58 protein-coding genes and 1 pseudogene (1 of these 59 running past the window's edge) are annotated in these 57,671 nt (G+C 35.0%); 43 read left to right on the top strand and 16 right to left on the bottom strand.

Going from position 1 to position 57,671, the window contains the following annotated elements; all coding sequences use genetic code 11:
* The 8 genes from A1704_RS23180 to A1704_RS23145 form a co-directional block, all read left to right on the top strand.
* On the top strand, positions 1-584 hold the 3' portion of the coding sequence (locus tag A1704_RS23180) for a glycoside hydrolase family 24 protein (protein WP_062676364.1). It extends 1,891 nt beyond the left edge of the window; only the last 584 of its 2,475 coding nucleotides appear in the window; its start codon lies off the left edge, out of view; it ends in the stop codon at positions 582-584.
* A gap of 3 nt (positions 585-587) precedes the next feature.
* Positions 588-1,529, top strand: coding sequence for an XAC2610-related protein (locus A1704_RS23175; protein ID WP_062676363.1), 942 nt, complete (start codon positions 588-590; stop codon positions 1,527-1,529).
* Positions 1,530-1,783: 254 nt separating this feature from the next.
* Positions 1,784-2,818 carry an A/G-specific adenine glycosylase gene (gene mutY, locus A1704_RS23170; RefSeq protein WP_062676362.1) on the top strand — a complete coding sequence of 345 codons (1,035 nt, stop codon included), beginning with the start codon at positions 1,784-1,786 and terminating at the stop codon, positions 2,816-2,818.
* 44 nt (positions 2,819-2,862) lie between these two features.
* Positions 2,863-3,420, top strand: coding sequence for a gliding motility lipoprotein GldD (gene gldD / locus A1704_RS23165; protein WP_062676361.1), 558 nt, complete (start codon positions 2,863-2,865; stop codon positions 3,418-3,420).
* 27 nt (positions 3,421-3,447) lie between these two features.
* A complete protein-coding gene (locus A1704_RS23160; protein WP_062676360.1) occupies positions 3,448-4,371 on the top strand; it encodes a PfkB family carbohydrate kinase in 924 nt (307 codons plus the stop codon).
* An 86-nt stretch (positions 4,372-4,457) separates the two neighbouring features.
* Positions 4,458-5,825, top strand: coding sequence for a peptidylprolyl isomerase (locus A1704_RS23155; protein ID WP_062676359.1), 1,368 nt, complete (start codon positions 4,458-4,460; stop codon positions 5,823-5,825).
* 166 nt (positions 5,826-5,991) lie between these two features.
* On the top strand, positions 5,992-6,936 hold the full coding sequence (locus A1704_RS23150; protein ID WP_062676472.1) for an NAD(P)H-dependent flavin oxidoreductase: 945 nt from the start codon (positions 5,992-5,994) through the stop codon (positions 6,934-6,936).
* 14 nt (positions 6,937-6,950) lie between these two features.
* Positions 6,951-7,721, top strand: coding sequence for an alpha/beta fold hydrolase (locus A1704_RS23145; protein ID WP_062676358.1), 771 nt, complete (start codon positions 6,951-6,953; stop codon positions 7,719-7,721).
* A 64-nt stretch (positions 7,722-7,785) separates the two neighbouring features.
* On the opposite strand, the gene A1704_RS23140 is transcribed toward A1704_RS23145, so the two are convergent.
* Both A1704_RS23140 and A1704_RS23135 read right to left on the bottom strand, forming a co-directional pair.
* Entirely contained in the window at positions 7,786-8,406 is a 621-nt protein-coding gene (locus A1704_RS23140) for an HD domain-containing protein (RefSeq protein WP_082798859.1), read from the bottom strand.
* 27 nt (positions 8,407-8,433) lie between these two features.
* Entirely contained in the window at positions 8,434-8,733 is a 300-nt protein-coding gene (locus tag A1704_RS23135; RefSeq protein WP_047377132.1) for a rhodanese-like domain-containing protein, read from the bottom strand.
* A 163-nt stretch (positions 8,734-8,896) separates the two neighbouring features.
* Between A1704_RS23135 and queG the strand changes: the two genes are divergently transcribed.
* The 8 genes from queG (at position 8,897) to A1704_RS23095 (ending at position 18,358) form a co-directional block, all read left to right on the top strand.
* On the top strand, positions 8,897-9,835 hold the full coding sequence (gene queG, locus A1704_RS23130; protein WP_062676356.1) for a tRNA epoxyqueuosine(34) reductase QueG: 939 nt from the start codon (positions 8,897-8,899) through the stop codon (positions 9,833-9,835).
* A gap of 360 nt (positions 9,836-10,195) precedes the next feature.
* Entirely contained in the window at positions 10,196-10,879 is a 684-nt protein-coding gene (locus A1704_RS23125; RefSeq protein WP_062676355.1) for a TIGR02117 family protein, read from the top strand.
* 3 nt (positions 10,880-10,882) lie between these two features.
* The gene (locus A1704_RS23120) at positions 10,883-11,530 is read left to right on the top strand and encodes a murein L,D-transpeptidase catalytic domain-containing protein (protein ID WP_062676354.1); all 648 of its coding nucleotides are present in this window, start codon (positions 10,883-10,885) and stop codon (positions 11,528-11,530) included.
* 51 nt (positions 11,531-11,581) lie between these two features.
* Positions 11,582-12,034, top strand: a complete 453-nt coding sequence (locus A1704_RS23115; RefSeq protein WP_062676353.1) for an SRPBCC family protein — start codon at positions 11,582-11,584, stop codon at positions 12,032-12,034.
* A gap of 340 nt (positions 12,035-12,374) precedes the next feature.
* Complete coding sequence (locus tag A1704_RS23110; RefSeq protein WP_131797565.1) at positions 12,375-12,626, top strand: hypothetical protein; 252 nt, start codon at positions 12,375-12,377, stop codon at positions 12,624-12,626.
* A gap of 60 nt (positions 12,627-12,686) precedes the next feature.
* Positions 12,687-13,775, top strand: coding sequence for an efflux RND transporter periplasmic adaptor subunit (locus A1704_RS23105; protein WP_062676351.1), 1,089 nt, complete (start codon positions 12,687-12,689; stop codon positions 13,773-13,775).
* A 28-nt stretch (positions 13,776-13,803) separates the two neighbouring features.
* Entirely contained in the window at positions 13,804-16,926 is a 3,123-nt protein-coding gene (locus A1704_RS23100; protein WP_062676350.1) for an efflux RND transporter permease subunit, read from the top strand.
* Positions 16,907-18,358, top strand: a complete 1,452-nt coding sequence (locus A1704_RS23095; protein WP_062676349.1) for a TolC family protein — start codon at positions 16,907-16,909, stop codon at positions 18,356-18,358. Before A1704_RS23100 ends, A1704_RS23095 begins: the two co-directional genes overlap by 20 nt.
* 248 nt (positions 18,359-18,606) lie before the next feature.
* Here A1704_RS23095 and A1704_RS23090 read toward each other — a convergent pair whose 3' ends face one another.
* Positions 18,607-19,029: a cold shock domain-containing protein gene (locus A1704_RS23090; RefSeq protein ID WP_047432903.1), complete on the bottom strand. Its 423-nt coding sequence runs from the start codon at positions 19,027-19,029 to the stop codon at positions 18,607-18,609.
* A gap of 685 nt (positions 19,030-19,714) precedes the next feature.
* Between A1704_RS23090 and A1704_RS23085 the strand changes: the two genes are divergently transcribed.
* Entirely contained in the window at positions 19,715-20,470 is a 756-nt protein-coding gene (locus A1704_RS23085; protein WP_062676348.1) for an SDR family oxidoreductase, read from the top strand.
* Positions 20,471-20,552: 82 nt separating this feature from the next.
* On the opposite strand, the gene lgt is transcribed toward A1704_RS23085, so the two are convergent.
* Complete coding sequence (gene lgt, locus A1704_RS23080) at positions 20,553-21,389, bottom strand: prolipoprotein diacylglyceryl transferase (RefSeq protein ID WP_062676347.1); 837 nt, start codon at positions 21,387-21,389, stop codon at positions 20,553-20,555.
* 184 nt (positions 21,390-21,573) lie between these two features.
* Here lgt and A1704_RS23075 point away from each other — a divergent pair, with 184 nt between their 5' ends.
* On the top strand, positions 21,574-22,269 hold the full coding sequence (locus A1704_RS23075; RefSeq protein ID WP_062676346.1) for a VIT1/CCC1 transporter family protein: 696 nt from the start codon (positions 21,574-21,576) through the stop codon (positions 22,267-22,269).
* A 126-nt stretch (positions 22,270-22,395) separates the two neighbouring features.
* Here the strand turns inward: A1704_RS23075 and A1704_RS23070 are convergent, their stop codons facing one another.
* Positions 22,396-23,793 carry a hypothetical protein gene (locus A1704_RS23070; RefSeq protein ID WP_062676345.1) on the bottom strand — a complete coding sequence of 466 codons (1,398 nt, stop codon included), beginning with the start codon at positions 23,791-23,793 and terminating at the stop codon, positions 22,396-22,398.
* A 251-nt stretch (positions 23,794-24,044) separates the two neighbouring features.
* Between A1704_RS23070 and A1704_RS24625 the strand changes: the two genes are divergently transcribed.
* A complete protein-coding gene (locus A1704_RS24625) occupies positions 24,045-24,200 on the top strand; it encodes a hypothetical protein (RefSeq protein WP_157885800.1) in 156 nt (51 codons plus the stop codon).
* A gap of 460 nt (positions 24,201-24,660) precedes the next feature.
* Positions 24,661-25,968, top strand: coding sequence for a hypothetical protein (locus tag A1704_RS23060; RefSeq protein ID WP_131797564.1), 1,308 nt, complete (start codon positions 24,661-24,663; stop codon positions 25,966-25,968).
* 273 nt (positions 25,969-26,241) lie between these two features.
* Here the strand turns inward: A1704_RS23060 and A1704_RS23055 are convergent, their stop codons facing one another.
* Positions 26,242-27,033, bottom strand: coding sequence for an AraC family transcriptional regulator (locus A1704_RS23055; protein ID WP_062676471.1), 792 nt, complete (start codon positions 27,031-27,033; stop codon positions 26,242-26,244).
* 129 nt (positions 27,034-27,162) lie between these two features.
* Here A1704_RS23055 and A1704_RS23050 point away from each other — a divergent pair, with 129 nt between their 5' ends.
* The 5 genes from A1704_RS23050 to A1704_RS23030 are packed head-to-tail and all read left to right on the top strand — an operon-like array spanning position 27,163 to position 31,947.
* Positions 27,163-28,485, top strand: coding sequence for a TolC family protein (locus A1704_RS23050; RefSeq protein WP_062676342.1), 1,323 nt, complete (start codon positions 27,163-27,165; stop codon positions 28,483-28,485).
* Positions 28,486-28,488: 3 nt separating this feature from the next.
* Positions 28,489-29,547: an HlyD family secretion protein gene (locus A1704_RS23045; protein WP_062676341.1), complete on the top strand. Its 1,059-nt coding sequence runs from the start codon at positions 28,489-28,491 to the stop codon at positions 29,545-29,547.
* Complete coding sequence (locus tag A1704_RS23040) at positions 29,548-31,137, top strand: efflux MFS transporter permease (protein WP_062676340.1); 1,590 nt, start codon at positions 29,548-29,550, stop codon at positions 31,135-31,137.
* A 23-nt stretch (positions 31,138-31,160) separates the two neighbouring features.
* Positions 31,161-31,568: a hypothetical protein gene (locus A1704_RS23035; protein ID WP_062676339.1), complete on the top strand. Its 408-nt coding sequence runs from the start codon at positions 31,161-31,163 to the stop codon at positions 31,566-31,568.
* A gap of 13 nt (positions 31,569-31,581) precedes the next feature.
* Positions 31,582-31,947 (top strand): hypothetical protein, encoded by a 366-nt coding sequence (locus A1704_RS23030; protein WP_062676338.1) that lies wholly within the window; start codon positions 31,582-31,584, stop codon positions 31,945-31,947.
* A gap of 854 nt (positions 31,948-32,801) precedes the next feature.
* Here A1704_RS23030 and ccoG read toward each other — a convergent pair.
* Genes ccoG through ccoN form a run of 3 tightly spaced genes read right to left on the bottom strand, consistent with a single transcriptional unit; the run spans position 32,802 to position 36,739 of the window.
* Positions 32,802-34,259, bottom strand: coding sequence for a cytochrome c oxidase accessory protein CcoG (gene ccoG / locus A1704_RS23025; RefSeq protein WP_062676337.1), 1,458 nt, complete (start codon positions 34,257-34,259; stop codon positions 32,802-32,804).
* Between the two features lie 30 nt (positions 34,260-34,289).
* Positions 34,290-34,466: a cbb3-type cytochrome c oxidase subunit 3 gene (locus tag A1704_RS24135; protein ID WP_082798858.1), complete on the bottom strand. Its 177-nt coding sequence runs from the start codon at positions 34,464-34,466 to the stop codon at positions 34,290-34,292.
* 11 nt (positions 34,467-34,477) lie between these two features.
* Complete coding sequence (ccoN, locus tag A1704_RS23020) at positions 34,478-36,739, bottom strand: cytochrome-c oxidase, cbb3-type subunit I (RefSeq protein ID WP_062676336.1); 2,262 nt, start codon at positions 36,737-36,739, stop codon at positions 34,478-34,480.
* Between the two features lie 98 nt (positions 36,740-36,837).
* On the opposite strand from ccoN, the gene A1704_RS23015 reads away from it, so the two are divergent.
* The 10 genes and pseudogenes from A1704_RS23015 (at position 36,838) to A1704_RS24620 (ending at position 44,337) form a co-directional block, all read left to right on the top strand.
* Positions 36,838-37,722: an AraC family transcriptional regulator gene (locus A1704_RS23015; RefSeq protein ID WP_062676335.1), complete on the top strand. Its 885-nt coding sequence runs from the start codon at positions 36,838-36,840 to the stop codon at positions 37,720-37,722.
* 47 nt (positions 37,723-37,769) lie between these two features.
* Entirely contained in the window at positions 37,770-38,369 is a 600-nt protein-coding gene (locus A1704_RS23010; protein ID WP_062676334.1) for a Crp/Fnr family transcriptional regulator, read from the top strand.
* 92 nt (positions 38,370-38,461) lie between these two features.
* Entirely contained in the window at positions 38,462-40,195 is a 1,734-nt protein-coding gene (locus tag A1704_RS23005) for a cbb3-type cytochrome c oxidase subunit I (protein ID WP_062676333.1), read from the top strand.
* Complete coding sequence (locus A1704_RS23000) at positions 40,195-41,190, top strand: cbb3-type cytochrome c oxidase subunit II (protein WP_062676332.1); 996 nt, start codon at positions 40,195-40,197, stop codon at positions 41,188-41,190. The genes A1704_RS23005 and A1704_RS23000 overlap by 1 nt, the downstream gene beginning before the upstream one ends.
* 26 nt (positions 41,191-41,216) lie before the next feature.
* A complete protein-coding gene (locus A1704_RS22995; RefSeq protein ID WP_062676331.1) occupies positions 41,217-41,477 on the top strand; it encodes a hypothetical protein in 261 nt (86 codons plus the stop codon).
* A 10-nt stretch (positions 41,478-41,487) separates the two neighbouring features.
* Positions 41,488-41,889 carry a hypothetical protein gene (locus A1704_RS22990; protein WP_062676330.1) on the top strand — a complete coding sequence of 134 codons (402 nt, stop codon included), beginning with the start codon at positions 41,488-41,490 and terminating at the stop codon, positions 41,887-41,889.
* 85 nt (positions 41,890-41,974) lie between these two features.
* Positions 41,975-42,343, top strand: coding sequence for a DUF488 domain-containing protein (locus tag A1704_RS22985; RefSeq protein WP_062676329.1), 369 nt, complete (start codon positions 41,975-41,977; stop codon positions 42,341-42,343).
* Between the two features lie 66 nt (positions 42,344-42,409).
* On the top strand, positions 42,410-43,660 hold the full coding sequence (locus A1704_RS22980) for a chloride channel protein (protein WP_062676328.1): 1,251 nt from the start codon (positions 42,410-42,412) through the stop codon (positions 43,658-43,660).
* Positions 43,661-43,709: 49 nt separating this feature from the next.
* Positions 43,710-43,960 (top strand): annotated as a pseudogene (locus A1704_RS24130) (glutaminase); the annotation flags it as partial.
* A 149-nt stretch (positions 43,961-44,109) separates the two neighbouring features.
* The gene (locus A1704_RS24620; protein ID WP_062676327.1) at positions 44,110-44,337 is read left to right on the top strand and encodes a hypothetical protein; all 228 of its coding nucleotides are present in this window, start codon (positions 44,110-44,112) and stop codon (positions 44,335-44,337) included.
* Positions 44,338-44,857: 520 nt separating this feature from the next.
* Here A1704_RS24620 and A1704_RS22970 read toward each other — a convergent pair.
* From A1704_RS22970 to A1704_RS22940, 7 genes are all read right to left on the bottom strand, one after another.
* Complete coding sequence (locus A1704_RS22970) at positions 44,858-45,310, bottom strand: hemerythrin domain-containing protein (protein ID WP_062676326.1); 453 nt, start codon at positions 45,308-45,310, stop codon at positions 44,858-44,860.
* Positions 45,311-45,388: 78 nt separating this feature from the next.
* Positions 45,389-47,632, bottom strand: a complete 2,244-nt coding sequence (locus tag A1704_RS22965) for a nitric-oxide reductase large subunit (protein ID WP_062676325.1) — start codon at positions 47,630-47,632, stop codon at positions 45,389-45,391.
* 12 nt (positions 47,633-47,644) lie between these two features.
* Entirely contained in the window at positions 47,645-48,370 is a 726-nt protein-coding gene (ric, locus tag A1704_RS22960; RefSeq protein ID WP_062676324.1) for an iron-sulfur cluster repair di-iron protein, read from the bottom strand.
* Between the two features lie 43 nt (positions 48,371-48,413).
* Positions 48,414-48,836: a c-type cytochrome gene (locus tag A1704_RS22955; protein ID WP_062676323.1), complete on the bottom strand. Its 423-nt coding sequence runs from the start codon at positions 48,834-48,836 to the stop codon at positions 48,414-48,416.
* Positions 48,837-48,852: 16 nt separating this feature from the next.
* Positions 48,853-49,629, bottom strand: coding sequence for a class I SAM-dependent methyltransferase (locus tag A1704_RS22950; RefSeq protein WP_062676322.1), 777 nt, complete (start codon positions 49,627-49,629; stop codon positions 48,853-48,855).
* Entirely contained in the window at positions 49,610-50,071 is a 462-nt protein-coding gene (locus A1704_RS22945; protein WP_062676321.1) for a hypothetical protein, read from the bottom strand. The genes A1704_RS22950 and A1704_RS22945 overlap by 20 nt, the downstream gene beginning before the upstream one ends.
* A 57-nt stretch (positions 50,072-50,128) precedes the next feature.
* A complete protein-coding gene (locus tag A1704_RS22940; protein ID WP_062676320.1) occupies positions 50,129-50,560 on the bottom strand; it encodes an RrF2 family transcriptional regulator in 432 nt (143 codons plus the stop codon).
* Positions 50,561-50,886: 326 nt separating this feature from the next.
* On the opposite strand from A1704_RS22940, the gene A1704_RS24835 reads away from it, so the two are divergent.
* The 8 genes from A1704_RS24835 (at position 50,887) to A1704_RS22900 (ending at position 57,532) form a co-directional block, all read left to right on the top strand.
* Complete coding sequence (locus A1704_RS24835; RefSeq protein ID WP_062676319.1) at positions 50,887-51,087, top strand: hypothetical protein; 201 nt, start codon at positions 50,887-50,889, stop codon at positions 51,085-51,087.
* 774 nt (positions 51,088-51,861) lie between these two features.
* Positions 51,862-52,083, top strand: coding sequence for a hypothetical protein (locus A1704_RS22930; RefSeq protein WP_062676318.1), 222 nt, complete (start codon positions 51,862-51,864; stop codon positions 52,081-52,083).
* 362 nt (positions 52,084-52,445) lie between these two features.
* Positions 52,446-53,255 carry a hypothetical protein gene (locus A1704_RS22925; RefSeq protein ID WP_062676317.1) on the top strand — a complete coding sequence of 270 codons (810 nt, stop codon included), beginning with the start codon at positions 52,446-52,448 and terminating at the stop codon, positions 53,253-53,255.
* Between the two features lie 129 nt (positions 53,256-53,384).
* A complete protein-coding gene (locus tag A1704_RS22920) occupies positions 53,385-53,621 on the top strand; it encodes a hypothetical protein (protein WP_062676316.1) in 237 nt (78 codons plus the stop codon).
* Positions 53,622-53,776: 155 nt separating this feature from the next.
* A complete protein-coding gene (locus tag A1704_RS22915) occupies positions 53,777-54,412 on the top strand; it encodes a hypothetical protein (RefSeq protein WP_062676315.1) in 636 nt (211 codons plus the stop codon).
* A 28-nt stretch (positions 54,413-54,440) separates the two neighbouring features.
* The gene (locus tag A1704_RS22910) at positions 54,441-55,496 is read left to right on the top strand and encodes a hypothetical protein (protein WP_062676314.1); all 1,056 of its coding nucleotides are present in this window, start codon (positions 54,441-54,443) and stop codon (positions 55,494-55,496) included.
* A 46-nt stretch (positions 55,497-55,542) separates the two neighbouring features.
* A complete protein-coding gene (locus tag A1704_RS22905; RefSeq protein ID WP_062676313.1) occupies positions 55,543-56,682 on the top strand; it encodes a hypothetical protein in 1,140 nt (379 codons plus the stop codon).
* A 31-nt stretch (positions 56,683-56,713) separates the two neighbouring features.
* Positions 56,714-57,532 carry a PD-(D/E)XK nuclease domain-containing protein gene (locus tag A1704_RS22900; protein ID WP_062676312.1) on the top strand — a complete coding sequence of 273 codons (819 nt, stop codon included), beginning with the start codon at positions 56,714-56,716 and terminating at the stop codon, positions 57,530-57,532.
* The last annotated feature ends 139 nt before the right edge of the window (positions 57,533-57,671 follow it).

The raw sequence follows: 57,671 nt of genomic DNA, 5'->3' as shown, positions 1-57,671 counted from the left end.
ATGATTGCTGTGAAGAAACTTCCCAAAAGAATAATCAAATAGAATTATCCTGTGGCAAATCAGAAATTGATTTGAGAGATAAAATAAAATGGCAAACACAATTTGACTCTAAGTGGGGAGGACGTGATAAACAAATGGTAGCTTGTAAAAAGACTTGTGATGATATATTGATTAATAGTGGACTTAGAGCTACTTCATTATCTCACTTATATCAAATAGCAATAGAAAATAATACTCATACACAGTTAGATATTAATACTCAAATTTCAAAAGAAGCTGTTTTATATCTAGATGCTGAGTTGGAAAAAGGACATCCAGTACAAGTGGGAGTGGATCATGGATTAGGTTACAAAATTAATAATAACGCTGATCATTCTACTGATCATTTTGTAGTTATTGTTGGAAGAAAATGTGATGGTATTAAATGTTATTATATTTTTTACGATGTTGGTACGAGTAATAAAGATAAAGGGGCGAGTGATGATAATCGTTTGTATTTCGATCCAACAAATTACTCTTTAAAGGGAAAGACAGTTTATAATGGCCATTTTTATACAGTTACTCAAATAAGAAAAAATAATTAAAGAATGAAAAATATAATAAATAAATTATCATACATAACATTATTTACTTCTATAATAATCTCCTGTCAGTCTAAAGAAGAAAAACAAATGAATGAAGGTTATTCTGAAAATATTGCCAGTGATTTATATAATAGTAAATGGTATCTCATTAATAAAGAAAACAATGAATATTACTATTGTAATAATGGAGATCAATTTTTCGAAATAAATAAAGATAAAATTTACGATCATACTCCTATGGAAGATACCACTTTTAGTATTGATCATAAAAAAGAAAAAGGAGATAAAATATTTTTGTATGGAGATAAAAAAGAATCTTTTTATTACATTATAAGATGGGTTGATAAGAATAAAGGAATTATATCATTCCAATTAAATACATATGAATCCAACCTTTTTATAATAGAAAAAAAATTAACAAGCATTAAGAATAAAACCTGTCAGCCAAGTACTAAATCATGTGAGTTTAAAAACCTGTCAAATAAGTATAAATTTATTTTAGAAGCCGAAGAATATAAAAATGAGAAGGAACAAAAATATCCAACTTCAGCGTGGATTATTGTAACAAATAAAAAGAACGGCAAATCACAGGAGATTCATTATGAACCAAATTCATGGACATCTTATCAAGATTTGCCGTGTACCAACTTTTTTGTAAAAGATTTTAATTTTGACGGCTTAGAAGATTTTGCAATTGTTTGGGATCAGGGAGGCGTCGAAAAGTTGTATGAATATTATCTTCAAGATAAAAACGGAAATTTTTCTGCTTTAGCATCTTTCCCTTTACAGCATGGAATTTTAGCAGAAAATATTGATTTAGTAAACAAAACAATTACAACACAAAGTATTATAGGATGTTGTCATATTAATATAAATAAATATAAACTTAATTCTAATACTACTTGGGAAAGTTCTTCGGAACAGCACGAACTAAAGAAAAAATAATTTATAATAGATGAAATATGATTAGCAACTGATGAAATCCTTTTTAACTTCATGATGTTTATATTTTTTTTGATATTCAAGTAAGTATGAGGAGATAAGAGAAAAAAAATAAATTTATACAATAACAGATTCACAAAAAAACTCCTTCAACATCAAAAACAGGAAAAATAAAATAAACCTATCTTTGCAGCATAGAAACAATGTTCAGGATGAAGAGAAGATCATCTCTTCAATGATTAAAATAAGATTGGTTTTTGGAAAAAAATAGAACAGGTTCAGAGTTCCTTCATATAGGAAACAAGCTTTTGGAGTGGTACAAAAATAATGCAAGAGATCTGCCTTTCAGACAGACAAAAGATCCGTACAAAATCTGGATCTGTGAAATCGTATTTCAACAGACGAGAATTAATCAGGGATTGAATCATTATAATAATTTCATTAAACGATTTCCCGATGTAAAAACATTGGCGGAAGCTGAAGAAAATGAAGTTTTACTCTATTGGAAAGGATTGGGATATTATTCAAGAGCCATCAATATTCATAAAGCGGCCCAGCAGATCATGAACGATTATCAGGGTGTCTTTCCTCACGAATATGAAGAAATTTTAAAACTGAAAGGAGTAGGAAAATATACTGCAGCAGCTGTTTCAAGCATTTGTTTCGGTGGAAGAATGCCTGCTGTTGACGGAAATTTCTACCGCGTTTTGAGCCGTCTTTTTGCCGATGACTTCGATATTTCAAATTCAAGAGCGTTTACCTATTTTTCTGAACTGGCCGCCTTGGTAATGCCGGAAAATGTAGGAGACTTTAATCAGGCTATGATGGATATCGGCTCGGAAATCTGTAAACCCAAAAATCCGTTGTGCGGAGAATGCCCTGTAAATGAAGATTGTCTGGCATTTTCCATGCAAAAAATTTCAGATTATCCTGTAAAAACGAAAAAAGTAAAAGCAGAAGATCTTGCTTTGACCTATTATTTTGTTCATAGAAAAGGACAATTTCTGATCCGTCAGAGAGCAGATGACTTCATATGGAAGAAATTATTTGAGTTTCCCACAGCTATTCCTTCCGATATGGAACCCTTCATTACAGGTTCAAAAACAGTTACCCATAAACTGACTCATAAGAATTTAAGCATCGAAATTTGGAATGTTGAGGTTACTTCAGAAAAACAATGGAATGATTTTATCGCTGAAAATCAATACCTGATTACAGACCTTGAAAGCTCTCATGAAAAATCCTTTCCGAAGCCTTTGGAAATTTACATTCAAAACGCACTGAAAGACTGAAATTTGTCTTCCGAAATCTGAAATCTAATTTGTACTTTTGCAAAATGATTAAAAAAGTCATTTTTATTTTTGTATCACTGCTTTTAATTTCATGTGGAAAAGACCCTTCACCAAAACCTTATGGAGAACTGCGTCTTGAATATCCCGCACCGAAATACCAGAAGTTTGAAAACGATTGCGCCTATACCTTTGAGTATTCGGACTTTGCTTCGATTGCTCCAGCGAAGAAACCTTGTTGGTTCTATCTGAACTATCCAAAAATGAAAGCTAAGCTTTTCATTACCTATTACCCTATACAAAACGACTTTGCTGACCATATTAAGGAAGCTGAAAAAATGGTATATGAACATACCATCAAAGCCAGTTCCATAGATACAAAATCCTTTGAATACCCTGAAAAGAAAGTATATGGGAACTTCTATGAATTGAAAGGGCAGAGTGCTTCCAATCTTCAGTTTTACATTACAGACAGTACGAAACACTTCGTGACTGCTTACTTATACTTTAATACGAGACCGAAACCGGACTCTCTTGCGCCTGCAGTGAACTATATCAAAAATGATATGAAACATCTGCTGGACACTTTTGAATGGAAAAAATAATTACTTTTAATATACATTGAAAAATATATGAAACTTTTAGTTGTAGGAAGTGTTGCATTTGATGCAATTGAAACACCATTTGGTAAAACGGACAAAATTTTAGGAGGTGCAGCCACTTATATCGGGATCACTTCATCAATTTTAGGCGTTAAATCCGGAATTGTTTCTGTAGTAGGAGGAGACTTTCCACAGGAACATCTTGATATGTTCACAAACAGAGAGGTAAACATCGAAGGAATTGAAATTGTGAAAGAAGGAAAAACATTCTTCTGGTCCGGAAAATACCACAACGATCTGAATACAAGAGATACTTTGGCTACAGAAGTAAACGTGTTGGAGAACTTTGATCCGAAAATCCCGGATTCAATGCAGGATGCCGAAATTTTACTACTTGGAAACCTACACCCTGGAGTTCAGTTATCTGTACTTGAAAAAATGAACAACCGTCCTAAGCTGGTTATCCTTGATACCATGAACTTCTGGATGGATTCTGCATGGGATATCTTAATGGATATGATTGCTAAAACAGATGTTATTACCATCAATGATGAAGAGGCAAGACAGCTTTCGGGAGAATATTCTTTAGTGAAAGCAGCTAAAAAGATCCACACAATGGGTCCTGAATATGTGATCATTAAAAAAGGAGAGCACGGAGCTCTACTTTTCCATGATAATAAAGTATTTGCTATCCCGGCACTTCCACTGGAAGATGTTTTCGATCCGACAGGAGCTGGAGATACTTTTGCAGGAGGTTTTGCGGCATATCTTGCTAAAAAAGGAAAAATTGATTTCGAAACGATGAAATCTGCTCTTATCGTAGGATCTGCAATGGCTTCATTCACCGTAGAGAAATTCGGAACAGAAAGAATAGAAGAAGTAAACGAAGCAGATATGTTCAGCAGATTGAGACAATTCAAAGAATTAACGACATTTGATGTTGAACTGCAGTAAATAAGTCTTTTTAAGAAATATTTATAATAAAAAATTGAGTGAAATTCGTTAAGAATTCTAAATTTGCAACTTGTTAAAATAGTAAAATGACAAATAAACTAAAAATCACTTTTCTTCTTGGGATTTTCATCATGATATTCTCTTCAAATATGATGAATGCCCAGCTAAAACAAGGAGATTTGGTGGATGGTATTGCAGCTGTTATCGGGGATGAGATTGTATTGGAATCTGATGTAATCGAGCAGATGAATTATGGTAAACAACAGGGAGCTGCCAACACAGACAAATGTGAGTTCCTGGAAAACCTTATCAGCAATAAGCTTCTTGTATACGAAGCAAAAAAAGATACCTTAATTGAAAATCGTTCTGCAGCAATCAAAGAACAGGCTAATGCAAAATACCGTCAGATGCTTTCTCAATTTCCGGATGAAAAAACAATGCTTGCAGCTTATAAGTTCAGAAATGCTTATGAACTGAAAAATGCTATTGAAAAAATTGATACAGACCAGTATTACGGACAGGCAAAGTACCAGAGAATAACTGATAAAGCGGACGTAACTCCTAATGAGGTAACTGATTTTTACAATATGTATAAAACACAGCTGCCACAGGTAAAAGATGAAGTTACTTTAGCTCAGATTATGATCTACCCGTCACTTACAGAAGCTCACAAACAAGAGCTTATCAACAGGTTGAAAAAAATCAAGCAGGATATTATCGGAGGGGAAACTTTTGAAAGCCAGGCAAGAATCTATTCTGAAGATGAAGGATCTGCCGCTAATGGAGGATTATATAAAAATATCAATAAAGGACAGATGGTAAAGCCATTTGAAGCTGCAGCATTGAACCTTCAGGAAAATGAAATTTCAGATCCTATTGAATCTGAATTCGGATTCCATATTATTCAGTTAGTGAAAAGATCTGGTAAAGTATATGATGCGAGACATATCTTGTTAAAAGCAGTACCTACTGATGATGAGATCAAAACAGCAAAAGCAAAATTAGACAGTATAAGAGGTCTTATCGTTGATGGTAAAATGACGTTTAAAGATGCTGCTTTTAAATTCTCTGACGATAAAAGAACAAAATTCAATGCTGGGATCATTCCTGGAGCTGATGGCTCTGATAAAATTGAAAGAGAAAGTATCCCTGGAACAATCAGTTACGAATTGGCAGGATTAAACAAAGGTGATATCACTACTGCTTTTGAAGACGAAGAGAATAAGAGAAAACAAATCAAGATCATCAAAGTTGAAGATGTGATTCCTTCTCACCAGATTACTCTGGAAACAGATTTCAGCAGAATCAAGCAGATGGCGCTGAATAAAAAGAAAAGTGAAATGGTTGAAAAGTTTGTCAACTCAAAGTTACCGACAACCTTTATTTCAATTGACGGACGTTACGATACCTGTAACTTTAAGTCTAACTGGAAGAAACAATCCTTAACAAAATAAAATCAAAACCTTCAGAATTTCTGAAGGTTTTTTTTATAATAAGCTTTAAAGAATAATAAGCTATGATAGAAAATATTGACATATTTTTCCCGGAAAACAGTTGTTTTTATTATTTTTACACATGAGCAATTTTATAGATTTTAACGCTGCAAAAAAACTTCATGACATGGAGGCTACACACAATAGAATTTCACACCTTTTTAATATTAAATATCCAATTATCCAGGCAGGCATGATCTGGCATTCAGGATGGAGACTTGCTTCTGCAGTTTCTAACTGTGGAGGATTAGGAATAATAGGAGCAGGAAGTATGTATCCTGATATCCTGAGAGAAAATATCCGGAAATGTAAACTGGCGACAGATAAGCCATTCGGGGTAAATGTACCGATGTTATATCCTAATATTGATGAAATCATTCAGATCATCCTTGAAGAAGGAGTGAAAATTGTATTTACATCAGCCGGTAACCCGAAAACCTATACGGAAACCCTTCAGAAAGAAGGAATAAAGGTTGCTCACGTAGTCTCTTCTACTAAATTTGCTGTAAAATGCGAAGACGCAGGAGTAGATGCTGTTGTTGCAGAAGGTTTCGAAGCAGGAGGCCACAACGGAAGAGATGAAACCACCACATTCTGTCTTATTCCGAATGTAAAGAAACATATTTCTAAACCGTTAATCGCTGCCGGAGGAATTGCTTTAGGTTCACAAATTAAGGCTGCAATGATTCTTGGTGCGGACGGTGTACAAATCGGGTCCCGTTTTGCTGCTACCCACGAAGCTAGCGCCCATGAAAACTGGAAAAAGAAAATTACAGAACTCCAGGAAGGAGATACACACCTTACGTTGAAAGAACTGGCTCCTGTAAGAATGGTTAAAAATAAATTCTTCAATGAGCTGGAAGATATTTATGTGAACGGAAGAAACAAAGATGCTTTAATCGCATCGCTGGGAAGAGCCAGAGCAAAAAAAGGGATGTTTGAAGGAGATATGGAAGAGGGAGAACTTGAAATAGGCCAGGTTTCTGCTTTAATTGATGAAATTCTTCCCGTGGAAACTGTTTTCAGCCATCTTTTAAAAGAATTTGAAGAAACGAAAATGCCGGTTTTTTAATATGATCATATTCGATGGAGGGAAGAATAATTGATGTAAAGGGACAAAAATTATATATCGAACACAATAATCAACTTCGAGACAGGCCTACGATTGTTTTTCTGCATGATTCATTAGGATCTGTGCAGCTCTGGAGAGATTTTCCGGCTAAGCTGGCTGAGATCACACAATGCAATACTCTTGCTTATGACCGTTTAGGCTATGGGAAATCGTTTCCTATGCTTACTCATGAGAGGCCGATACATTATATGGAACTGGAAGCAGATCTGTTGAATGATGTATTGACTGAAATGAATATTGATAACGTTGTCCTGTTCGGGCACAGTGATGGGGGAACAATTGCTTTGATCACCGCTGCAAAATATCCCGAAAGAATAAAAGCCGTTATCTGTGAAGCTGGTCATATTTTTGTAGAAGAAACAACTTTAAAAGGAGTTTACGACGCATGGGAAGCTTACAAAACGACCAATCTTCCGGAACGTTTGCAGAAATATCATGGTGATAAAGTAGAAATGCTTTTCAGAGCCTGGACAGAAACCTGGACACGGGATGATTACAGAACCTGGAATATAGAGTATTTCCTGAAAGATATTACAGCTCCATTGTTATTTATTCAGGGAGAAGCCGATGAATATGGCACATTGGATCAGGTAGAAAAAACAGTTACTCAGGTCGGTGGAAGTGCAGAAAAATATATCATTCCCGGTATAGGCCATACACCGCATAAAGAAGTGCCTGAGCCTGTATTGGAGAAAGCGGCCGGATTTATCAGCAATTATTTCTAATATACAATATCAACAAGACACCTGTTAACGGGTGTCTTTGTTAAATCAACAGATTGATCTATTTTTATTTCAATAACTGAAGCTCGGCAGCAATATTTTCCTTTGCCCGGGCTTCATATCTTTCCTTAAAATATTCTGTTTTAAAGATACTTTCAAGTTCAAGGAAATGTTTGAGCACTTTTTTTCGTCCCGGTTTATAAAGGAAGTCAGGATAAATAGAATACTCTTTTCTGATATTCTGAGTATATTCTAAATAAGTTTTAAAATCTTTACCCAATACAGAAAGATCGGCATCAAGCAGATAATTGGTGTCTTCATTATCGGATTGATGATGTGATTTTGTTGCTAGAATCTGCGCAGAAATGAGTGAAATTCTGTCTTTGTTCAAATGAAGTTCTCCAAGCCTTTTTTCTGTTTTGGCCGCACTTTTTTCCTCATTAGACTTAGAAGAAGCATCGTAGATAACGTCATGGTAAAACACGGAGAAAGAAATGGCTGTAAAATCTGAAATATCGCTTTTCACAGCTTCGAGTTCACTGAACATATTTTCAAGATGAAGAAGATTGTGGTAGTGTCTGCCTTTTTCAGAATATCTGGTTTCAACTTCGTTCCACAGACTGTCGATCAGCTGTTTGTTTTCGGTGAAAGAAGAACAAAGCGTTTCAAAATAGTTTTTCAGATTCATAGAAATAAGATATAAAAAAAGGAACTTTTAAAAAGTTCCCTGATTTGCTTCCAGAACAGCCTTCAGCTCAGCCCAGCCTCCGCCGTTATAACCGTCCTTTAATCCTTGAGCGTTAAGATAATCCAATGCTTTTCCGCTTCTGTTTCCGCTTCTGCAGAATAAGATAACAGGCTTTTCAATAGATAGGATCTCATCCTGTCTGTCTTCTACTTCACCTAAAGGAATATTCTTAGCACCATCTATATTACCGTCCATTTCAAGCTCCATTGGCTCACGAACGTCGATTAATTCATAGTTTCCTGATTGTATTACTTCTATTAAAGACATAGTTGTTGGTTTAAACATTAAATTAGAAACGAAATTACGTATTTTTTTTTTGAAAAAAATCCTAATTAAAACATAATTTTTTCAGAAAGAACCATTCGTGGGAGGTACTTTGGCATAAATCTGAAGATTGATAAAATAATCTTAATTTTGCAGTGTGAAATTAATGAATGCTGGTGCCGAAAAATATTCCCAACTCATAAAGTCCAAGGCAAAAAGTTTTGGATTCCAGAGTTGTGGCATTTCCAAAGCTGATTTTCTCGAGGAAGAAGCTCCTCATCTTGAAAAATGGCTGAAGAATAATTATAACGGCGAAATGAAGTATATGGAAAATCATTTCGACAAAAGACTTGATCCGAGACTATTGGTAGAAGGTTCAAAATCTGTGATTTCACTTTCTTACAATTACTTTCCTGAAGAAAAAATTTCAACGCTGGAGAACTTTAAAATCTCAAAATATGCTTATGCAGAAGACTATCATGAAGTAATCAAAGAAATACTCCGTGAAATGGTTGCAGAGCTGCAGGAAGAAATAGGGGAATTTGGATTTCGTGTCTTTGTAGATTCTGCGCCGGTTTTGGAAAGAGCGTGGGCTAAAAAATCAGGAATAGGCTGGGTAGGGAAAAATGCCAACCTCATTACCAAACAAAGCGGTTCTTTTTATTTTCTGGCCGAAATCATCTGCGATCTGGAGCTGATTCCTGACCACGCCACTACAGATCATTGTGGAAGCTGCAGAAAATGTATCGATGCCTGTCCTACAGATGCCATTGTTTCTGAAAAAATTATAGATGGAAGCCGCTGCATTTCCTATGCAACCATAGAACTCAAAAGCGAAATCCCGGATTATTTTAAAGATAAAATGGAAGACTGGATGTTTGGCTGCGATATCTGTCAGGATGTTTGTCCCTGGAACAGGTTCTCAGCGCCTAACAAACAGAGCCGCTTCCAACCCAATGAAGCGTTGAAAAACTTCAAAAAAGGAGAATGGAAGGAACTTACTCAGGAAATTTTCTCAGAAATCTTTAGAAAGTCTCCCGTAAAACGTACTAAATTTACAGGACTCAAAAGAAATATTGAGTTTTTACAGAAATCTTCTGACTGAGTTTTCTCTGAACTTTTGGTGACAATCCCTCTTTTGGAATTTTTTGAAGTTCCAAACCAGAGCTGATGGTCGACCATTCCTTAAATTTTTCGCTTTAAGGAGGTGAAGATTTACATTAATAAGTTTCTTAAAAAGCCTTTCCTATAAAGAAAAATTGATTTTCAGGAGATCAGAATCTCACCGAAAATCAACGTCTTTTTTGTATTCTTTTAGGAGCAGTTTTTACTCTTACTTTAAACCTTTTTTGGGATTTAGTATTTTTACGCATATTTGTGAATATTTCGTAACTAAATATAGCTAATTTTTCGATTAAAACAAATACTTTTACTAAAAATTAAAGATTAAATTTTATTAAAAAACATGACTGTGAAAACAATATTTATGTATCTCCTGAAAGTGATAGGAATTATTTTAGGGATTGTGATTATTTATGTCATCCTTGGGTTGTTGATTCCCTATATTCCTGTTTCCGCAAAAGATGACGGACAAAAGAAAGAAATTCCAATCTACATTTATACCAACGGAGTGCATACCGATATTGTAATGCCTGTGAAAAACGATTTGCAGGACTGGAGCCGGAAAATTCCTTTTGCCAATACAAAATCAAAAAGAACAGACTATCAGTATATAGGGATAGGATGGGGGGATAAAGGTTTTTATCTTGATACACCTACGTGGGCAGACCTGAAATTTTCAACAGCTATAAAGGCTGCATTCTGGCTAAGTGATTCAGCTATGCACTGTACTTATTATAATACGATGAAAGAAGGCGATGACTGTAAAATGATTATGATTAGCAGAAGTCAGTATGAAAATCTGGTGAAATATGTGGAAGATAAATTTGACAGAGATGAGAACAGAAATTTTATGCTGATCCCTACCAATGCTGTTTACGGTGATAACGATGCTTTTTATGATGCAAAAGGGACTTACAGCTTTCTGTATACCTGCAACACCTGGTCAAATAACGCTTTGAAGGCAGCAGGGCAAAAAGCCGCACTTTGGACTCCTTCTGATTTCGGAATCTTTCAGCATTATAAATAAAATATGAAAAAGGTTTTTTGGTTTTTCACCATCTTTTGGATCTGTTCATGTTCTCAGGAAAGGAGAAATAATACAATAAGAACGGTAGAAACATCAGTAGTTGCAGAAAAGAAACCTGAAGCTGATTTTTCTAAATTAAAAATAAAAGCAGAAGAAGCCCTGAAATTCTGTGCTTCAAAGAACCTCAGCAAAGATTTCTGTATTCTCATTGATATGAGCCTTCACTCCGGCGTTAACCGTTTTTTTGTCTGGGATTTTAAGAATAATAAGATTACTAAAAAATATCTGGTAGGGCATGGTTGCGGTTCCAATTCCTGGAGTAAAGATAATTCTAAAGCCAATCCGGGTTTCAGCAATGAAGATGGAAGCCACCTTTCATCTTTAGGAAAGTATAAATTGGAAGGAAGAGGCTACAGCGATTGGGGAATCAATATAAAATACCTTATGAACGGCCTTGAAGAAACCAACAGCAATGCTTTAAAAAGATATATTGTCTTTCATTCCTGGGATCTTATGAGCGATGAGGAAGTGTTTCCTGACGGATCTCCCGAAGGATGGGGCTGCCCGACTGTTTCCAACAATGCCATGAAAGAAATTGATCCGATGATTCAGAAATCGGGAAAACCAGTACTGATGTGGATCTATAATTAAATCTTTGTCATACATTTGTTTGACAACAATCAGATAAACTGATCCGGTCTTATGAAGCATACTCTTTTCCGTGAACAACAGCTCAATTGTGATATAGAAACCGCCTGGAAGTTCTTTTCCTCCGCAAACAATCTTTCAGAAATTACTCCGAAGGATATGGGCTTCGTCGTATTAACGGAAATGGAAGATGATGAAATCTTTGAAGGAATGCTCATCGATTATTATGTTTCTCCATTATTCGGTATCAAAATGAAGTGGCAGACGGAGATCACCCACGTAGATTTTCAGAAAAGTTTCATTGATTTTCAGAAAAAAGGTCCGTACAAACTATGGAACCACTATCATGAATTTATTTCCAATGAAGAAGGCGTATTGATGAAGGATACTATAGACTATGAACTTCCCATGGGGTTTTTAGGAGAAATTGTCCACGATCTTTTCGTGAAAAAGAAACTGGAACATATCTTTGATTATCGTTTCAGAATATTGAGTAAACTGTTCTAGATATTCAATAGAAACGGTTTATCATCCTGAGCTTAGATGAAGGGAGCCCGTTTAAAAACGATAACCCAAATTCCACTGGCTTTAGCCGAAACTTTTACGATTCCAATTAGATTCCTACGGAATGACAATACAAATAAATAAGATTATTCATCCATTGTTTAAGTTTTTTTAACAGTTCAATGGCGGGATCTTCCGGTAAAAATTCCTAATTTTGCCAAACTATCGTTTTTTACTTAAAAACTAATGTGTTCTGGTTGACATGGCAAGTCTGAGGTCATTTTTCTTATTCTATATCATACTGGTTTTTTCCCTTTTCAATTCGAATTGGGCGGAAAAATCATTGAGAAATATCCCTCATGTTCCTCCTGTAACCAACATTCATGTTCTGGATGTTTACGAAGAGGCAGATATGAATACGCATGCATTGCCTGCGGCTGCCAAAATTGTAAAACATTCTGTCAAAAAAAACGATACTGCCATTGCAGATTTTTCAGGAATTTTAAAAGCTATTCCCAAAGTTACGCTTCCTGAGATCGCAATTTCTATTATTTGTGGCGTTAAATCTTTTCTCCATCTCCTCCAGCTGTACTAGGTTTAAGTTTCTGAATACCAAATCATTTTTACGGAAATCTTATAACTTAAACATTTAAAAATGTATTTTAAAAACGTAATAATTTGCATTCTTGCAACATTATTCGCTGTGTCATGCAGTAAAGACAAGCAAAAAGACAATCAGAAAGACAAAGAAGTTCCCGTGCTGGAAATCAAGGAAAAAGACACCTTGGTGAGCAACCAGTTTGTTACTGATATCCAGGCTAAAAAAAATGTTGAAATGCGCTCCAGAATCGGAGGTATTATACAGCATATTTATGTAAATGAGGGACAATTTGTCCATCAGGGACAGGCTTTATTTAAAATTAATGATGCCGAACTTCAGATGGAACTCCTGAAAGCAAATGCAGCTTTAAAACAGACTGAAGCAGATGTTCGTATTGCAGAAGTAGAATTGAAGCAGATTCAGAGTCTTCATGCTAAAAAATTTGTTGCAAACAACGAACTGGAAATGGTAAAGGCTAAACTATCTTCTGCAAAAGCAAAACATGCCTTTGCCGATGCAGAAAAAAGAACCGTTCTTCAGAAAATAAGCTTTACAAGAATTACAGCACCTTTTGATGGAGTAATTGATGTAATTCCCCATAAAGACGGAAGTTTGGTGGAAAATGGAACATTGTTAACCACACTGTCCCAACTGAACGAAGTGTATGCCTATTTCTCCATTCCTGAAAACTTATATTTTGAGCTTTTAGCTAATGATAAGATCGGAAATCATCAAAAAATTGAATTGACGTTGCCTAATGGAGTTAATTATCAGTTCAACGGAGCTTTGAAAACAGCAGAAGGAGAAATAGACAGAACCACAGGTTCTATTCGTTATAAAGTGCTTTTCCCGAATCCGGACCGTTTGATCAAACACGGTACTTCCGGGAAACTTATCATTTCTGAGCAACAGAATAATGCGATCCTTATTCCACAAAAATCTACCTTTTCCATTCAGGATAAAACCTATGTTTTTGTGGTAGATAAACAGAATAAAGTGAAAATGACCAACATTAAGATCGGAACTACTTTAAGAGATTCTTATATGGTAGAAAGCGGTCTTAAAAAGGGAGATTTAATCATTTATGAAGGGACTCAGTCTTTGAAAGATGGTGATATTATCAAAATCAAAAAGAAGTATTAACCTTTCATAATCTTTAAATCAACTAACTATGGTAGAAATGTTTATAAGACGAAAGGTTCTTTCGTTGGTTATTTCCATATTATTTGTATTGCTGGGAATTATGGCGTTGCTGAAAATGCCAATCACTCAGTTTCCCGATATTGTACCGCCTTCAGTAACCGTTACAGCAAAATATACAGGAGCGAATGCCGAAGTGTCTGCCAATGCGGTAGCGCTGCCTTTGGAACGTGCGATCAATGGAGTGCCGGGGATGACGTACATGTCCACGGTAACCTCAAATGACGGTCTTACCCTTATTCAGGTGTTCTTTGAAGTAGGAACAGATCCTGATGTGGCTGCAGTAAACGTTCAGAACAGGGTAACGACTATTCTTGATGAACTTCCTGAAGAAGTAATCAGAGCCGGAGTAACTACTGAAAAAGAGGTGAACAGTATGCTGATGTACCTTAACATCACCAGTGCAGATCCGAGCCAAGATGAACAGTTCATTTATAACTTTACGGATATCAACGTCCTTCAGGAGCTGAAACGTATTGATGGAGTAGGGCGTGCTGAAATTATGGGGCAGAAAGAGTACTCCATGAGAGTATGGCTGGATCCTCAGAAAATGGCAGCTTATAATATTTCAGCAGATGAGGTAATCACTTCCCTGCAAAAACAGAATATTTCCGCTGCGCCTGGAAAAGTAGGTGAAACCTCTGGTAAAACCTCCAGTCAGCTTCAGTATGTAATCAAATATAAGGGAAAGTTTTTTGAGCCTAAGCAATATGAAGAAGTTCCTATCAGATCTGACGTGGATGGAACTATTTTAAAGCTTAAAGACATTGCTAAAGTGGAATTCGGAGCCATGAACTACGGAATGGTTTCCAAAACAGACGGAAGACCTTCTGCGTCGATTATGATGAAACAACGTCCCGGTTCCAATGCTTCCGAAGTGATCGAAAGCGTAAAAGCAAAAATGGAAGAATTAAAAGTTACCTCTTTCCCTCCCGGAATGGAGTATAACATGGCTTATGATGTTTCCCGATTCCTGGATGCTTCCATCAGTGCAGTACTGACAACCCTTATTGAAGCCTTTATTCTGGTAGGAATTGTAGTATTTATCTTCCTTCAGGACTGGCGTTCCACATTAATTCCTGTACTGGCTGTACCGGTAGCATTGGTAGGAACTTTTGCGTTCATGAATATGCTGGATTTCTCTGTGAACCTTTTAACATTGTTTGCATTGGTTCTGGCCATCGGAATTGTGGTTGATAATGCCATTGTCGTCGTTGAAGCCGTTCACGTGAAAATGGAAGAAGGAATGAATGCGATGGATGCCACCATCAGTGCCACTAAAGAAATTGCAGGAGCTGTAGTAGCGATTACGATCGTAATGTCTGCTGTATTTATTCCTGTAGCTTTCCTGGATGGCCCGGTGGGTGTATTTTACCGTCAGTTTTCATTAACGCTGGCCATCAGTATCGTGATTTCTGGGGTGAATGCATTGACACTTACTCCGGCACTTTGTGCTATTATTTTAAAACCTCATGACCACAATAAGAAGAAAACGATCATCGACAGGGCTTTCCAGAGCTTCAATACCGGTTTTGAAAGACTGACGAATGGTTATGTAGGTATTTTATCAAAATTTGCTACAAGAACTACGGTAACTTTCGGACTGCTGTTTTTATTTGTCGGACTTACTTTCGTGACCAGCAAATTCCTGCCGACCGGATTTATTCCAATGGAAGACCAAGGAATGGTGTATGTAAGTGTAACGACTCCACAGGGAGCAACAGTAGAAAGAACAGAAAAAGTACTGGATGAAGTTACCGTTATTGCCAAGAAGATCAAAGGAGTGGAAAACGTGACCACCCTTGCAGGGTACAGCATCGTAACAGAAATTGCAGGTTCTTCTTACGGAATGGCGATGATTAACCTTAAAGACTGGAAAGAAAGGAGTATTTCAGTGAATGATCTGATCTCAGAACTTTCAGACAAAACAAAAAGCATTGCAGATGCACAGATTGAAATTTTTGCACCACCAACGGTTCCGGGGTTCGGTAATACCAGCGGTTTTGAATTGCGTCTGCTGGACAGAACCGGAGGAACGATTGAAAATACAGATAAGATCACGAAGGATTTTGTTAAGAAATTAAACGAAGCTCCTGAACTGCAGAACAACTTTACCAGCTTTGATGCTACTTTCCCGCAATACATGATCAATGTAGATTATGATATGGCAGCAAAGAAAGGAGTATCGGTAGACAACGCCATGTCTACCCTACAGACCATGTTGGGATCTTATTATGCCACGAACTTTATCCGCTTCAGTCAGATGTATAAAGTAATGGTCCAGGCGAGTCCGGAACACAGAGATACCCCGGAAAGCATTCTGAATTTATATCTAAAAAATGATAAAGGTGAAATGGTTCCTTTCTCAACTTTCATCACTATTGAGAAGGTATATGGCCCTGAAGTACTGACAAGGTACAATATGTATATGTCTGCGATGATCAACGGAGAGCCCGCGGACGGTTACAGTTCCGGAGATGCCATTGAAGCGGTAGAACGTGTAGCCAAAGAAACCCTGCCAAGAGGATTCGATATTGAATGGTCGGGGATGACAAGAGAAGAAATCTTATCAGGCAACCAAACCGTTTATATCTTCGCGATCTGTCTTTTATTTGTGTATCTTTTATTAGCAGCACAATATGAAAGCTTCCTTCTTCCGATGCCTGTATTATTAAGTCTTCCGACAGGAATTTTCGGATCTTACATTGCATTGGTGGCTGCAGGGCTGGATAATAATATTTATGCACAGGTAGCATTAGTCATGCTGATCGGTCTTCTGGCAAAAAATGCCATCCTGATCGTAGAATTTGCGGTAGCAAGAAACAAACAGGGATTTGATATTGTTCCGGCAGCTATTGAAGGCGCAAGGCAACGTCTGAGGCCGATTCTGATGACTTCTTTTGCATTTGTAGCAGGGCTTATTCCTCTATGTATTGCATCAGGAGCCGGAGCCATCGGTAACCGTTCTATCGGTACGGCAGCAGCAGGAGGAATGCTGATAGGAACGATCTTCGGACTGGTCGTGATTCCGGGACTGTATATATTCTTTGCAAAACTTGAAAATAAGAAGAAAGATGAAAAGATTAAATCATAGAAATATATTGTATGGAATAGCGTCACTGACCCTGGTTTCGTGTGCTGTTCCCAAAGTAACGGAGTTGAAAAAAGCTCAGGAATTACCTGAAGAGATTCTTAAAACTGATAAAAATAAATCTCCGGATGAATTCCAGCAGATCAACCTGAAAGCTTATTTTACAGATCCAAACCTGCTTGAACTTTTCGATAAAGTAGTTCAGGCTAATCCTGATTTTCAGATTGCCCAGCAAAGAGTGGAGATTGCCAACAGTTTCCTTCAAAGGTCAAAGATGGATCTATTGCCATCTCTTGAAGTGGGAGTACAGGCTTCCGGTGACCACTACGGAAAATATACAATGGAAGGCGTTGGAAACTATGATACCAATCTTTCCCCTAATATTACGGAAAATCAGAAAATTAACCGGGATTTTACTCCAAATTACTGGCTGGGAGCAAGAAGCAGCTGGGAAATTGACGCCTGGGGAAAGCTGAAAAATAAAAAGATTGCTGCTCAGAAGAAATATCTTGCTTCAACGGAAGGATTGAGGTTGCTGCAAGTAGAGCTTTTCACGGATATTGCGAATCTCTATTATCAGCTGGTTGCTTTAGATAACCGTCTTGCGATTTATCAGAAAAACTATAAACTTCAGCAAAGAGCCTTTGAAATTGTTCTGGCTCAGCGTGAAGTGGGAAAAGCCACGGAATTGGCAGTTCAGCAGTTCAAAGCTCAGAATAACAACTGGCTGGCAGAGATTGAACATATCAGAGTAGAAATTGTTACGGTAGAACAGGCAATCACTACTTTAACAGGAAGCTACGGTGGAGAGGTAAAACGCGGAAAAATACTGATGCCTACCAATATGGAAGTCTTGAATAAAACCATTAATGTAGAAAATGTGATTCATTCCAGACCGGATGTTGCTGCCAATTATTATGTTCTGGAAGCTTCTCAGGCTGATGCGAAGGCAGCAAGAGCTGCTTTTTATCCTAAAATTGATCTGGGAGCAGGTTTCGGATTGAATTCTTTTTCTGTGGAAACATTTTTCAAACCAAGTTCCCTTGCCGGGCAGCTGTTGGGAGGATTAATGGTTCCTGTTTTCAATAAAGGGCAGCTTAAATATGAATTTAAGGTAGCCAGCAAAGAGCAGGAAATCGCTTTTTTAAACTATCAGAAAAGTATCACAACAGCTTTTAATGAACTTCAGTCGATTCTGAAACAGACCAAGATCTATGAACGTGTTCTGAAACTGAAATCGGAAGAAGTAGGTTTCCTTGATCGTGGTGTTGAGGTTTCCAACGATCTGTATCTCACAGGATATGCTAATTATTTTGAACTGATCAATTCTCAGAAGAGCAAATTAACTGCTGAACTGGATTTACTGCAGTTTCAGCATCAGAATACCAGAAATAACGTCCTGCTGTTTAAAGCACTGGGAGGGAAACTGGATTAATTTTTACTTTTTTTACGATGAAGGAAGCTGTCTCTTTAGGCAGCTTCTTTTATGTTTTATAGGATTCTACGGATTCCCGTAATGATAATTGAAATAATTCCAGGATCTTGCATACAATCTAACTTTTATAAGTTGAGTTAACTTTTTTTATATGTCCCTAAAAAAAGAGACTGTCCCAGCGGGCAGTCTCTTTGTATATGGTTTAAAATGAATCTGCTTTCAGGGCAGAAACACTTTATAAGTACATATTATTTAACAAGCTGAATTTCAACAGCAGAAAATCCTTTAGGAGATTTCTCTTTTTCAAAAGATACCTTATTTCCTTTTTTCACCGGCTCTGCACAGTTGTTATTGTGGAAGAAAATGTTTTCTTTGGAATTATCTTCCGTAATGAAACCATATCCTTTTTCGCTCAGGAAAGTAACAATTCCTGTTTTTCTTGGATCTTCCTCAATGATAGGTGCAGCACCCAATTGAATGTCATCAAGATTTACTTCCTGTCTTTGTTCAGGTGGAGTAGATGTTAATCTTCCGAATTCGTCTACATACATGAAGACATCTTCTGCTCCTTTGTTGTTGTTCGTTTTACGTTCTTCGCGTCTTAGCGCCTTTTCTTTTTGCTTTTGAATTTTTTTCTTGAAATTTTCCTTTTTAGAAAAAGAATCTGCCATAAATTATTTTTAGTATTTAGTTTCTATAAATTAATGAGTTCAAACTGGTCTGTTAGACCCCTATAAAGCCTGGCTATGTTTTCTGTCCTGGATAATCCCAATCATACAGAGCTTTAAAATTCCGACAAGTATTGTTCTTTAATAGAAGAATAAAAGTTAAAAAGATGGCTGCTCAAAAGGCAAAGACTGAATAAAAAATATTCGGGTCGTTACAGAAAACAAAGTAAAGACTTGGTTTATAATATGCAAATATACAACAATAAAATGAATAATCAGGATTTAAATGATTGATTATCAGAAATGGTTTTAAGTGATACTTTCTATCTGTAGGAAGAGTGTAAAGTAAGTTGTGATAATTGTATAAAAAAATCCTCAGAAACCTGAGGATTATAAAAAAATATATTAAAAATGAAGTGGTGGTGCGTGATACGGGAGGAAGGTATCAAATGTTATGCCTAAAATTGATGCGTGTTTGTGAATTATACAAAAGTGTTTAACAGAAATGGCATGTGCCAAAGCGTATCTGGTTGGTAAATAACATTCTATTAAAAACTATTGTTTACATAAAATAATAAACATTTTTCTTTTGGTTTAAAAATAATAAATAGAAATTCCCGAAAATTTCACCATGTTGAGGCGGTTTTTATTATTGATCTTTGTCTCATTAACATTTAAATATAAAAACATGTCAACACAAAATGTACAAGGAAAAGTTGTTTTAATTGCCGGAGGAGGTAAAAATTTAGGAGGACTCTTAAGCAGAGATTTTGCATCCAAGGGGGCAAAGCTGGCCATCCATTACAACAGCGAAAGTTCAAAAGCCGAAAGCGAAAAAACACTGGCTGAAGTGCAGGCTTTAGGAGCTGAAGCATTTTTATTTCAGGGAGATCTTACCAAAGTAGATCATATCACGAAGTTTTTTGACGAAACTATTTCCCGCTTCGGAGGAATTGATATTGCAATCAATACTGTAGGGATGGTACTTAAAAAGCCATTTTCCGAAACGACGGAGGCTGAATATGACACCATGTTCAATGTAAACTCGAAATCTGCGTATTTCTTTTTACAGGAAGCGGGTAAAAAACTAAACAATCACGGAAAAATCTGTACGATTGTTACTTCATTGCTGGCAGCGTACACAGGATTGTATTCTACGTATGCAGGAGCAAAAGCACCGGTAGAGCATTTTACAAGAGCGGCTTCCAAGGAATTTGGAGCAAGAGGTATCTCTGTAACGGCAGTAGCGCCAGGTCCTATGGATACTCCTTTTTTCTACGGACAGGAAACCGACGATGCGGTCGCTTATCATAAGTCTGCATCCGCATTGGGAGGTCTTACCGATATTAAAGACATCGCTCCGCTGGTAGAATTCCTGGTAACAGAAGGCTGGTGGATTACCGGGCAGACCATATTTGCTAACGGTGGATACACAACAAGATAGCATATTGTAAAATCTATTCAAAAAAAAACTCACTGAAAAACAGCTTTCAGTGAGTTTTTTTATGGTAAAAGAAATAAGAAAATTAAGTGGTTTTAATCTTTCTTTTCTCCAATATACTTTTGATGATAAAGAATAATCCAAGAAGAACAAACGGAATACTCAGTAGCTGTCCCATATTCAAAATCATTCCGTGCTCAAATTCTACCTGATCCACCTTGATAAACTCAATCAGGATTCTCATAATGAAGATCAGCAGAATACTGATTCCAAAATAAAATCCTTTTCCGATCTTAAAAATATTCTTCTTATAAGTAAAATACACCGCAAGGAAAATAATAAAATAAGAGATGGCCTCATAAAGCTGGGCAGGATGTCTCGGAAGATCATCCACCTGACGGAATATAAAAGCCCATGGAACATCAGTAGGAATTCCTATAATTTCAGAATTCATAAGATTAGCCAGTCTGATGAAAGTACCACCCAACGGAAGTACAATTGCTATAGCATCCAGAACCGTCATGAACGGGATAGAGTATTTTCTTGCATAGATGAGAAGCATAATGACCAGACCTATACCGCCACCATGACTGGCAAGACCTGCAAATCCTGTAAAATGGTAGACTCCATCCGGCCCTTTCTGAATTGGTAAAAAGATTTCAAGCGGGTGCTGTGAATAATAATCAAAATCGTAAAAAAGGCAGTGTCCCAGTCTTGCACCTACCAGAATTCCGATCAGGGCATAGGAGAATAAAGCCTCATGTGCCTGAGTGCTGAGACCTTCTTTTTTATAAATTCTTTTTAAAATATTGAGTGATAAAACAAGTCCCGCAAGGAATAATAATCCGTAATATTTTATGGGAAGTCCTAAGATATTGACGATTTCGGGATTAATATCCCAGTTGATGTATAATAAATTCATTGCCGCAAAGATAAGAAAATAGGATTTTCTGAACAGAATGGTGATGCTTTATAACGGTATATTTTGATTTATAGCGTATTACATACTGTCACGGAAGAAAACCATCCCTATAAGAATGAATATAATTTAAAATGATTCTTGATGAAATATTGGGTAACTTTAACCTACCACCAAAATAAAAGTTATGCATCATCCACTGGAGAAACATTATGTAAACAGAGTAGGCTGGCTTCGTGCAGCGGTATTGGGCGCGAATGACGGTTTGTTATCTACTACAAGTATCGTTATAGGAGTTGCGGCTGCAGAGCCGGAGCGTCATATCATTATTCTTGCTGCATTAGCAGGGATGATTGCCGGGGCAATGTCTATGGCAGCGGGTGAATATGTTTCTGTAAGTTCTCAGGAGGATACAGAAAAAGCAGATTTACTCCGTGAAAAACGCGAGCTTGAAGAAATACCCGAAATAGAGCTCAGAGAATTGGCCAAAGTATATGAAAAAAGAGGCTGTACTAAAGAAACAGCCATGCAGGTAGCTATTGAACTTACAGAGCACGATGCTTTGGGAGCACATGCCCGTGATGAACTCGGAATTAATGAAATAACGCAGGCTAAACCTTTGGTAGCAGCAATGGCTTCATTCGGCTCATTTGCGGTGGGAGCCTTATTGCCATTTTTGGTGTCTCTTTTGGCTCCTCTTAAAGAAATGGTGTATTTCCAATATGGCTTTTCAATTATATTTTTAATGCTTTTAGGGGCAATCTCTGCCAGAGCAGGAGGTTCCAGTATTAAAATAGCTGTATTGAGGATTTGTTTCTGGGGAACCGTGGCGATGGGAATTACAGCATTTGTGGGGCATATTTTTGGAGTCAATGTAACGTAAAGACTAAAAACAGATTATTTAAATAAAAATATGACCACCTGTGTTTTGCAAGTGGTCTTTTTCTATTTGTGTTGATAGAATTTTGCCTGAAAAGGTAAATGGGAACTTTTACCTTTTTTCAATGGATTAATCAATACGAACGACGTTGATTGTAAACGGAGCTATAATATTGGTTGAATTGGGTGTTGATCCGAAAGTAAGTGCCTGAAATGAAAGAACCTGACCTGCATTCATTTTTAGTAATGTAGTATTTGTGCACGTAACAAATGAGGGTGCTCCGGATGCTTCAGGCAGGGAAACTTTAGTATTGGTAAATGACTGCTGAATCCCGTTCAGACTAATCTGGGCATATCCTAAATACCCGTCTCCACCATCTTCTGTTGCTCCTCTTTGAGGATAATTAATTACAAAATCAACCTTATATAATCCTGTTGCAGAAGCAGTAAAAGTATTACCCGTCATTTCACTGAGATTATCAAAAGTTTTTGCTGATGTTGCTGTATTTACAAAAGTATTGTTTGTTGTAATGACTACTATTCCGGTACCTCTTGCAGCGCTGATGCTTGATGAGTTTTGTAATTGTACAACACCTGTACTGTTCACGGTTAAGCTTCCCGCAGTTCCTGAAGAAGTCTGTAACCCTTCCAGTCTTATTGGGTTAGTAGCATTAATGTGGAGTTTATTGGTTGCTGAAGATGTTCCGATTCCTACATTTCCTGATATGGGATTGATTCTCATTCTTTCAATCAAACCGCCTCCGGTAGAATTTCCAATGTAAAAATCTTCTTCCGAACCATTGGTGAGTGTTGAACCCGTTCTTACAGATCCTAATGCCCAGTTTCCGCCTCCTGAAGAAGGTCCGTTATTGGTAAAACCAAGCAATGAAAAATTTCCTGCGGCCAAAGCAGAAGTGTTTCTTAAAGTAACAATTCCGTATTGGTTGGTTCCTGCAGTAGCATCAATCAGATTGTATCGGTTTGAAACTGGAGTGGTGGACACTACATGGAATCTTGTTTCAGGAGAGCTTGTTCCCAATCCGACTCTGTGATTGGCTCCATCTACAGAGAATGTAGTACCGTCAATAGAGAAGCCATTGTTGGCGGTGGTTGTAAATGTCAGAGTATTGGAGTTTTGAGTCACAACTCTGTTACCTGAAAGACTTCCGTCTGTATTGTAAAGATTCATGGCAAAAGGAACCCATTGAAATCCGGTAAAATAATAATATCCGATGCTGTCAATGCTGCCAACTTCTGCTATACTCGGCGTCGTACCGGTGGGTGAAGTAACGTCTGTGATATAAACAATAGCCCCTTTCTGATCAATACCATAAGTTCCGAAGTCTTTTGATGCTAATTGTTGCTTGGAAACTCTGGGAGGAAGAATACCATCCCTCATATTGGTGTTTGTACTTCCTACAACATCTAAAGTTGCCTGTGGGTTGGCGGTGTTAATCCCTACCTGTGCATGTGTAATTACGATTGTACTGCATAACGTGATCAGAGAATAAAAACGTTTAATTTTCATATTTAAGTTTATTTTAGTTTTTATTTTGTTGGTGTTTGTATTTTAAAATAAATGATTTTAATAAAAAATGATGAACTAAGCCACAAATTTATTTTTATTTTAGGTCTTATGATTACGTATAAATACTGCATTGTATGAAAAAATGCCAGCTGAAGTAGTTTTTTTTGTAAGGATGGCGTGTATTTGTGTTGGAATATGAGCTTTCAGTTCCCGAACATCCTTCGTTAATATTCACACTCCGGGAACTGTTAATGAAGTATCAGTATATTATATTTGTAACCCACCTTCAAGCTTCCCGTGAAAATACAGAAGTAATGGTGAGCGGCAAGGTTAGAAAATCAAAATTACAGCCTGATATAGCAGGATATACTTATTATGAATTAGAAATTGAAGAATTTAAATTTTAACCAGCTTTATGTTAATAACTTGTTTTTATAAAAGTCTTATTGCTGTTTACTGTTTCTCTTTGGGCTTCTCTTAAAAAATGGTGTATTTATAGTATGGATTTTCAATTATATTTTTAATGTTTTTAGGGATAGTTTCTGGCAGAGTCGGTGGTTCCGGTATTACAATAGCGGTATTGAGGATTTGTTTCTGGGGAATTGTGCGATGGGAATTACAGCTTTAGTAAGAAAGCTTTTTGGAGTAAATGTAACATAAATTTTTACTAGGATATGGTTAATTGTTAGTAAATCATTAATTGTTGAAATATTTAAATGTGAAGGTTTTTGTCTTTTGATTTACAGGTGTTTATGTGTAGTGATGTATGTTCGATATGCTCTTGATGTATTTGTGATGTATTGGTAATTTTAATCTGAATGTTGGTTTGTACTTAATTTTGGTTACGAATCATTTAAAACCAATTTTATGAGAAAAAAATTACTACCCTTGGCTTTATTATTTACTTTTTGTAAAATGTATTCGCAAGTAGGTGTTAACACGACCACTCCTGCTGCTACATTTGATATTACTGCCAAGAATGCTACAGGTGTTTCTACCAATGTGGATGGTGTTTTAATTACCCGTTTAGATCGGCAGAGAGCCCAGAGTATGACTGGAGTTCCTGTTTCAACCTTAGTGTACGTAAACAGTATTGCTACCGGATCACAAACGGGAAATGCTATCAATATTGATACTGTTGGTTACTATTATTATAATGGAACAGCGTGGGTAAAACTTCATAATCCAACCAATTCAATAGCTGCTAATATTTACAATGCGGATGGTACCCTTACCGGTAACCGTACCGTTTCGCAGGCAGGTAATACATTAGCATTTACCGGAACAGCTACCAATGCTTTTTCAGTAGATAACACAACCTTTTCAGTAGATGCCGCTAACAACCGCGTTGGTGTGGGTACATCTTCACCGGATACCAAATTGACGATCAGTACACCTGATGGCTCTTTCGGATTGAATCACACCAATGGTACAATCAACCTGAAAACGTACATTGGAAGTGGGTCAGGTTATTTGGGAACCACTACAGCAAATGATCTGAGCCTGATTACCAACAATACGGTAAGAATGACTGCCACTTCCACCGGGAGTGTAGGGGTTGGGACGCCTACTCCAAGCGCAACGCTTGATGTTCTTAGTAAAGGGACTACTAGTGCAACCAAAGCCCTGGAGATTAATGATAATACGAATAAAGAATTATTACAGGTGGCAGATGACGGAACGGTTCGTCTTGAGAAATACAAAGATATCGGGGTACTAGGGACTGATGCTAACGGCTATCTGGTAGATGGAAGCAACCTGAATATCCCTACTATTGCTACAGTAGGTTTTGCTAATACATCTGCTAATCAGACAGCAAATACTCCTTATTTAGTAGCTTTTACGATTAATAAAAATAATACCGCCAATGTAACCTATAGTAGTGGCAATTTTACCATAAATAAAGCAGGATATTATAATTTTTCAGTTTTTGTAAAATATGACATCTCCATGAACTCCCCAACAGGAGGATCTGCTAAAACAGAGCTCTTTAAAAACGGTACTGCGTTTACATATAGTCTTTCGGGGCATGGGGATGGAACAACAGATGTAGGGCATAATCTGGCGGGAACACAGTTTTTTAATGTTGGAGATGTTGTTAAGGTTACAGGACTTTATACCAGAACTTTTAGAATAACTCAGGGATCAATGACTATTGTATATTATGGTACTTAGTGCAGTATTTTATTGAGTATAATATATAAATAAAAACCTCTGAAAATCAAATGATTTCAGAGGTTTTTTGTACCCATAACCGAAGAAATATCGAAACATTTGGTGGAAGATTTGGAAAGAATTTCTGAAATATTACCTGGAAAATACTCCCAAAAAAAGAAGAATTAGTTAATATATTGAGTATGCTAAAAATGTCTTATTAAAATTTAATTATTTGCAGGGTACTGTCCGTTGAAATATTTTTATTTTTGAATATTTTTCAGGTATAGTATTTCAATTATTTAATTTCCTTAAATCTGAAGGTCTCGATCTGGTAAATTCGCGGAAAGTATCACTAAATGAGCTTACAGAATTATAACCCACGTTATATGCAATTTCATTAATGGACTTATTTGTATTAAGAAGAAGTTCAATGGCCTTAATAATTCTTAAAGTTTTTAAGTATTGGAGAAAAGAAATATCCAAATCTGTTTTAAAAAGACGCGATAGAGAGCGTTCACTCAATCCAAATTTTTTACTTATACTAGCAAGACTGTGTTTTTCTTCTATTGTACATTCAAGATAAGAAACAATATTCCTAGTCATCTTGTTTTTGGTGGCAGGAAGAATAATGGGCAAGGGTTGTTGATGGGTTTTGGGTAGAATTTTTTTTAATGCTACTAAAAATTCAAAATTTTCATCAGTAGATATTACATGTCTCTCATCCCATATTTCAGTATACTTGATCATTTGTATTAAAAGTTCTGTGGCAGGATAAATACCAAGACGACTGAAAAAAGGATCAGACAAATCGTCATGAGCAAAGAAATATAATGATCGTAATACTGTTGCAGAATGACCAATTTGTAAAATATGTTCCAAACCCTGCGGAATCCAGAAGAAATGTCTTGCGGGAACAACATATGTCCGATTATTTATAGTAATATAAGCGATACCTCCTTCAACATAACTAAGTTGTCCTTTGGTATGTCTATGAACCGGGATCAATTTTTCAGATTTTTCATGCATTACAAATACACTTTTATCGTTCTTATCAATATCTGGTAGTGAATTAATTAATCCCATACTAATGTTGTATTTATTGAAAACAAAGATAATGAATTTGGCCGGAATCATGAAAAGAATGACTATTGTCGATAAATTTTTTTTATGTAAAGGATGTAGATTTGCAATACAATGATTCTAAAATTTTCAATGAAAAATTATCTCACTGGATTTCTAATGTTTGGAATAACTTTTTCGACTTGGGCCCAGAGTTCTGTTTGGAATGCAGACACATTAAAACTCTCACTAAAAGACGCTTGGAACAAAGCAGAGGAACACAGTCGCGATATTAAAATAAAACATTTGGAAGTGGGTATTTCTGCTGAAGAAGTAAAAGATCTTAGAGCGGAGCGGCTTCCCGAAGTGCAGATAAAAGGAAGTGCAGAAAAAGCAAGCAATATACCGATTTATGAAAATGGCTTATTTTCAAAACCAAGTCAACATGAAGTAATACATACACTCTACAGAGCAGGTGCTGATTTTTATCTTAATCTCTATAATGGAAATAAACTTAATCTACAAATTAAAGAAGAAAAAATACTTCACGAGATTTCTGAAATTAACAGAGAGCAAACTGTTTCTGATATTCACTACAAGACGGCTGCTTTGTATTTAGACTTACAAAAAATATTAATTTTCAGAAAACTTATAAAAGAGGATATTGAAGACCAAAAAAAACAGCTGAAAGAAATACGTAGCTTATTAAAAAACGGTGTTGTACTAAAGAGTGACGTTTTGAGAATAGAGCTTGAGCTCTCCAGACGTGAAATGGCATTAATTACGATAGAAAATGATATTCTTATTGCTACTCAAAAACTGAATATTATTATGGGAGCTCCTGACGAACAAATTGTAGTTCCAGACGAACCGGCTTACATTTGGAACAATACCACCTCCTACGAAGAATATTTAAAAACGGCCTTAGAACATTCATTTGATTATCACATTTCAGAACACAAAACAGAGCTCAGTAAAATAAAAATAGATCAAATTAAAGCTAATGTAAGACCCAAAATTGGAATGTATGGAGAATTTTATTATGCAAATCCACAAATTTTCTTATTTCCTTACAATCCATATTGGTATTCTTTGGGGGTAATAGGGTTAAGAGCATCTTTCAATTTATCATCTTTTTATCATAATACCCATAAGGTAAGAGCTGCCAAAATAGAGTTTGAAAAAGAAGAAGAAAGTTATAAAAATACCGAAGATAAGGTAAGACAACAAGTAAAAGAAGCTTACCTGAGGTATCAGGAGGCTTTAGAACAGATAAAAGTTGCTGAGGCTAATCAGGCTCATGCGAAAGAAAATGCAAGAATTATTAAAAATACTTACTTTAATCAGACTTCTTTAATTACAGATTTGTTAGATGCAGATGTACAGCTTCTACAGACAAAGTTCGAGCTTGAAGCAGCAAAAATAATGGCACAGAACAAATATTACTTACTACAAAACATTATAGGTATTTTATAAATCATGAAAAAAAAATATACGGTAACTGATAGATTTGTTACTAAAATTACAGGGTGGATTGCAAGTTTAATTCTTTTGGGGCTTATAGTTTGGGGGGGAGGATCCTTAATGGATTATTATAAATATGAGCAAACAAATGATGCACAAATACAAGAGTATGTTAATCCTGTTATTTCTAGGGCTGGAGGCTTTATAGTTGATGTTAAGTTTGAAGAAAATCAAAACGTAAAAAAGGGAGACACAATTTTGGTGATTGATAATAGAGAATATGTTCTTCAACAAGAACAAACGCAAGCATCTCTTGCAAAAGCTGAGGCTCAGCTTGTCGTTTTAGGAAGTACAATTAATACATTGGAAAATGAAGCTTCTTCTTCTCAAGCACAGATTGCTGCAAATAAAGCGAAGGTATGGAAACAAGGATTGGATTATGATAGATATCTGAAACTATATAATGAAGAATCTGCTACTAAACAACAAGTCGAAAAAGTTCAGGCACAACTTGATGTAGATAAAAGTGAATATAGATCATCTCAAGAAAACTACGCTGCATCAGTTTCAAAAATAGAAGATATTCGCGCAGAAAGAAATGTTGTAAAAGCTGAAATTCAAAGGTTGAAATCATTGCTAAATAGACATAAATTAGATGTTACTTATACGTATATTACAGCTCCTTATAATGGCAGAATGGGAAGACGTACAGTTGAAGTGGGTCAAATGATTGATGCAGGAGAAACTCTTGCTTTTATTGTAAATGACGATACAGATAAATGGGTCGTTGCAAACTATAAAGAAACTCAAATTAAAGATATGAGAATAGGTGATGAAGTAAAAATTATCGCAGATGCATATCCTAATAAAGAGTTTAAAGGAACTATTATTTCTCTTTCACCTGCTACGGGTTCTAGTTTCTCGTTACTCCCACCTGATAACTCTACAGGTAATTATGTTAAAATTGTTCAACGTATACCCATAAGAATACGAGTAGATGGTTCGAGGAAAGAAATAGATGTTTTAAAGGTAGGTATGAATGTTAACGTATTCGCGTCTAAAAAGCATAGTTAAATGAAGACAGCAATCCCAATATTTAAATCTTGGATTCCTGACTGGATGGTGAAAATAGTACTTTTCAGTATGACCCTACCTGGAATTGTGATTTTCTTTCTTCCTCTAGCTAACATCAATGCAGCAGCAGGCTATTATGGAAGTGAACCCGCAGATATGCAGTTTGCAGTAGCTCTTTTTTACGCCGGATACGTAGGATTTTATTCTCTGGAAAGAAGGTTCTTTACTTTTCTAGCTGCGAAAGAATATTTTATAATTTTTACTACTCTGCAAATGCTTGCTTGTTTGGTATGTTACATTACAAAAGATGTTTATATATTATTTCCCGTAAGGTTTATACAAGGAATGTTGTTTGCATCCAATGTGAATATCTCTTTATCTTTAATGTTTACAAGGTTGAAAAGTGAACGTGCGAGAGAAATTGGTTTTTCAGTATTTTTTGGAACTTTGCTCTGTGCTTTGCCTTTCAACAATTTGGTTACCGCGGAATTAATAGATTCTTACAACTTTAACATCGTTTTTAAGTCTGCAATATTCTCCTTCTTTCCGGGTTTACTGTTTATAATAACAGGAATGAATTCTTTTCGGTTACACGTTAAATTTCCTTTATACAAATTGGATTGGCAAAGCTTTGTAATGTACAGTGCTATTCTGTCACTTATAGGTTATATTACCATATTTGGACAAGAGTACTATTGGCTTGATGATGTCAGGATTTCCGGTAGTGTATTAGCTATAATAATTCTGTTAATTATTTCTATATTTCGTCAGAAATCATTGAAGCGACCCTATATCAATTTACGTATTTTTTCTTATCGAAATTGTAAAGTAGGTTTAGTTGTGCTTTTTGTTATGTATATCTGTCGGTTTGCGTCAGGTATTACCAATAGCTATTTCACGGGAGTATTGAAGTTTGATCCTTTTTACCTCTCTTACATGAATGTTTTTAATATTTTAGGGATAATAGCTGGAGTTATTATTTCTGCTGCGATGATTCTGCAGAAAAAAAGAATCAGAAATATTTGGTTATTAGGATTTTGTTTATTGTTTGTTTTCCACGTAAGGATGTATTATCTTTTTGATATACAAGCTGATGAATTTAATTATTTTCTACCATTATTTCTTCAGGGAATGGGTGTAGGTTTTATTATGGTACCCACAATTGTTTATATTATTGCCTCTGTACCAGTCTCGTTAGGTCCATCTGCTGCTGCTGCTGCATTAGCTATAAGGTATTTTGGTTATGCTGTAAGTATTGCTATTATAAATTATTTCGAGCTTTTCAGAAAAAGTATGCATTATAATGCTTTTCAGGATCATTTAACAAAAATAGATCCTATGGTAAAAAACTTTTTGCATAAGCAAAATACAAAACTTAGTACCAAAGGTATGCTGGAGGGAATATCTTCTAAAGCTTCTGAGAAATTACTTATTAAAAATCTTACTATGCAAACACAGATCCGTTTTGCTATGGATTATTATGAGATGATGGCTATTTTCTTATTAATCATTATGGTACTTATTGCAATATTCCCGTATGTTAATAGGACTCGTGTATATCTTAGATCCCGAAGACTTTCACCGGCTTAAACTTTTTAATCAATACTTATATTATGAAATTAAAACATATATTAATTATTCTTTTGATATTAAATGGTCTTTTTTCCTGTAATAATGATGACAATACTTTTCATCTGAAAACAGTGAAGCTTCTTGAATATTCAAAGAATTTACCCGAACAAAAGCTGTATATAAAAGCTTTTTCTGATGATTTACCAGAGTCGATTGCGCAAACTGAAGAATATCCAAGTACATTACCATTGCCGGCAACTCTAAAAATGTATCCTTCGCCAAGCATGAACCTATACGGGAAAAATTACCACCTGGAGCTTTGGGGCGGGATTTCAGGATATATTGGAAGGTGTGATATTGATATGGATGACTATAAAATTGTTTTCCCTATTGATATGGAAATTGAAAACGATAGTTTAAGTATTTCGATGCAAGGCACCTGGGACTAAGAATAAAACAAGTATGGAGGAAATAAGAATTTTTAGTGAAACTATATCAGAACTCCTAGACAGTGGGTATCTTTTACAAAATGAACTAACGGAATATTTAAATTTAATACAAAATATTAAAACAGAAGGTTCTGAAATTCCAGCTTCTGGGTTCAAAGTTGATAAAATATATAAATGTTATGACGATAATTCTGAAATAATTTATGTTTTTGCAATATCAAATCCAAATAACAATATAAAAGGAATAACTACTTCAATTCGCGTAGATGAAAACATTATTGAATTCTCGGAATTGTTCAAGAAAATTAGAAAAGGAATAGAGAAATTCGGAAATTATGTTTTTGGAATAAATAATAATAAAATATTTTATCACTTATGATTAATTTTCAACAAATTAATTAAAATTAATCATAAGATTACGTAATACAATCTTATGACCGAAAGTGAATAAATTAAGAGTTATTCTATATTTTGAGCCTTTAATAGCTTAAGAAATTTTTAGAATAGCTTTTATTATTTTTTCGGTGGATTACTATGGGCTACTTTTCAAAAAAAATCTAAGATAGTAAACAGGCATATAAGAAGACAGGTTATAGTTTTTATATGAATCAATTTTCTTGTGTTTTTGTTCGTAAAAACGGATTTTCATCTTCCATCAAGTCTTTGACCTTTGAAACAATAGTTTGTAGATATTGTAAACAAAATTTTGACTTTTCAATCACGATCTTGCATAAAGATCTAGATTCTGCTATTATATCAAAATTCTATTTGCGTATTAATTCTTTTGACTTTTATTTTTTCATTATCAATCGAAACAATGATCAAAATTTCTTTTTCGTTTATGACAAAACACAAATAAATTTGTACACTGAACAATAGTCTTGATTCTTTAAAACAAATTACTGAACAGGTTGTCTGGTAAAGAATTGTAATTTAACAGTTATAAACAATGCGAATATGTTTTATCTTAAAAAAAGTATCTAATTCTTTGTTGATGAGTATGGAATATTGTGATTAAAACAAGTTTTTTTATGTTGAGAAAATACGATTTGTTCAATCTGACAATTACATCAAGTTGTTGAAACATTTTAAACTAAATTAATGTAGTTTATTAAAAAAGAGCACCTATCCAGTTTCATCTTTTTAAATGTATGTCTGAATAGGTGATAAATTAATAACTAAAGCTATAGTTTAAAACACTTTTAATATTAGCTGTGTTTGCTATGATGACTTTTAAGGTATTTGTAATTTAAATGGCCCTTCAAAGTAAGTCTGATAAGAATCAATTAACTTCCCATTTAAATCATATACACCTATAGTAATATTCTGTTTGGAAAGATTCATTTGTGATTCTGGAAAGCTGATGTTGATGGTTCCTTTTGATATTTTATCACGATCTACGACTATTTTACTAGAAGCACTATAATTAATTTCAGCATGTGCCGGTTCGATAACTTTTATAGTAACAATTTTTTTATTATTTGTCTTATTGAGAAATGTGTAATTATACGTATTGATAATTTTTCCTTCTCTTACAAAAAATGTACTACCTGCAGGTTTGATAAACTTCGCTTCCATATCACCTCTACTTGACAGAAGGAATCCAAGGAACCCGATCAGCAATATCAGAATTGCTGCAAAACCTTTCATTCTGCTAGTAAACTTATAAGGAGTCCCGGTCTCAATCTCTCTTTCTGATGCGTATCTGATCAAACCTTTGGGCAAACCTACTTTTTCCATTATTTCGTCACATGCATCTATGCATGCAGTACAATTTACGCATTCCAATTGCTGTCCGTCTCTAATATCGATTCCGGTAGGACAAACTGAAACACATTGATAACAATCGATACAATCACCTTTTCCTGTAACTTTTCTGTCTTCCCCATTTCTCCATTTAGAGCGGTTTTCACCTCTTTTGAAATCATAAAATACATTAATAGTTTCCTTATCAATTAGTACACCTTGTAACCTTCCATATGGACAAACCAGTGTGCAAACCTGCTCTCGAAACCATGCAAATACAAAATAAAAAGTGGCTGTAAAAAGAATCATAACAATAAAGTTGGTGATGTTCTCAAATGGTCCTTCTGAGATAATTTTAAACACTTTTTCGTAACCAACAATATACATAAACATAACGTGAGTGATGATGAGAGAAATGATAATATAAATAGACCACTTTAGAGTCCTTTTCCAAATTTTTTCAGTATTCCACTCCTGGCGTTCAAGTCTCATTTGTTTATTGCGATCACCCTCAATCCAAAACTCTATTTTTCGAAAGACCGATTCCATAAAAATTGTTTGAGGGCATATCCAACCACAAAAAATTCTTCCAAAGGCAATAGTAAAAACAATAATGAAAATAAGAGAAGCAATAGCACCTAGGGTAAGAATAAAAAAATCCTGCGGATAGAAAGGTTGCCCCGCAATAAAATATTCTCCATTAATGACATTTAACAAAAAGAAAGGGTTTCCATTAATTTTAATAAATGGAATGACAAAGTATATAATCAAAAGAGTATAACTTACTAAATCTCTGTAATTAGTGTATTTACCCTTTGGTTTTTTGGGAAAAACCCATTTTCTCTTCCCTGATTGTTCCATTGTTCCTATAGAATCTCTATAGGTCTCAGGGTTTAAAACTTGCCCCTGTCCGCCGCGAACGACTTCTTCATTTATTTCTGACATTTCAGTGTTAGTATATATAAATTGTAATTTTTATTGATCATCACGGAGGGGAGCACGCTCTGCTTCATGATAGAATTTTTTTGGTCTTGTGAAAACATAAAGTATGAGAATAACGAAAAATAATAAAAAAATAATCATGGATAACGTTTGATAAAATCCTGCATAATCAGTATTTGCTAAAATGTCTTTAAAGTTTTGAGGAATCATTTCATGTATATTTAATTGTTACCAGCTGTTTTTATATCGCTTGTTTTTATATCTGTACCTAATCTTTGCAGATAGGCTATAAGGGCTATAATTTCTTTCTTTTCTAGTTCACCTTGTGGCCTTTTGGCGTAGGCTTCTTTCAAGTCTGTAGCCTCCGAAAAAATGTCTTTCACTATTATAGATGCCTGATTGTCGGCCCATTTATCAGCTGAATCAATTTGGGCTTTTGTGTAAGGTACATCAAATGTATTTTTCATGAATTTTAGCTTATCGATCATTTTAGATCGGTCTAAATTATTGGCTATTAGCCATGGATAACGAGGCATAATAGAACCGGCCGATGTGGACCTAGGATTATACATATGTTTATAATGCCAAGAACTTGGGTTTTTACCACCTTCTCTATGTAAATCTGGCCCTGTTCTTTTTGACCCCCAAAGGAATGGTCTGTCATAAACAAATTCCCCTGCCTTAGAATACTGGCCGTTTTTGCCGTTAAATCTTACAATCTCATCTCGGAATGGTCTTACAATTTGAGAGTGACAGGCATTACAGCCTTCGCGGATGTATAAATCTCTACCTTCTAATTCTAAAGGAGAATATGGTTTTACAGCTGAAATTGTCGGTACATTTTGTTTAAGCATTAAAGTTGGTATAATTTCTACAGCCCCTCCAACTGAGACTGCAATAAAAGATAGCACTGTGAATAAGACGGGCAATCTTTCCAACCAAAGATGTATACCTTCTCCTTCTTTTCTTTTATTATTAATATTAGCTAAGGCTGGTGCTTCTGCCGGTACTTCTTTTTGGAAAGAGCCTTTTCTAATAGTAGCCGCAAGGTTAATGACCATTAAGATAGCACCTGAAAAGTAAAATAACCCACCTAAAAATCTCATTTTAAAATAAGGGATAATTGCTGTTACTGTATCTAACCAGTTCTTCCATAATAATGTCCCGTCTGGGTTAAATTGTTTCCACATTAATCCTTGTGTAAATCCTGAAATATACATTGGTACTGCGTAGAAAATAATTCCCAAAGTTCCCAACCAGAAATGCCAGTTCGCCAGCTTAACAGACCATATTTTTGTTCTCCATAGGATTGGAATAAGGTAGTAGATCATTCCAAAAGCCATAAAACCATTCCATCCTAATGCTCCAAGGTGAACATGACCTATCACCCAATCGGTAAAGTGACCAATTTTGTTGATGTTTTTAGTCGCCAGTAGTGGTCCCTCAAAAGTTGCCATACCATAACAAGTAACTGCAACGACAAAGAATTTTAAAATAGGATTTTCTCGTACTTTATCCCAAGATCCTCTCAGAGTCAATAGTCCATTCAGCATTCCTCCCCATGATGGGGCAATCAGCATAATTGAAAAACCAGTACCTACAGCTTGTGCCCATGCTGGTATTGCTGTATATTGAAGATGATGTGGTCCTGCCCAGATATACACAAAAATTAACGACCAGAAATGAATAATTGAGAGCTTATACGAAAAAACAGGCCGTTCGGCTGCTTTTGGAAGAAAATAATACATTAATCCCAAAATTGGAGTGGTTAAAATAAATGCAACTGCGTTGTGACCATACCACCATTGTACAATAGCATCTTTTACTCCAGCATACGCAGAATATGATTTCCACCCCGTAAATGATAAGGGAACTTCAAGGTTATTGAATATGTAAAGCATTGCTACTGCAATCCAAGTTCCCAAATAAAACCAAATTGCAACATATAGATGTCTAACTCTTCTTTTTGTGATGGTTCCGAACATATTAAGTCCAAAAATTACCCATGAAAAAGTAAGAAGTATGTCGATTGGCCATTCATGTTCCGCATATTCCTTTGATGTATTGATTCCCATGAAGAAAGTAATAAAGGTTACTACGACCATTAACTGCCACGTCCAAAAATGAATCCAACTTAATGTTTTGTTAAACATTTCTGTTTTTAAAAGGCGAGGTACAGAGTAGTATACCCCAATAAAAAAGCTGTTACAAACAAATGCAAAGATTACAGTATTTGTATGCAACATTCTTATTCTACCAAATCCGAAGGCTCCATTAGTATCTATCAATGCTTGGATACCTCCGTCTCTCAAGATATGGATAGATTGGTCATCTGTCCCAAAAATGAATTCAGGCAGTTCAGGGTAAAACAAAAGCAGAGCCGCAGTCAGTCCAAAGACGAATCCTATTAAGGCAAAAACTATTGTTGCATATAAAAATGCACGTACTATGGTGTTATCATAGTAAAATTTCTGTGTTTCCATTATGTTCAAAGTTAATATACCACTATCATTTATTTATGGTGTTAATCATCGAAAAAATAGCTATTTTTATGATGATTAAAATATTACAGCAATAAAGTATGAAGGAGGTTTATCCAACATTTGAAATTGAAGGTCTGTCGACGTGTAATTCAATTAATGAAGTATTTACCATTGATAGATTTTCAGAATTTTTAGATCAAAATCCTGGAACAACAAAAGTTCATCGCCATTCTTTTTATCATGTTACCTATTTTGTAAAAGGATATGGTGAAAATTTAATCGACTTCAAAACATACGACGTTGCTCCAGAAAAGATTTTTTTTATGCGTCCGGGACAGGTTCATAGTTGGAGATTGGATGAAAATGCAGAAGGTTATGTAATTAATTTTTCCACTACTTTTTTTGATCAGTTGAAGATCAATTCTTCGTTAATTGATCAATTTCCATTTTTTAATTTATTTGAAAGTGACCAGATGGTAAATATTTCAAAGGAAAACCAACGTAAGTTGAAAGTTTGTTTTGAAGATATTATTGAAGAAATGACAGACATTCAATCTTGGTCACAAATAATGATTGCATCCTTAATACTTCAAATTTGTGCACTTGCTGGAAAAGATACTATCTCCAAAACTATATTTATTGACACGAATTATAATTCTTTAATATTAAAGCAGTTTATAGAGATTTTAGAAACTAATTTTCATCAATATAAATTACCCAAAGATTATGCAACTTCTCTAAATATAACACCTAACCAATTGAACTTTATATGTAAGCAACAAATTAACCTATCAGCTGGTGAAATTATTAGAAATAGGATTATTCTGGAAGCTAAAAGACTTTTGGTGAATTTTGATTTATCAATTACAAATATTGCTGAAGCATTAAATTATTCAGACCCGTCTTACTTTGTAAAATTTTTTAAAAAATATACATCATTTACCCCCGAGGCCTTCCGAAAGCAATATTATAATAAGTATTAAAAATCATTCAATAGTATTATAAATTTAATAAATTACGATTAATAGAAATGATTTCTGAAAAACATATAAAAGATTATAATTACAATATCACGCAGTATAGTAGTGGAGATTTTATCTATGAGGAAAATTCAACCTGTAAGAGTTATTTTCAAATTATATCAGGAACGGTCAAGCTTAATAATTACAGTGAAGATGGAAAAGAATTCATTCAGAATATTATCAATGCACCACAAGGATTTGGCGAAGTCTTATTATTTATTAATGAAAAGTATCCAACTAATGCCATAGCCTTAACAGATTGTGATATTATACAGATTTCTTCCAAAGATTTTTTTAAACTGTTGACTGAATATCCTAAATATGCGATAGAAATTAACAAAAGCCTTTCACGCAGGTTATATTATAAAATGATCATGTCTCAACATATATTTTCTAATGACCCTACTACGAGACTTAAAACTTTAATGAATTATTTTAAGAATATCTATTGCATAGAAAATGGTTTAAATTCCGAATATATTGTTCCGTTAACCCGCCAACAGATGGCAAATCTAACCGGATTGCGTGTAGAAACTGTTATACGAACTATTAAATTAATGGAAAAAAATAATCTGCTGAAGATAAAAAAAGGATTAATTTACTATTAAATAAACTAACCAGTTGTGATTTCAATCATAATAGAAAATTAAGCATTCAAAGTAGTTTTAAGTAAATAAAGTTGTTTCTTAAAACTTATACTATGAACGAACTTCTTAATGAGCCTGGTTTACAAATTACAATTGTTCTTTTTTTGATTCCCATCATTTTTGCACTTATTCTTATTTTAATAAGAGTAAATCGGATGATTTCTGATACATTGAAAAAAAAAGAACTTAAAAGGATATATGAGCATCTGAGTCATCTGCAGCCAGGCGAAATTTCTGCGTTGGAGGAACGAAAAAAAGAACTTGAATTCCAACTTTCAGGAAACGAACTTTCCGCAAATAAGCAAGTAAAAGACCCGCGTGGGTTAATAGACCAAGCAAATGAAATTCATGAAATCCGTTTTCTGCAAACCAAAAGAGAGGAGGGAAGGAATATTAAAATTCCGGATGAGGAAAAAAAATTAATCCTTTGGTTTCTTGGCACTAGTGTATTCTGGCTTTTTATGGGAACCACGGTTGGTGAATATCTTGGAATAAAATTTGTCGCTCCGGATGCTGACCATATCAGCTGGTTGAGTTTCGGAAGGCTTAGACCCGTACATACCAATATGGTTTTTTGGGGATGGGCATCTATGGCAATGGTAGGTTTCTCATATTATGTCATTCCAAGGGTGGGAAATACAAAAATTTTCAATCTTAAGATAGGATATGTGACTTTAATATTAATGAATTCTGCTGTATTTCTTGGTAGCGTTTGCTTAATGGCGGGAATCAATAATAGTGGCGGAGAGTACAGGGAATATATCTGGCCAGTTATGTTACTTTTTGCTACAGGAATTATAATTAGTATTTATAATCATATCAATACGATCGCGTTCCGAAAAACAGAAGAAATCTATGTTTCCAATTGGTATGTAGTCTCGGCTATGATGTTTGTTGTAGTCATATTGGTGGTTGCTTATCTTCCATTTTGGCAAGACGGTTTGGGAGAAACCATAACGCAGGGTTATTTTATGCATCAGGGAGTGGGGATGTGGTTTATGTTTTTCAATTTGGGATTAATGTATTATTTTCTTCCACAAGAGTTGAACAGTCCGGTGTATTCTTATAGTTTGAGTATACTTGCGTTTTGGACACAGATTTTATTTTATACTCTTATTGGAACTCATCACTTTATTTTTAGTGCCATTCCTTGGTGGATGCAAACCATTGCTATTGTTGCGAGCGTGGGAATGGTGATTCCCGTAGCTGCAGGGAGCATTAATTTTATGATGACTATTCGAGGATCTTGGCATCGCCTTAAATTGAGCTATGTGTTACCTTTTTATGTAGTTTCTATTATTTTTTATTTTACAGGCTCACTACAAGGTACAGCAGAGGCGTTTAGAACAACCAACTTATTATGGCATTTTACTGATTTTACAGTAGCCCATTCGCATTTAACGATGTATGGGATTATTACGTTCATGCTATGGTCTTTCACTTATACCTTAGTACCGAGACTTACTTCTTATGAACCACCAAGTATTACTGTAGGATTACATTTTTGGTTAGCTTTGGTTGGTGTTTTAGTATATACCGTTTCATTAATGATAGGTTCTACAGAAAAAGGAGTGATGTGGATTGAGAAGAAACCATTTATTGAAGGGGTTGTACATATGATACCCTTTTGGTTGTGGAGAGCAATCGGAGGAACAATGATGTGGTTGTCACATATCATCTTCGCATATAATTTTTACAGAATGATAAAGCCCAAAAAAGAAATAAAACTACCTCAGACACCAGGCGATATTTTAGAAATCATTCACAATAAACAAGTAAAAGCATAATGGATTTTTTTAGTGACCATAAGAAACTTTTTTCCTCAGCATTGGCGTTTTTCCTTTTTCTGACCCTATTTATATGCATATTTCCTGCGTTGAATAACCAAAAAGTATATCAACCTTTACAAGGAAGTAAACCATTTACAGAAGAAGAAAGCCGTGGGAAATCAATTTATATCCGTGAAGGCTGCGTAGCATGTCATACCCAGCAGGTTCGTAATGTAGACATGGATCAGGTATTCGGTAACCGTCCAAGCCTGGCTGTAGATTATGCCAGAAACAAAAGGATCAATCTTTTTCAGAATACTGCTACCCTCATGGGAACAGAAAGAACAGGTCCCGACCTTACCAATATTGGAGCCCGGCAATCCAGTAAAGATTGGCAATACTCTCATCTGTTCAATCCCAGAGCTGTAGTTCCTCAATCTATAATGCCTTCTTATAAATGGCTATTTATAGTTAAAGATCAGCTTGATCCTGGAGATAAGGAAATAAGTCTTCCTGATGCATTTAAAAAAGGAATTAAAGGAAAAATTGTTCCATCAAAAGATGCCAGTGATCTTGTTGCATATCTTCTCAGTCTTAAACAGACCGAACTTCCAAAGAGTATTCCTGCAAGAGAATTTCTATACAAAAAAGAAGAGAAAAAAGCTGAAGGAAATGCAGGAGGAGATAATCTTCCTGATGGAGAAGCTTTATTCATAGCCAATTGCGCTACCTGTCACCAAGCAACTGGGGAAGGAGTTCCAGGAGCATTTCCACCATTGAAAGGCGACAAAGTAGTGTTAGGAGATAATCTGGAACTCTATGTTACGATTATTATGAAAGGATATAATGGTCTGGCTCCTCAATTTGGAGAAATGCCAGCGGTAGGAACCAATGCTAATTTCAAACCTGAAGATGTGACTGCTCTCATTAACCATGAAAGGACAAGCTGGGGAAATAATGGGAAGAAAGTAACAGTTGAGGAAATAAAAATAATCATGGATAAAATAAAATAAAATAAAATAAAATAAAATAAAATAAAATGAAAAAATTAAAGCTTATATTTCCTGTTTTTGTCTTTTGGACTGGATATTTTCAGGCTTGCGATGCGTGTAAGCTTCAGCAACCCAAAATAACACAGGATTTTACACATGGTACTGGCCCGGAATCAAACTGGGATTGGGCTATTGTAATAATTATTGCAATAATTACCCTAGGAACATTTTTTTATTCTTTCAAATTTTTAATCAAACCAAACGAGAATAACAAAAAGCATATCAAAAATAATATATTGGATTTTTAAATCTTAGAAAATGTCTAAACATAATGCCATAGTCTTTATATATATAGATGAGGAATCGAATCCTATTGCAGAACTTCAGACTCCTATTGTTTTCAATCTCGATACTACGAAATTGTCGGACGGAGAACATACTTTAAAAATTATTAGCAGATTTGATAATAAAGAAGGTCTGAAAATCATACATTTTAATGTGCGCAATGGACCGATTATTCATATGGAGGGGTTATCTGACAATGAAACTGTCAACGGGACATTGCCATTAATGCTCAATGCATATGATACAGGTAGAAATCAAAGTTTCATTATAAAAGGAAGTGAAAATCCACGAACGATTCCAGTTTGGGTTTGGGTTATTGCTTTGGTATTTATAGCTTGGGCCGCTTTTTATATTGTTACAAATTTTAGTCTTTAGATAATTGTATTTGTCCAATTTTATTAGTCTTCTCAAGAAAGAAATTTTATGATAATTTTAAAATCTACCTAACATTAATAATACATTGAATGAAAATAAAATTAAAAGAATCTATGAAACTTATTCCCCTACAGATGGATACCGTGTATTAGTTGATAGGTTATGGCCTCGAGGAATCTCTAGAGAAAATGCCCATATAGAGGAATGGAATAAAGAGCTTGCTCCTTCCACGGAACTCCGAAAGTGGTTTCATCACGATCCAAAACTTTGGAAGAGCTTTTCAGAAAAATACGAAATCGAGCTCAAAGAAAAAGATCCCGGAAAAGAATTTCTAAATCGAAATAAAAAACAAGATATCATCACTTTGGTCTATGGTGCTAAAGATGAGCAGCATTGCCATCCTTTGATTTTAAAAAAATATTTAGAAAATTTGATTTTAAATGATAAAATATGATAGATTTCTTTTTGAATCCATCTATCCAGCACCTAATTTTGTGAAAAAATTGAATTTATATTGGTAATGAAAAGAAAAAGCATACAAAGACACCATTATTTCAGATTAATTTTAATTTCTATCATAATAAGTATCTGCGCTTCTTTTCTAGGATACTCATTAAAGTTAATTACTGAATATTTTCAAAAGCTCATATTTCATTTTGCAGAAGAAGAAAATACCTTAATTTTTATTTTTCTGCCAACGATTGGGATTACAGCAATCTACTTTTTAAGAAAATACTTTTTTTTGAATAGAAAAAATAAAGGAATCACCGAAATTTACAAAACTCTTGATCAAAGAAAAAATCATCTACCTCTTTTCAAGATTCCATCACATTATTTTAATGGATTTCTTACTGTAATCTTCGGCGGTTCCACAGGAATTGAAGTATCTACGGTCGTTGCAACAGCAACTCTAGGAAATACGATATACGAAAAACATTTTTCTGCAAATATTTATAAATTGGAACTTATTAGTGCTGGGGTTGTTGCTGGGGTAAGTATTTTATTTGGAAGTCCAATTGCTGGGTGGCTTTTTGCTATGGAAGTAATTGCAAGAAAGTTTAATAAAACACTTTTTATAAGCTGTACTGCATCTGCTATCATTTCCGCTATTTTTCTTTGTTTTATAAAAAGTGAACCATTACTCTCTTTTGAAATTACTGGATGGAAATGGACTGCGCTTCCGTTTTTTGTAATCTTAAGTTTATTAGGAGGTGTTTTATCTGTTTATTTTACAGTTTTAGTTATTAAGATTAAAGATTTTTTTTCAGGAATTTCCAATAATTTTTTGAGGGTAAATTTAGGAGCTTTAATTGTAGGTGGGCTAATATTTTGTTTTCCGTTTTTGTATGGCGATAGTTATCATTCATTATCGGAAATTCTCAACCATCCCAAGAGTTACTCCTTTCTTTTTCTTCTTTTTCTAATTTTATTAAAACCATTAGCTTCTGCTCTAACTCTTGGCGCTGGAGGAGATGGTGGTGTTTTTGCGCCTAGTATTGTTGCAGGTGCATTCTTGGGACTTACCTTTGCTCTTTTTTGCAATACTTTTTTTGGAACATCTTTAATTTATGTAAATTTTGTGTTGGTTGGGGCTGCCGCTACTTTATCAGCATCTATTTATGCTCCTTTAACTGCACTTTTCCTGGTGTGTAATCTAGCACCTAACGGATATGTGTTATTCTTTCCAGTATTATTAGGATGTTGGGCTTCGCAAAACTTAGCTAGGAGAATTATACCCTATAATGTATATTCATATGATATTAAAAGCTAATAATGTCTGTTTTCTTTTCTTAAAAGTGTGTAAATTAAACAAATAATTTATGCAAACATGCGGGTTTTATGACGAATCAGGAGAATTTGCCTTCCGAGTTGGTTTGCCTGGAAAAAGTGGCGTACGGAGCGAAATTGTAGCAACATGCTTAAACATTATATCGTTTCGGTATGGTTTCCAAAATTAAATTTAAAAGGAAACTCGTACAGAGGAATGAAATCCTTGGAAGAATTAACGAGAGTAACGGAAGACTCAATTTTTGGGAATTATAATTACCATTGTTTTTTAGCTATTAAATGATCAAAGAATTTTCTTACAAACAATTTGGCAACGTAGAATTTAGCAATCATTTTTAGGAGACCAATTATTGACAGCCATAGGCTGATCATATCAAAATTCTTTTTATTCCTGAAAATGCTATCATACAGGTTGATTTTCAAGAAATATAAATGCAAACTGATTCGTTGTTATTTATCAATCCAAATGTGGTATTAAAACCTTTCGAAACAATTGGAGGGCAACTCATGAATTTTAATAAAGACTTTTACTGTGTAGAAATCCATGACCAGGAAGTAGCCTGTGATGGAATATTATACAATAATGTCTTTGAAATCCCATCTATTAATTTGAATCAAGAGCAGTCTGCTGACATCCAAAGGATCATAGGGGAAATCTAGTCTGAAATGGAGCTTGAAGATTCAAATACGGAGGAAGTGTTGTGAATACTTTTAAAAATGATTATATTGAAATCTACAAGAATTTGAAAGGAGCGGCATCAATTGGTTGATGTTGAGCAGCAGGCAAATGTACAGTTTTTGAGAAAGTTCAGTAAGCTGATCGAGAAGCAAAGAACTCCATACAGTTGCTGATTATGCAGACCTGCTTTTCATTACTCTTAAAAACTTAAGTAAAAAATAGGATTTGTCAGTAAGGAAACTCCCAATGAAATTATAAAAAATCATATTATTCTTGAAAGTAAAAGGTTTCTGGCTCACATCTCAATTACCGTAAAGAAATTGCTATAATCTGAATTACAAGGATGATGCCTATTTTATCCGTTTTTTTACAAAAAGCGCTGGGTCTCACCCATCACTTTTAGAAAGCAGTTCAAATAAATACCATTACCTCAATAATGCATCCATACTGCTTTAAAACTTTTTCCGGAATTATAGTTTAAAGATATAATATTAATAGAAGTTATTTCCAGAACTCATCAGCATACACCTCTTTTTTCTCAGGGTGAATATGATCCAGTTCTTTTCCGATCCAGTTCAGAACAGCATTGTTAAGTTTTTCCTCCAAATGGGGAAACCAGTTCCGTTCTTCAAAACGGATATGTTGTTCAAGAAGTTCCGCAAAATCAGAAAGCAGACGGGTATCTTCCGAGTGTTCGATTTGAGAAGCCAGTACCTTTATCTGAGCATGTTCTGACCGGATGCGTTCAGTATATTCATCCTCAAGATAAGCACAAAGGATCTGTTCTTCTTCTCTGAAATGTTCTTCCAGATAATTGTGCCAGAAGTGAAGAATATACTTTTTAATTCTGTCCGTTTCAATTTCCTTCTTCAGTCCTTGTCTGATTTTCCAGCTGCAAAGCAATCCGAAATGATGATCCCGTGAAAGAAGAATTATATTTTGGTTACGTTTCATGATTTTTTAATTAAAATAAAAAAGAAAACTAAACCTCATAGATTTCAGAAACTTATGAGGTTTAAAGTAAAGATTATATTATCGTTTTTCTTTCAGTGACCAGCCGAATTTTAACCCGATGATAAAAACAACCAGCAAAAATTCTCCGGCAGCTAGTAAAATATCCCCGGGAACCCGCATCCATCTTAAGAAATGCATGATATCCGTCTGCATAAATTCTGCGGAACGGGCATACCAGTATCCTTCTTTAATAGAGGCTACCGATTGCATAATACCTATAGGAAGAAGGCTTATCGTCACCATAACCAATAATCCGATATTGGTCAGCCAGAAAGCCCAACCAATTAATTTGTCATTCCATTGGCGGTCCGGGTACAGACCTCTGAGGACAAACATCATTAATCCGATTCCTAAAATTCCATATACGCCGAACAGGGCAGCATGGCCATGAACGGCCGTTGTGTTTAATCCTTGGATATAATACAGGGCAATCGGAGGATTGATGGCAAATCCGAAGATTCCTGCTCCTAGGAAATTCCAGAAGCACATGGCGATAAAACAATATATTGGCCATTTGTAAGCCTGAATCCATTTTGTAGATTTGCTGAGCTGATAATTCTGATAGGCTTCATAACCAATCAGGACAAGAGGTACAATTTCCAATGCACTGAAGGTAGCCCCCAAAGCAAGCACAGCAGTAGGCGTAGCGCTGAAATACAGGTGATGGAAAGTACCTAAAATACCTCCGCCAAGGAAAATAATAGTAGAAAATAATACGGCATTGGTAGCGGATTTCAGGCGTAATAATCCCAATCTTGTAAATAAGAATGCCGCCACTACGGTAGCAAAAACTTCAAAGAAACCTTCTACCCAAAGGTGTACAACCCACCATCTCCAATATTCGGCAATAGCCATATGAGTTTGCCTTCCATACATCAGACCGGCGCCATAGAACATGGCAATTGCTACAGAAGAAAGAGTAAACAAAAGGAGTAAGTGGCGGTCTCCGTCTTTACGTCTTAAAGCAGGAAGTAATGCTCTTACCATCAAAATCAGCCAGAGAATCAGCCCGATCAGCAATAAAATCTGCCAGATTCTCCCCAGTTCTACATACTCATATCCCTGATGTCCCCATAAAAAGTTATCTACCAACCCTAATTTTTGCATCACTCCCAGCCATTGCCCGGTTAAAGATCCTAACACAACGATCAGTAACGCTCCAAACAATACATTGACACCCAATTTCTGATATTTGGGCTCATATCCTGAAACCGCTGGTGCTATATACAATCCCGTAGCCAGCCATGAGGTAGCAATCCAGAATATTGCCAGTTGGACATGCCAGCTTCTGGAAACAGATTGAGGAAGAAACTGATCTAAAGGAATGCCGTAGAAACCACTTCCTTCGACTCCATAATGGGCTGTAATGACTCCGGCAAGCATCTGAACTAGGATTAGTAAGGCAACCACCCAGATATATTTTAAAGTAGCTTTCATAGATGGAGTAGGCTTCATATTCCGCAGAGGATCTTCAAGAGGAAGCGCTTCGTTGATTTCTTCCTCTTTATTCCTTGCGTGATAAAATACCAGAAGTCCAACACAAGCCAACAGTAACAATACACTGAATCCTGACCACAGGTGAAGCGATGGAGGTGGAACATTTCCTACAGCCTCATCATGAGGCCAGTTGTTGGTATAGGTGACATCATCTCCGGGTCTTTCTGTGATGCAAACCCAGGTACTCCATGCAAAAAAGGCATTCATTCTGGCCATCCTTCCGCGATCTTTGATGGTATTTTTGGGAATGGCATACTGATCACGCAGTTCCGACATGGAAGGATCATTCATGAATAATCTGGAGTAGTATTGAGAAAGTTGCTTTTGTACTTTTGCTCTTTCAGGAGAAAAGACGATCTCATTTTTATTTTTATTGAAAGTATTGGTACGGAGCTCCTTTTTCAGCAGTACCTGATACTTTGCCTGTTCATCATCAGGAAGTTCTTTGTATGTCTTACCTTCCTTTTTGGCCAGTTCGTCAAGCAGAAGAACCGCTTCCCGATGAAGATAATCGGCAGTCCAGTCAGGGGCAATATAAGCGCCATGTCCCCAGATGCTTCCCACGGTCTGTCCTCCAATAGACTGCCATACATTCTGACCATCTTTAATGTCCTGCCCCGTGGCAATCACTGTACCGTCCGCACTTACTATTTGATCCGGAATCGGAGGAACTTTTCTATAGATTTCGGTTCCGTAAAATATAAGAACTGCAAATGAGGCAATCATCACAATAGCAAGTCCTATCCAAAGTTTTTTAGGTGTCATTCGGAGAAGTTTTTAAGATTCAACAGTAAATTCTTTTTCCAGCTGAATGGCCTTTGGGAAAAGAATATTGTTTTCCAGATGAATATGCTTGTGCAGATCATTTTCAAAATCCTGGAGCATGGCAAAGGCTACTTTGTATGTGTTGCAGGCATCGGCAGGGGGAAGATATTCATCTGTGATCTCCGCTATTTTTCTGAAGCGTTCTCCTTCCACAGTATGCTCATGCTGCATCATATTCACCGGGTTTTCCACGGTGCCGAACGCTGGTTGTGACAGATGGCTGCCTGATATTTTAGCTTTAATCATATTTCTTACAAAAGGAAACAGAATAAGCTCTTCTTTTTTCATATGAGCGGCCAGGTCGTGGGCTGATTCATTAAATAAGGTGTTGATCTCGAATAATTCAGGATGCCTGCCCCCGTGAACTTTACATAGTTTATCCAGGAAGGCCTGCAAGACAGGAGTTTTCTCTTCTACATAACGATGGTGCGTTTTCTCAATATAATCTGCCAGAAGGTCCAGTGGCCAGCTGTTGAAATCGATGGAAGAGCCTTCGTTTTTTGGGATTGCCTCCAGTTCTGCATAAATTTTTTCAGGATCGAGTTTCTTGTTGCTGCAGGCCTCTTCTATCGTTCTTCCGCCTTTGCAGCAGAAATCGATTCCGTGTCTTTTAAAGATAGCAGCGGTTCTGAAGTCTTCTGCTACCATATTTCCTATTAAATCTGTTCTTGTATTCATAATATAATACTTTTTTGTCTTTTATTATTTTAAATTTTTTTGATTACTTTTTGAGCGAAAGAATGTACTTTACCATCTGTTGAGCGTCGTCTTTGCTTAATCCTTCATGAGGCGTCATCGGAATATCCCCCCAGTTGCCTTTTCCTCCGTCAATGATTTTCTGAGCCAGCTGATCAATATCTTTTTCGGTGTATTTTACAGCTACATCCTGGTAAGAAGGCCCGATTAATTTGGCATCTATTTTATGACAGGCAAGGCAATCAGCTCTTTTAATCAATGTAAGGCCGGGATCACCGGAAGTGTTTGGGGCAACAGCCGGTTCGAGGGTACTGACAGGTTGAGACGGCGCCTGTCCTGTGGAAGGTCCAGGTACTGGTATAGGAGTTGTTCCGCTTTTGTCAGAGCATGATAAGTTTATTGCTAATACGCTCAAAATCATTGCTATATTTATAAGTTGTGCTTTCATAATAATTGATAATGATTTATACTTTTTGTGCAAGAATGGACACCGCACAAAGGTTGTTCTCAAATTTTTTGAATGTTTTTCTCATTTGCATTATCCTGCAACGGATTTTAGGCTGCATGACTACATTTCCCGCGATTTTCAGGAATCCGGAAAAGCCTTCATCGCTGATTATTCTTTTAATTTCCAACAGGTGCATCGGTGCTGTTTCTGTTTTTAAAACCTTAAATCCCTCTTTTTCCAGTAAATGAGTCCATTCAGGAATGGTGAGTGGGCGGGTATTTACCTTCAGGGTTAAAGCGAGCTCCTTCTGAATCTGTAATTTTACATTTTCATCCAGACTGTCAGGAGCGAGGGCCAGCTCATGGATGGCATAAAAGCCCTTAGGTCTCAGGATTCTTGAAGCTTTCTGAATAATCTCAGATTTTCTGTGATCGGCATGCATGCTCAGCATAGCTTCACCATATACTTTATCGGCGGATTGATCAGCTAGTGAACTCTGTGCCGCATTTCCCAGTTGAAATTGTGCAGAAGTATGTTTGAAATTCTTTTTCAACAGGTTTACAGACTCCTGTTCGGCATCAATGCCTATATAAGATGCCGGATTTTTTTCCAGAGTGAGTTTTGCGGTAAAACCAAGACCCGGAGCAAATTCGACTACACGATCATCGGGGGTAATATTCAGCATAGCCAGCATCTCTAGGGTAAGCGCTAAACCTCCCGGACGAAGGACTTTTTTACCGATCTTGGCCAGCAGCCAGTGGGCGGACATTTTTTCAATAGGATCTGTTTTCATTGGGTTGGGTTCTAAATTGTAATACAACAGCCAGGATCAGAATGATGGCTTTTGCTGTTTCGGCATAAATAAAATAATCATGCAGCGGAGTAGGAGCCAGTGGCTTACCGGACGAAATGAGATCTGCCCGTTCATCTAAAACCGGAAGCATCCAAAACTGTTCTAAGACCAGGATAGAAAGTAAAACAATGGTGATTGTAAAATCCAATTTTGTATAGTGGCTCTGGCTGATTGTCATGAAGATCAGAATCAGGGTCAGAAATAGGGCCTGTATTTTTGTAGAGATTCCGAACATCAGTTTCCCCAACCCCAAAGCTGTTGAAAGTGTTATTCCCTCTACCTGAAACTTCAGAGGAGTTTCTACAAAGCTTACTGTTATAAACATTCCTGCCATAAGGCAGAATAACATGAGTATAACAGGGTTTTTAAGATAGAGTTTCATTTTTTTGGATTATTTAATATATTAATACCTTTTTATCTTTTATTGATTTAAATTTTTTTATGCCTTAAGGTAGGTCAATTTTAAATCCAGGTTATCTACAAACATTTGTACTTTGGATGTTTCAAGCATAATGCGAAGATCCTGTCTGATACTTTTAAACTGGTTATGGAGAGGACAGGGATGAATTTCAGAGCATTGATCGAGCCCGAGTCCGCATCCGGAAAACAGTTTATCACCGTCAATTTCCCTAACAATATCAGCAATATTGGTGCCCAGGTTTTTCTCATCCATATAGAAACCTCCATTCGGTCCCTTTGCAGATTGTACAAATCCTTTTCTGCTCAGATCCTGAAGGATTTTCGCGATAAAATGCTCAGGAGAATTAATGCTCTTTGAAATGTCTTTAATTCCGACCCTGCTGTCATTTTTAGACTGCTGGGCAATATAAATTAAAGCTCTTAAAGCATACTCGCAGGTTTTGGAAAACATTGTAACTGATTTTATAGGGCAAATATATAAATTTATTTTTAATAAAAGATAAAAAACTCTTTTATTTTAATGAGGCTTGATAAAGATCATGAAAAGGTTTGGTAAGCATCTATTATTTTTATCATATCATTAGTTCCGGCGTCCATCGGCTCTTCGGCAACGGCAATACGATATTTTGAATTTTGTATCAGTATAGCGCTGATCAATTTTTTTGAACTTTATGAAAAGAGCAGTCATTACAATGCTTTTCAGGATCACTTGAGTGCTGTGGATCCTTTTGTAAAAGACTTTGTTCATAAACAGGCTCTAAGCTTTCGGCCGGAGGAATGCTTGAAGACCATGCTGTAAAGGCTTCCAATAAACTGTTGGTGGGAAGAATGAATGTCCAGAATCATGTAAGTTTTGCCATGGATTATTATGAAATGATGATATGGCTACTGGCAGCATTTCTGTTGCTGATTCTTCTTTTTCCCTATCTGAACCGTACTGCCCTTTATTTAAAATCCCACAGATTATCACCTGCATAAACGTCAATCATTAATTCTACAAGATAGTGCTAGAATTTCATTTTCCATTAACATTCTAGTGTGATCCTGCTTTTCAGAAAGGGATTTACAGTGATTTATACCTTTGAATCTGATAATTTTACCTTGTGGATATTCATCACAGAAGTAAATGTACCTTATTTCCCAATCTTTTTTAAGTTGGTAGCATTTCTTTTATCCCACGACATAGGATATACTTTTAAGGGGGAGTGATACGTTTTCATTTTACACGAATTTTTACACGGTTAAAATTTAACGCTCAAGGAAAATTAAAAATATAAAACTGCAAACCCTTTGTGGATGAGGGTTTGCAATGAATTTGTACCCATAACCGAAGATATATCGAAACATTTGGTGGGAGATTTAGAAAGAATTGTAGAATTAAATAATCCTGTCATCTGACCTTGACGAGCTTCTATAAAAATATTTTTGTCAATGATTTAATCCGTTTTTAGCCAAATTAAACAAGAATTGGTAATTCCAATTTTAACTTTTAATCACTTACAGTGGTAAAGTTTTTTGCAATATAATTTTTTTTTGGTAAATGTAATAATCAAATAGATATATTTAGATCTTAGTTGGCTTCAACTATTTTTACTGTTTAATGAAGATTTAATTAATAGTTTGATATTAATAGATAATCTAATGAAAGTTATGTATTTTCTTAAAACAGAAAATACTACTCATAGGTTTATAGTTTTTTTTTATGTAAATTTTAATATTTAAAACAAAAATCCATCTTCAAAATTATTTGAGATGGATTTTTCTAAGTTTATTTTTAAATTAGAGAGAAAAAACTGTTCAGATTTTATTTACACTGTTTTTTCTTTGGCAAAAGAAGGTATGTTTTCTCAAAAACAAATTTTTAACGGATACAAAGTATTATTTAAATCTGAATTAATAAAAGTTATGATTTATTTAATGGATAAATTCATTTTCTGTTATTTAAATTCAGATGACAGTTCTGATCTTAACTAAATTTTTGGCTTCATCAACATTTATTCAATACAAATTTTAGGTAATTTTTGTTTGGAATACTAATATTCTTAAGTAAATGCCAAGTGATGTTGTTCTTCTTTAGCAGGTTTGGTAAATTAGTAAAAGATAACTTCTTCTCCACTTATTTAATGCTTTCATTGTATGCTCGTTATAAAGTAATATTTTGTAATTTTAGAATTAACAAAACAATTAATATACTATGAAAATTATACTAGATACAAACATTTATCGAAACTTGATTAGAGATAAAACCCCCAGAGGAAATTGATTCATTACAAAAAGAAATAATCGAGGCAGCTAAAGATAAATCAATAATTATAACATTTCCTATAATTCCAGCAATGGAACTTATAAATCATTATAATGATGCTCATCCAATTGAAAAAGATGAATGTAGAAAAGGTCTGACACTATTAGTTAACTTGTCTACCGAAAAAACAAACAATAATTTACACGTTAAATTTACTCCGCCAATGGATGTAATTCTAGGGAACTATCTTTTTGGAAAAGAAGAAAATTTTCTGAAAATGTATTCCCAAACGATAACACTAGCACAAAAACTTGCAGGAAATGATCCAATTACACCTGAAGATAATATTGATGATGCCATTGAAGCGGTTGGCAATCAATTAGATTTTGAAAAAGAGATGATTAGACAAAACTACGAAAACTACATCAAATCTATCAATGAAGGAAATGTGGATTGGGCTTACTTTGAAGGCAAAGTCAAGAGAGAACAAAGGCGAAAATTTTTGGCTAGTTTGAGAAAAGGGGAATTGTCATTTTTAGTTGCACAAAGTATGATTGATCGAGCATATTTTAATGTAAAAGAAACCTATCAAAAGGATGAAGGGTTTTTTCGAACGGTTGTTAAGTTCATGAAAGATTTTTGTCCGGCTCTTGTAATGAATGAATTATTATTGGACAACATCGGAAACGGAGTTATTGCAATTAGTGATTTGAAAGATAAACGCTGGAATACTATCCTAGATATTTCTTTAATATTTGGAACTCTTTATAATCCACAGGGTGAGGATGTTGTTTTAGTAACAGAAGATCAAAATATAATTGATTCTTTCAATAAGTGTGGTTTTGACGGTAAGGCTATAAAGTTGACCGATTTTCTTGCGTTACTAGGCTTGGAACAATAAAGATTCTTGCCTTCGGCTAAACTGTGATTTTTAAAAAATTCATGTTAAACATTTTCTCTTTTACGGAAAACCGTAATTGACTTATTATAATATTTCTTAAGTTTGATATATAACTAAAAAAATATCCATATGCCAAATTATGATATTGTCGTTAGAGACAACAAGAATAAAATCTGCCAATTCTTTATCGGAATTTCGGGAGATTATGAAAACGACATTACAATGAATGTTGCAGAAATACAAAAGAAATTTCCAGAAGTGAATATGCATACAATTGATACTGCGAAAAACTATGTAAAACATTTTGAAGATTTAGGATATACAATTGATAATGATCTTTACAGTAATCTGTTGAATTCTAAGTAAACAAATCAAATTCTGATATTTTGAAATAGTTTCTTTTAAATTAACTTTTTGTTGGCAATAGCTTTCATAAGTAGTAGCTGTTTAGTGCTTCGAGACATTCGAGGCCTTTTTTTATTAATTAGAATATAATTTACATTATTATAACCTTGGAGAATATGTATGAAATTATTTACATCAGTACCACACATAAACAAAATGGACAGTGTAATGCTGATGAACTTTGTAAAATAGTTGAACAAATACATCCTGAAGTTATTTTTTTAGAAGCCTTAAGAGAAACTTATTCGAACAATCAAGAACATTTATTTTCCGACTTTGGGATTTTGCATAATAAACTTGAGATCGAAGCAATCCAAAAATATCAGTACAAATCTACCTTTAAATATGTTCCTGTGCTGGATAGTGGAATGTCCGACGTATTTAATGAAAAATATGAAATAGCAACTCAAAATATAGAGTTACAAAGAAAAATAGAAAACTTTAATGTATTATCGGCAAAATATGGTTTTCAGTTCCTTAATAGTGATGTAAGTATACAGCTTCAGGAAGATATGCGCAAATTGGAAAACATTATTTTAAGTGATACCGCATTAAACAAAGATGCAATCAATTCTATTGATTTGTACGAAGATGAGATGCTTGACAATATTTATTCATACTGTAAAACCAACCAATTTGACAAGGCAGTGTTTATGTGTGGCGTTGCCCATCGAAAATCAATAATTAATAAGGTAGAAAAATTAAATAAAAACAAAGATATAACTTTAGATTGGAACGTTCTTAGGTTTTAAAGCGATGCATTATTTTAAAATTAGAAACATGAACATAGAGGAATGTAAAGAACTTCTTGATCTCTTTTTAGCAAGATGGACTGTTGAAAATGTCTTAGATATGACTTTGGAAGAATATGTAGGGCTTGGAAATAAAGACACATTTTGTCAGTGGATAGAAACAAGAACGAGAATACTTGGAAGCATTAAAGGAATGACTTCTATTAAATTCGGAATATATGAAAGGAAAGATTTAACTAAAAGACCAAAAAACTATAAAAATGATGAAAAATATTCCTGGCTGAAGGCATATGGGGTTAGTAGAAAAACTGCATTTGAGAATACTAGAAATGACCTGATTAATATTATAAAATTTTCGGAATGCGGGAAATTTGATCTGATTGATAATATCCTTTTACCTGACCTGTTTAAATGGAAAGTCGCGTTTTTGTACTCTAATGAAAGGCTTATCCCAATATTTAAACGTGATGTTTTGCTTAAAATAGCACATTTTTTTGGTCTAAAAGCAGATCGTAATACCAAAATTTCAGACATTCAGAATGTAATGATGTTGAATAAACCGGCAGATCTTGATGTATATAGTTTTATGAGAAAGTTATACGACGAGTTTGGTACTGAAGATGATAAAATTGAAATTGCAGGAAGAACCATTCGAATAAAAGAAATGAGGACAAAGAGGAGGGCGACAGGATCGAGAAATATTGAAACGCAGGTAAGAAAGGGAGGAGCTTCATACGTGGCACAGCAGAAGCATAACAAAATTCAGGAAGCATTAGTAAAATTACTCTCCGACACGTATGGTAGGAAAAATGTTCTAATTGAGGAGAATTTCATTGATGTAAAACTCATCCAGCCGGATTATGTTTCTTTTTATGAGGTCAAATCATCATCATATGCTTCTCAATGCGTAAAGGAAGCACTGGGGCAGATATTACTTTATTCACTCAATGATAGAGATGAAAGACCTAGGAAGCATATTATCGTGGGACAGTACCCGGCAAACGATAATGATATAAAATATATCGAATATTTAAAACAGAATTTGAAACTTGAATTTGATTATATAAATGTAGCAATAGAATAAAAAATCGCAGAAAGCTGAAAATACTTAACTACACATAAAATAGAGTATGGATATTGAAAAATATAAAGAAAATGCCTTAAAGATTTTATCTCCCATAAAGCCAGTCGATGTAAATACAAAAGCAAACGAAGAACTTTTATTTTTTGCTGAAAGAAGTGATGCAGGAAGAGAGATTCATGATTACTACTTAGTTTATTTTTTATTTGTAAATTTATTAGGTTTCAGAGATGCAGGAAGATTCGAGAAGCTTGCTTGGTCTATTCCAATTGATTTCAATGGAAAAGCATTTTTAATTGAGCATAGGAAAATGGGAGTGGGTGTTTTTATTCAAAATAAAGAAGATGAAGAGGATGCTCGAATCATTACTAAGAAAATTAATGGCGCTATAAAATCCTCCAGACCATACTTTAATTATTTAGCTGAAGAGGCTATCAGGAATTCTGCAATAAATATTGTAAATAACAATGGATATTTATTTGAAAGGTTTAATTATTTTTTGAAGCTTTATAAAGCAGCAAATAAAAAACTAAGTAAATTATCGAAGGAAAGTATTTGGAAAGATAATCATTTGATACTTGCCTCGAAAGAATATCATAAAGTAAGACCAAATGTCAGATGGCTAGCAATTTCTACAATTGAATCCTTTTTTAGCTGGACAGAACATTTGTTCATTCATCTTGCGGTCATTACACAAAAGATAAAAACAGGTGAGGAGGTTACAAAATTAATTGATGCTGAATGGAAAACTAAATTTAATACGGTCATATCTGACGATAAGCTAAAAGAATATTATGATGAATTACTTTTAATTAGAAATCAAGTTAGGAACTTTGTGGCTCACGGTGCATTTGGAAAAGAAGGTAATGCATTCTATTTTCATTCCGGTGCAGGTGCTGTACCTGTAAGAATGGATTTCAATAAGACCAAAAATAGGTTTTCTTTTAGAGGTACACTGGAATTTAAAGACCATGAAGTGATAGGTTTGATAGAATCTTTTATCTCTGATGTAAATAGCTCCAATTTAAAACCGGCTCTCACCTATACACAAGGCCATGGGTTGGTCACAATTTTACCTTATGCAAGCAATGGGATGTATGAATCTGCTATGCATGATAATGACACAATGGAAAAATTTTGTGATCATTTGCAGGGAATCTTTGACAATGCAGCAAATATGGACTGGTAAAATCTAAATCTACTAATAAGCTAATAAACCAATGACAAAAATTGAAAGGGTAGAGCAGTATCTACATAAATTTTTCACGTATAATATTTTTGAGTTCACTGATTTTTACAGGGCAGTAAACGAACAGAGAGAATTTGGGATTTATAGGCTTCCAAAGGGAGATGAAATTCTTAATTTTCTGAATAATATTCATTCCAATATTGAGGAAAATCTCAACTTCGAACAATTAATACCTCATAGATTTGCTACACCGCAAAACTTACTTTTTTATTTACAAAGATTTATTGATGACATTAATGGAGACAGGCATCTTGTAGATAGCCTTTATGACGGTGAAGATACCGATTGGATTATTTCCAGCTTTGTGATGTATATAGAAAAGATCTTATCAGCTTTTGAATATGCCATTGAAATTTATGATCTAGAGGATGAAAATGTTTTACTATATCAAAAGTTGAGATATCAATTAATAAAACACAATATAGACGATTTCATTACTGATCTAAAATCCATTTTTGCAAACGTTTCTTACGAGATTGTTAAACAGACAGAAGGCTATTATCATGCAAATGTCTTTTTGATTTTGAAACTACTTGGATTTGATATTGTTCCGGAGGAATCAACAAATATTGGAAGGATAGATGCAGTTATACGATTTAGTCGTAAAATATATATAATGGAATTCAAATTTTCAGAGGATTCTGATGATTCTCAAGAAGCTTTAGACCAAATTTTAGTTAAAGATTATGCAGAAAAGTTTAGAATTGATAATCCTGACATTTATGGAATTGGAATCAGCTTTAACAGTAAAATAAGGAACATCAGAACCTATAAAGAGAGCAAACTTTAATATCTATTTATATGAATTAGTCAATACTTAATCTGACAGTTATAATCAAATTAAATAACTTTAAAACAGATTAAGTATTATGACAACACAACAAAAAATTATCAAAAACAAGCTAGGCGTACTTGAATTAGCACAACAT

This window comes from Chryseobacterium cucumeris (genome assembly GCF_001593385.1).
GTDB lineage: Bacteria > Bacteroidota > Bacteroidia > Flavobacteriales > Weeksellaceae > Chryseobacterium > Chryseobacterium cucumeris.
Note: the sequence above shows the minus strand (reverse complement) of the source record. Positions and strands in the feature narration are given on the sequence as shown.

Bases quoted from the DNA above. Each gene is read 5' to 3' on its own strand.
- A1704_RS23145 (WP_062676358.1), top strand. From the start codon at position 6,951: ATGGAGGGAAGAATAATTGATGTAAAGGGACAAAAATTATATATCGAA.
- A1704_RS22905 (WP_062676313.1), top strand. From the start codon at position 55,543: ATGGATATTGAAAAATATAAAGAAAATGCCTTAAAGATTTTATCTCCC.
- A1704_RS23005 (WP_062676333.1), top strand. From the start codon at position 38,462: ATGAACGAACTTCTTAATGAGCCTGGTTTACAAATTACAATTGTTCTT.
- A1704_RS23160 (WP_062676360.1), top strand. From the start codon at position 3,448: ATGAAACTTTTAGTTGTAGGAAGTGTTGCATTTGATGCAATTGAAACA.
- A1704_RS23010 (WP_062676334.1), top strand. From the start codon at position 37,770: ATGATTTCTGAAAAACATATAAAAGATTATAATTACAATATCACGCAG.
- A1704_RS24135 (WP_082798858.1), bottom strand. From the start codon at position 34,466: ATGATTCCTCAAAACTTTAAAGACATTTTAGCAAATACTGATTATGCA.
- A1704_RS23120 (WP_062676354.1), top strand. From the start codon at position 10,883: ATGAAAAAGGTTTTTTGGTTTTTCACCATCTTTTGGATCTGTTCATGT.
- A1704_RS23135 (WP_047377132.1), bottom strand. From the start codon at position 8,733: ATGTCTTTAATAGAAGTAATACAATCAGGAAACTATGAATTAATCGAC.
- A1704_RS22910 (WP_062676314.1), top strand. From the start codon at position 54,441: ATGAACATAGAGGAATGTAAAGAACTTCTTGATCTCTTTTTAGCAAGA.
- A1704_RS22965 (WP_062676325.1), bottom strand. From the start codon at position 47,632: ATGACACCTAAAAAACTTTGGATAGGACTTGCTATTGTGATGATTGCC.
- A1704_RS23115 (WP_062676353.1), top strand. From the start codon at position 11,582: ATGAAGCATACTCTTTTCCGTGAACAACAGCTCAATTGTGATATAGAA.
- A1704_RS24620 (WP_062676327.1), top strand. From the start codon at position 44,110: ATGCAAACTGATTCGTTGTTATTTATCAATCCAAATGTGGTATTAAAA.
- A1704_RS23070 (WP_062676345.1), bottom strand. From the start codon at position 23,793: ATGAAAATTAAACGTTTTTATTCTCTGATCACGTTATGCAGTACAATC.
- A1704_RS23030 (WP_062676338.1), top strand. From the start codon at position 31,582: ATGGAGGAAATAAGAATTTTTAGTGAAACTATATCAGAACTCCTAGAC.
- A1704_RS23155 (WP_062676359.1), top strand. From the start codon at position 4,458: ATGACAAATAAACTAAAAATCACTTTTCTTCTTGGGATTTTCATCATG.
- lgt (WP_062676347.1), bottom strand. From the start codon at position 21,389: ATGAATTTATTATACATCAACTGGGATATTAATCCCGAAATCGTCAAT.
- A1704_RS23095 (WP_062676349.1), top strand. From the start codon at position 16,907: ATGAAAAGATTAAATCATAGAAATATATTGTATGGAATAGCGTCACTG.
- A1704_RS22925 (WP_062676317.1), top strand. From the start codon at position 52,446: ATGGAACTTATAAATCATTATAATGATGCTCATCCAATTGAAAAAGAT.
- A1704_RS22995 (WP_062676331.1), top strand. From the start codon at position 41,217: ATGAAAAAATTAAAGCTTATATTTCCTGTTTTTGTCTTTTGGACTGGA.
- gldD (WP_062676361.1), top strand. From the start codon at position 2,863: ATGATTAAAAAAGTCATTTTTATTTTTGTATCACTGCTTTTAATTTCA.
- A1704_RS23045 (WP_062676341.1), top strand. From the start codon at position 28,489: ATGAAAAAAAAATATACGGTAACTGATAGATTTGTTACTAAAATTACA.
- A1704_RS23175 (WP_062676363.1), top strand. From the start codon at position 588: ATGAAAAATATAATAAATAAATTATCATACATAACATTATTTACTTCT.
- A1704_RS22950 (WP_062676322.1), bottom strand. From the start codon at position 49,629: ATGAAAACAGATCCTATTGAAAAAATGTCCGCCCACTGGCTGCTGGCC.
- A1704_RS23075 (WP_062676346.1), top strand. From the start codon at position 21,574: ATGCATCATCCACTGGAGAAACATTATGTAAACAGAGTAGGCTGGCTT.
- A1704_RS22900 (WP_062676312.1), top strand. From the start codon at position 56,714: ATGACAAAAATTGAAAGGGTAGAGCAGTATCTACATAAATTTTTCACG.
- ccoG (WP_062676337.1), bottom strand. From the start codon at position 34,259: ATGTCAGAAATAAATGAAGAAGTCGTTCGCGGCGGACAGGGGCAAGTT.
- A1704_RS22915 (WP_062676315.1), top strand. From the start codon at position 53,777: ATGTATGAAATTATTTACATCAGTACCACACATAAACAAAATGGACAG.
- A1704_RS22990 (WP_062676330.1), top strand. From the start codon at position 41,488: ATGTCTAAACATAATGCCATAGTCTTTATATATATAGATGAGGAATCG.
- A1704_RS23035 (WP_062676339.1), top strand. From the start codon at position 31,161: ATGAAATTAAAACATATATTAATTATTCTTTTGATATTAAATGGTCTT.
- A1704_RS22980 (WP_062676328.1), top strand. From the start codon at position 42,410: ATGAAAAGAAAAAGCATACAAAGACACCATTATTTCAGATTAATTTTA.
- A1704_RS22970 (WP_062676326.1), bottom strand. From the start codon at position 45,310: ATGAAACGTAACCAAAATATAATTCTTCTTTCACGGGATCATCATTTC.
- A1704_RS23150 (WP_062676472.1), top strand. From the start codon at position 5,992: ATGGAGGCTACACACAATAGAATTTCACACCTTTTTAATATTAAATAT.
- A1704_RS23040 (WP_062676340.1), top strand. From the start codon at position 29,548: ATGAAGACAGCAATCCCAATATTTAAATCTTGGATTCCTGACTGGATG.
- A1704_RS22945 (WP_062676321.1), bottom strand. From the start codon at position 50,071: ATGAAACTCTATCTTAAAAACCCTGTTATACTCATGTTATTCTGCCTT.
- ric (WP_062676324.1), bottom strand. From the start codon at position 48,370: ATGAATACAAGAACAGATTTAATAGGAAATATGGTAGCAGAAGACTTC.
- A1704_RS23090 (WP_047432903.1), bottom strand. From the start codon at position 19,029: ATGGCAGATTCTTTTTCTAAAAAGGAAAATTTCAAGAAAAAAATTCAA.
- A1704_RS22920 (WP_062676316.1), top strand. From the start codon at position 53,385: ATGCCAAATTATGATATTGTCGTTAGAGACAACAAGAATAAAATCTGC.
- A1704_RS24835 (WP_062676319.1), top strand. From the start codon at position 50,887: ATGCTTGAAGACCATGCTGTAAAGGCTTCCAATAAACTGTTGGTGGGA.
- A1704_RS23140 (WP_082798859.1), bottom strand. From the start codon at position 8,406: ATGAATCTGAAAAACTATTTTGAAACGCTTTGTTCTTCTTTCACCGAA.
- A1704_RS23125 (WP_062676355.1), top strand. From the start codon at position 10,196: ATGACTGTGAAAACAATATTTATGTATCTCCTGAAAGTGATAGGAATT.
- A1704_RS22930 (WP_062676318.1), top strand. From the start codon at position 51,862: ATGGATTTTTCTAAGTTTATTTTTAAATTAGAGAGAAAAAACTGTTCA.
- A1704_RS23055 (WP_062676471.1), bottom strand. From the start codon at position 27,033: ATGGGATTAATTAATTCACTACCAGATATTGATAAGAACGATAAAAGT.
- A1704_RS22955 (WP_062676323.1), bottom strand. From the start codon at position 48,836: ATGAAAGCACAACTTATAAATATAGCAATGATTTTGAGCGTATTAGCA.
- A1704_RS22940 (WP_062676320.1), bottom strand. From the start codon at position 50,560: ATGTTTTCCAAAACCTGCGAGTATGCTTTAAGAGCTTTAATTTATATT.
- A1704_RS23015 (WP_062676335.1), top strand. From the start codon at position 36,838: ATGAAGGAGGTTTATCCAACATTTGAAATTGAAGGTCTGTCGACGTGT.
- A1704_RS23105 (WP_062676351.1), top strand. From the start codon at position 12,687: ATGTATTTTAAAAACGTAATAATTTGCATTCTTGCAACATTATTCGCT.
- queG (WP_062676356.1), top strand. From the start codon at position 8,897: ATGAATGCTGGTGCCGAAAAATATTCCCAACTCATAAAGTCCAAGGCA.
- A1704_RS23050 (WP_062676342.1), top strand. From the start codon at position 27,163: ATGAAAAATTATCTCACTGGATTTCTAATGTTTGGAATAACTTTTTCG.
- A1704_RS23060 (WP_131797564.1), top strand. From the start codon at position 24,661: ATGAGAAAAAAATTACTACCCTTGGCTTTATTATTTACTTTTTGTAAA.
- A1704_RS23085 (WP_062676348.1), top strand. From the start codon at position 19,715: ATGTCAACACAAAATGTACAAGGAAAAGTTGTTTTAATTGCCGGAGGA.
- ccoN (WP_062676336.1), bottom strand. From the start codon at position 36,739: ATGGAAACACAGAAATTTTACTATGATAACACCATAGTACGTGCATTT.
- A1704_RS23100 (WP_062676350.1), top strand. From the start codon at position 13,804: ATGGTAGAAATGTTTATAAGACGAAAGGTTCTTTCGTTGGTTATTTCC.
- A1704_RS23000 (WP_062676332.1), top strand. From the start codon at position 40,195: ATGGATTTTTTTAGTGACCATAAGAAACTTTTTTCCTCAGCATTGGCG.
- A1704_RS24625 (WP_157885800.1), top strand. From the start codon at position 24,045: ATGAAGTATCAGTATATTATATTTGTAACCCACCTTCAAGCTTCCCGT.